The sequence below is a fragment of the Cyclobacterium sediminis genome (assembly GCF_054781075.1).
Genome location: NZ_BAAGVC010000041.1, coordinates 1 through 49,525 on the forward strand (window position 1 = coordinate 1; position 49,525 = coordinate 49,525).

Below are 49,525 nucleotides of genomic sequence, written 5' to 3' on the forward strand. Positions count from 1 at the left end.
AGTCGAATTGTACTGCTGATCAGAAGATAAACACACAAAATAACCACGAAGGGATTAGTTTATACTTACGTGGTCAAATTTTATCGAATTTTCCAACAAGCCCTAAATAATTTTATATATATTTGAAACTGTATTTCAAACCCTAAAAAATGGAATACACCTTTCTCAATCGGGTTTCTCTGAAACCATAAAGATTCATCAGGATCCACAATTATAGGATGCATCTTTAATACGGTTGAATTACTACCAATTTAATTTTATTTACATAATTCAATGCCTTGCCTAGCAAAGTGTTTTGCTGAAAGGTAACGTATGGAATTCTGTTTTTGAAATTATCCAATTTTAACTATTTCAATAACCCTATTTATGAATCGCGTACCAACCTTTATTTTATTGTTATTTCTATCTGCTTCATGTTCTACCAACTACCCAGTACTTGAGCCGGAAGCAAAAGTTATAAAAAAAATGGGTAATGAAGTAATGTTTATTTTTAATGAACATCAAGGTAAGGGTGCAGGATATCAATGGTTTAGAGTTGAAAACCCTGATGAATACACCTTAGGATCTACTTATTATCTTAGTCCTAAAATTGGAAAGGAAACTACGGAATAAAAGCGATTTGTTTTTCGTCCTCCTTTGAGCATTAGGAATATAATAAATTAAATATGGATTTCTGTATCTTTTGGGTTTGTATAATTTTTATATAAACCCAAAAATTTGTTCATGTAAACTTTTTATTGACTTATGGGGCTGAAATTAATAATTTCAATCCCATAAGTCTTTATTTATCAGATATAAAGGTGGGCTTTATTCTGATTACCCCAATAATAATCTAAGTACTTTGGGCAATCTCTCAAACACAGGAGCATTAATTCAATATTTTTAATAAGCTATAGGCTGTGTTTTTTGAATCCACGATAATTCTTACTTTAGTATTTTACTAATTTAAGAAAACATGAAAATTATAGCTTCCCTAATCTTGTGCTTTACGTTTATTGCGCAACTTCCTACTATGGCTCAAAAAATTAAAGCCAATAAAGTCGGTGACCGTATAGATGTAATAATTGATGGCCAATTTTTTACGAGTTACCATTTCGCTGAAAATGAAAAATATCCCTTCTTCTTTCCTGTGAATGGACCCTCAGGTGCATTGGTAACAAGTATGCGAAATGGGATTTATCCCCATCATAGCTCTTTATTCTTTGGCTGTGACCGGGTCAATGGTGGAAACTACTGGCAGGAAGGTTTGGATAGGGGGCAAATTGTTTCTCTGAGAGCGGAGATTGAACAAGAAAAGGAAAATGAATTGACCATATTCAATGAATGTATTTGGACCAGGCCTGGGGCCAATGCACCAATCAAAGATTTCCGTGTCATTAAGATCAGTACCACAGCGGATGGTGCCTACCAAATTGATTTTGATGTGACTATGGAAATGCTGGAGGATGTCACCATTGAAAAAACCAACCACTCATTGTTTAGCGCTAGAATGGACCAAGACCTTAATGTGCTCAATGGGGGAACCATGATCAATGCGGAAGGAGATAAGGGAGAGAAAGGAACCTTTGGAAAACCCTCTTCATGGATTGATTTTTATGGAAATAGAGGAGAAGGAGTGGAAGGATTAGCACTGATGCAACATCCATCAAATGATTGGTACCCTTCCCCTTGGTTTACCCGAGATTATGGGTTTATTTCCCCTACACCAATGTATTGGCCAGAAAATGAAAAAGGAACACAACTGAAAAAAGGAGATTCCATCAACCTGAAATACAGGGTGATCGTCCATCAAGGAGATCATCTAGAAGCAGATATAGCAGGAAAATTCGATACTTACAGTAAAAACTAGAATTAAAAACAGTGAATTAATTGGGGGGTGTTTAGTTTATTGGGTGGATGGTTTTTCCATCAGATGAATAACAATATTTCTATTCCACAAACCAGCCCCAATAATAAACCCCAGATGAGTTCCTCTGGTTGATGTCGCTTTAGCTGCCATCTAGACCAGGCAATAAAGGGACTGCCAACCCATAAACCGATGGCTATCCACGGGTTAATTTCCCAAAAACCAAAGGCGGTAAATATGGTGATGGCAACATGTAATGAAACTTTGCTTTTAAAATTAATGAGAAAGGCTAAGCATACCAATTGAATCAATATAGCGCTACCAATAATTACAGCGTCAGGTTGCCCGTTTGCCCATAAGGCCAATAGTACAAGAAATGCCAAAATTATAATAAACAAGTACATCGAGTTCCTTTGACTCCTGATAGAAACATCAAAATTTGAATACAATCCTTTCTTTGTCCGAACCAAATTCCAAAAAATCAATGGTAAGATCCCTAAAAATAAAACAATAAGCAGGGTAAGGATGGCTTTTTCAGGACTGTGGATGGTGAATAAAAAATAGATCAAGAAGGCAAGTATCAAAAGTATCGGGTGTCCTACCTGAGAAATTATCCGTGCAATTTTATTTTTCAAAACCAAGTGTTATACCAAATATCCGGTGCAATTTAATTGATAATTTAAACATTGAGATTGATTTATCTGTTTTTTACTAGTTCGTCCATTAAAGTTAGTAGGCCGATTTGACGAATCTTTACTCAGCAAATCCCATGTCAAGGGGATATTTCGAGGTGAAACCTTCCACCCTACCATGAAAAGCTTTAAATTAGCGCTTGCTTTAAAAATAATAGACTAACGCGGCCAAGGCCGATATCAATGGAAGTAGCAGTAATCAAGTACAATGCAGGGAATGTAAAGTCTGTATTGTATGCCATGGAACGTTTAGGGGTCAATGCCACACTAACGGATGATTGGGAGACCATAAAGAAAGCAGATAAGGTTATTTTTCCGGGACAAGGAGAGGCCAGTACTGCAATGGAATATTTGAAAGAGCGAAAGCTTGATCAATTGATAAAGGAGCTTAATCAACCTTTTTTTGGGATTTGTCTAGGGTTACAACTGTTGTGTGATTATTCTGAAGAATACGATACAGAATGCTTGGGGATATTTCCTATTAAAGTAAAGAAATTCCCTCCATTAAACAAGGTGCCCCACATTGGCTGGAACAACCTTGAGAACTTAAAAACGCCACTTTTGGAGGGTTTGGATGAATCGGCCTATGTTTATTATGTGCATAGTTATTATGCAGAAATTAACCTAAAATATACGATAGCCACTACGCATTATATCAATGATTTCTCGGCCATGTTGCATAAAGACAACTATTATGCGATGCAAGGTCATCCGGAAAAAAGCAGTGTTGTAGGTGAAAAAATTCTTAACAATTTTCTAAAATTATAATGGAAATCATTCCGGCAATAGACATCATAGATGGAAAGTGTGTTCGGCTCACACAAGGAGATTATAGCCAAAAAAAGGAGTATTCATCAGATCCTACCGAGGTGGCCAAGCGGTTTGAAGATGCAGGGATAAAAAGACTGCATTTGGTAGATTTAGATGGAGCGAAGGCAAAAAAAATCATCAACACCAAGGTGTTGGAAGGAATTTGTCAGAAAACCAATTTACATGTGGATTTTGGTGGGGGCGTTCAGTCCGATGAAGACATAGCCTTGGCTTTTAAACTAGGAGCAAAACAAGTGACAGGAGGGAGTATAGCGGTTAAAAACCCGGCTTTGTTTAGTGGATGGCTCAAGTCTTATGGTGGAGAAAAGTTGATTTTGGGTGCAGATGCCAAAGATAGAAAAATAGCCATTTCAGGGTGGGAAGAAACTACTGAAATGGACTTAATAGATTTTATTAAGGATTATCATGCCAAGGGTGTCCAATATGTAATTTGTACTGATGTGGCCAAGGACGGTTTGCTTCAAGGGCCTTCTTTGGAGCTTTACAAAGAGATCATGGAGGAAATACCCGGGATTAAATTAATAGCCAGTGGTGGGGTAGCCTCAATTAGTGATTTGGAAGAACTAAATGAAGCAGGGGTATACGGAACCATTGTAGGAAAAGCCTTTTATGAAGGTAAAATCAGTCTAGAGGAGTTGAGCAGTTTTACACAGAAATAACAATGTTGACCAAAAGAATAATACCTTGCCTTGATATAAAAGATGGACGAACTGTAAAAGGCGTTAACTTTGTAGAATTAAGAGATGCGGGGGATCCGGTAGAATTAGGTAAAATATATGCAGATGAAGGAGCGGATGAATTGGTATTCCTTGATATAACGGCTACGGTAGAAAAACGAAAGACATTGGTAGAACTAGTCACGAAAGTAGCCAAAACAGTAAACATTCCATTTACTGTGGGGGGTGGAATTTCTACCATTGATGATGTCAAAGCATTGCTAAATGCCGGGGCAGACAAAATAAGTATTAATTCTGCAGCAGTTAAAAACCCTGATGCAGTCAATGCCTTGGCCAGAGAATTTGGAAGCCAATGCATTGTAGTTGCCATTGACACCAAAAGGATTGACGGGATTGATTTTGTCCATACACACGGAGGTAGAAAGCCGACCCTGCTTAAAACCCAAGAATGGGCCAAAGAGATAACCGAAAGAGGAGCAGGAGAAATTTTGCTTACATCAATGGATCATGACGGAGTGAAAAATGGATTTGCTAATGACATAACTTCCGAATTGTCATCCGTGCTCTCTATTCCTGTAATTGCTTCAGGGGGAGCTGGCAGCATGCAACATTTTCATGATGTATTCACCGCAGGAAAAGCAGATGCGGCCTTGGCGGCGAGTATATTTCACTTTAAAGAAATACCCATTCCTGAACTTAAGAGTTTTCTCGATGAAAAGGGAGTTAATATAAGGAAGACGTTATAAATCTTCATCAAATTGGATCTTACAATAATTACTTGAGCAATACATTAGCATGGAAAATATAAATATTGATTTTGAAAAAGTTAATGGTTTAGTGCCTGCCATCATTCAGGATGAATTTTCGAAAGAGGTTTTAATGATGGGGTACATGAATCAGGAGGCTATCGATGAATCGATTAAAAGTGGCAAGGTCACCTTTTTCAGCAGAACCAAAGGGCGTTTATGGACTAAGGGCGAGACTTCCGGAAATTTTTTAAAGATCAAAAATATAGAAGTGGACTGTGATCAGGATACTTTATTGATCACCGTTAATCCGATAGGCCCGGTTTGTCATACGGGGAATGACACCTGTTTTGCCCACAGCAATAAAGGGAAAACCTATTTTATTGATCAATTGAGAAAGGTGATCAAAGAAAGGAAAGAAAACCCATCAGACAAGTCATACACCACCTCACTTTTTAATGCAGGAATCAATAAGGTGGCCCAAAAAGTAGGAGAGGAAGCGGTTGAAATTGTTATCGAAGCCAAAGATGATGACAAAGAATTATTTATGGGAGAAGCAGCAGACCTTTTGTACCATTATTTGGTATTGCTTGAAGCAAAGAATTATGAGTTGGATGAGGTTATGGAGGTGCTAATCAAACGCCATAAAAAATAAAATCTCTAGATTTTGTCCTATTTATTTGTCTATGGTACGTTAAGGAGGGGATTTGAACACCCTATGGCAGACCTATTGGGGCGCTCTGCTGAGTTTTTTACTGGTGCTTATTGCCAAGGCCTCTTGTATGACCTTGGTCCTTACCCTGTTTTTACCTACAGTAACCTACCGGAAGCATCTGTTTATGGAGATGTCTATTTGCTCCACAATGAACATGAAGTGTTGACAGTACTGGATGAATATGAAGGTATAGGAGAAGACTTGGAAACCGGGATAAATTATGAGCGGCTTAAATTGGAGGTTTTATCTGAAGATGGGATAAAAATTTCCGCTTGGGTTTATTTGTATGTAGGTACTCTGGATCATTTAAAACCTATTGAAGGAGGTGATTATTTAAAATATTTCAGTTCTATAAAGGGTTGATAATATGGTGCTTAAAAATTTTTTTGACAAGTGATATTTATTTACCTACCTTTGAATTGTTGAAGAAATCATTTTCCATATTGATCGCTGTCTTTTTTCTTTTTGCCAACATCGGCTTGGCAAAGAGCAGCCATATCTGTATGGGGTCTGAAATGTTGAATGATTTTGGTTTATCTGCCAAGCATTTGGAATGCGATATGGATAGCCAGAAACATCTTCCCATTTCACAAAATGAGCAAAAGGAAAGCAAAGACCAATGCTGCGAAAATCAGTTTGAATTGATTCAGCTAGAAACGGATCAAACCCTCAAAGTTATTGATATAAGTGCCCCGCAATTGGTGTTTGTTGCGGCTTTTACACATGCTTTTTTGCTTGCAGAAGAATTGGTTTTCATTACCATTTCAACAAATTCTATAGATCCTCCCCCTATCCCACCAGGAGATTATACTGTTCTATATCAAACTTTCTTGATTTAATCTAATCAGTTAATTTGGTCAGCTATCCTGACCTGTTTTCTGCTGCTTTACAATGTAAGCGGCTTATTATCTGGTATACATTATTTTAGGATTAAATCATGCTTAATTCAATTATCAAGTTTTTTCTTCACAACAAACTTGTTACGCTTATCCTTATTTTGGTAATAGTAATTTGGGGGATTGTAACTGCACCATTTGGCTGGCAAGTAGGAGGTTTGCCGGCAGACCCTGTTCCTGTAGATGCCATCCCGGACATAGGAGAAAATCAACAAATCGTTTTTACGGAATGGCCGGGAAGATCTCCTCAGGATATTGAGGATCAAATCTCCTATCCTCTCACCAGTTACCTATTGGGTATTCCAGGAGTTAAATCCATAAGAAGCAGTTCCGTTTTTGGCTTCTCCAGTATCTATCTCATTTTCAATGAAGAGGTTGAATTCTATTGGTCTCGATCAAGAATTTTGGAAAAGCTCAATTCCTTGCCTGCTGATTTGCTTCCGGATGATGTTCAGCCGGGGTTAGGGCCCGATGCTACAGCACTTGGGCAGGTTTATTGGTATACCCTTGAAGGTAGAGACCAAGAAGGAAATCCAACAGGTGGATGGGATTTGCACGAAATCAGAACCATTCAGGATTTTTATGTAAAATATGGATTAAATGCTGTGGAAGGAGTTTCTGAAGTGGCTTCTATAGGTGGTTTTGTGCAGGAGTATCAAGTAGATGTTAACCCAGATGCATTAAAAGCATATAATATTCCCCTCACAAAGGTGATGGAGGCCGTAAAACAATCCAATAGAGATGTTGGAGCAAAAACCATTGAGATTAATCAAGCTGAATACCTGGTTCGAGGTTTAGGCTATATCAAATCATTGGAGGATATTGAACTTGCTGTCGTGGCCGTGCAGGATAATGTGCCTATTCGCATCAAGGATATTGCCGTGGTTCAGCTTGGCCCGGCTAGCAGACGAGGGCTTTTGGACAAAGGTGGAGCGGAAGTCGTAGGTGGGGTCGTGGTAGCCAGGTACGGTTCCAATCCACTTCAGGTGATCAAGCAAGTAAAAGAAAAGATAAAAGAAATAGCTCCGGGATTACCAAAGAAAACCCTTGCAGACGGTACTTTGAGTCAATTGACGGTGGTCCCATTTTATGACAGATCTACTTTGATTCAAGAAACCCTTGGGACTTTAGAAGAAGCTTTGTCTCTCGAAATCCTTATCACTATCCTTGTAGTGATTGTGATGGTTTATAACCTTAGGGCGTCCATCCTTATTTCAAGTTTATTGCCATTGGCCATTTTAATGGTTTTTATAGCCATGCGTTATCTTGGTGTAGATGCGAATATCGTCGCCCTATCAGGTATCGCCATTGCTATTGGCACAATGGTGGATTTGGGAATCATCCTTTCCGAAAATATACTCAAGCATATGGATGAAGCCCCGCCACAGCAAAAGCTTATCACTACTATCTACAATGGATCTGCGGAGGTTGCAGGCGCCATTTTTACTGCTGTGTCTACAACGATTATAAGTTTTGTCCCGGTATTTACCATGCAGGCAGCTGAAGGGAAGTTGTTTGGGCCACTGGCTTATACCAAAACTTTTGCCTTATTCGCAGCATTGATCGTTTCCCTTTTGATCTTACCCAGTATTGCACACGCTTTTTTTGGATTCAAGTTGAACAATTCGAAGTTTAAAAAGGCGGGAAATACCCTGCTTATTTTGATAGGTTTAGCCCTACTTTATTTAGACTTTGTTTGGGCGGGTTCCCTTCTTTTTTTACTGGCAGGGGTTGCACTTTTAAAAGACTATTTGAAAGCAAAGGGCTTTACTTTTCCGGAAAGCATCAGGCCTTTTTATAACAATTTGGAAATCATCATTGTAATTTCAGGGGTGGTGTGGCTGTTGGCAGGTTATTGGCTGCCTTTAGGGGCATCTAATTCCACCTTCCTAAACTTTGTTTTTGTTGGCAGCTTGGTCAGTTTGATTTTGGGTGCCTTTCTTCTGTTGGAGTCCAATTACAAGAAAATTTTGAATTGGTGTCTGGATCATAAAGCAGCATTTTTATCCATCCCTGCCGCTGTTATGATGTTTGGTATCATGGTATGGATTGGTTTTGTTACCACTTTTGGGTTGCTTCCTAAAGTAGCCGGAAAAATAGGGTGGAAACTTGAAAAAACGAAGGTTTGGTCAGGGCTTGCTCATGCTTTTCCCGGCATGCAAGAAGAATTTATGCCATCCTTGGATGAGGGGAGCTTTTTGTTGATGCCTACATCCATGCCACATTCAGGTATGGCTTTTAACCGAAAAGTTCTAGGGCAGTTGGATAAGCGGATGGATAATATTCCTGAGGTTGATCTTAGTGTTGGGAAGCTTGGCCGGGTTGAGTCCGCCTTAGATCCTGCTCCAATTTCAATGTTTGAGAATGTCGTCAATTATAAACCGGAATTTTTTATAAATGAAAAAGGGCAGAAGCAGCGGTTTAAAGTGGATGAAGACTATCGTTTTGTCCTAAGTTCAGGTGATACTTTGTCCAATGAAGAAATATTAACCAAAAATATTGCTACTTCATTACTTATTCCGGATGAATTTGGTAGGTATTTTAGGAATTGGCGCTCGCATATCAATTCTCCGGAAGATATATGGAATGAAATAGAAATGGTCACCAAAATCCCCGGGCTCACATCTGCTCCAAAATTGCAACCTATAGAGACCCGTTTGGTGATGTTGCAGACGGGAATGCGGGCCCCCATGGGGATGAAAATTTATGGGCCCGACTTATCAACAATAGAGTCTTTTGGTTTAAATGTAGAGGCGATTTTGAAACAGATTCCCTCAGTGAAGCAGGAAGCTGTGTTTGCGGATAGGATTGTAGGCAAACCTTACTTGCACCTCAATATAAATCGTGAGCAAATAGCTAGGTATGGATTGAGTATTGAGGATGTTCAGGGTATTGTTGAAACAGCTATTGGAGGCATGAAAGTGACCACAACGGTAGAAGGGCGGGAGCGTTTTCCTGTGCGGGTGCGTTATCCTCGGGAACTTCGAGATGATCCTGAATCCTTGGGGAAAATATTGGTACCAACCCCTACAGGTTCCCAAATCCCCATGAGTCAAATTGTAGATTTTGAATACCTCAGAGGTCCTCAGGCAATAAAAAGTGAAGAAACATTCCTGGTGGGATATGTGCTGTTTGACAAACAGGAGGGGTATTCGGAAGTGACGGTAGTAGAAGATGCAAGGCGCTTGATTCAAAGTAAAATTGACTCCGGTGATTTGGAGGTTCCTGCAGGTGTAAGCTTTAAATTTTCAGGCAATTATGAAAACCAAGTTCGTGCTGAAAAACGCCTTTCTTTGATCGTTCCATTGGTTCTACTCATCATTTTCCTGATTCTTTATTTTCAGTTTCGTTCAGTCAGCACAGCAATGATGGTCTTTACAGGCATTGCCATGGCTTTTAGTGGTGGCTTTATCATCCTTTGGCTTTATGGGCAAAGCTGGTTCATGGATTTTGCTCTTTTTGGGACCAATTTTAAGGATCTTTTTCAGGTTAAAACAATTAATCTGAGTGTGGCTGTTTGGGTAGGTTTTATTGCTTTGTTTGGTATCGCTACAGATGATGGTGTGCTTATGGCAACCTATTTAGATCAGAGCTTTGCTCGAAATAAAACTGGTGGTATTCAAGGGATTAGGAAGGCTGTTTTGGAAGCTGGCCAGCGGAGGATTAAGCCTGCCATCATGACTTCCGCCACCACCATTATCGCCTTGCTACCTATTCTCAGCTCCTCCGGAAGAGGCTCAGATATTATGATACCAATGGCCATTCCGGCTTTTGGAGGGATGCTAGTAGCAGCTATTACTTATTTTATTGTACCCGTTTTGTATGCAATTCGGGAAGAAAGAAGATTTAAAAACAAATCAATATGAAATTTACTTTCCTTTCCTTATCCTTTTGCTTGATCTTGAGTATTTCCGGATTTTCTCAGACGCTGGAGGGGCTTTTTACGGTTGCTGCGGAAAATAACCCGGGACTAAGAGGGAAATACAAGGCATTTGAAGCGGCTTTGGAAAAAATCCCTCAAGCCCAATCCTTGAATGATCCCAATTTGTCTTTTGGTTATTTTATCTCTCCTGTTGAAACCAGACTTGGCCCTCAAAGGATGCGTCTTTCATTGACGCAAATGTTTCCATGGTTCGGAACTTTGCGTACGAAAGGGGAAGTGGCAACTGTCCTTGCGGAAGTAAAATACCAGGAGTTTTTGGATGCAAAAAATGTACTTTATTATGAGATTTCAGCTGTCTATTATCCACTATTAGAAACTATGGAGTTGATGGAAATAGAAAAAGAGAATCTTCAGATTTTGGAAACCTATAAATCTATTGCTACCTCAACGTTCGAGAATGGAAAAGGGTCTATGACAGACCTGCTTAGGGTTGATATTATGAATACCAATGCCCAAACCAGTTTGGATGTTTTGTGTAAAAAAGTTTATGCAGCAAAGGCTAGGCTCAATGCTATTTTGGGAAGAGAGCCTGATTCCCCGATAGAAATTGACGAAAAAATACCCCTGCCAAAGGATCTTCATCCGCTTTACTATAATTCTATCAGGAACAATCCATTACTTGAAAGTTTGGATTTGAAAATTCAAGCTGCTGAACTTAATCAAAAATTAGCTGTCAAGAATGGTTTACCACAATTAGGGGTAGGTATTGATTATGTGACGGTAGGTGAAAGGAATGACCTACTGATTGAAGAGAATGGGAAAAATGTACTGATGCCTACCTTGAGCATGAGTCTTCCGCTTTTTAGAAAAAAATACAGAGCAGCTGAAAAAGAAGCCTCGTTGCTCAGTGAATCTTATCAAGCGGAAAAGCAGGACATCGCTAACCGTCTTCAAGGTTCCTTCCATAGGTATAAAGTAGAAATGGAAATTCAATTAGAGCTTATTGATTCCTTTGACAGGCAGATCAAAACCAGCAAACAAACCCTTGATTTGCTATACAGTGCCTATGCAAACTCGGGACAAAAATTTGAAGAAGTTTTACGCCTCCAGCAACAACTGCTGGAATACAATAAAATGAAAGTCAAAGCCTCAGTAGCTTACCATCTTGCTGAGGCACAAATAAATTATTTAACTGCAAAATCTGACTGATATGAAAAGCAATAATTATCTCAAGTTTTCCGCCATGATGGCAGTTTCATTTGTTATCATGTATGCTGTGATGTTTTTAAATGCAGATGTCTTTGACCATGTCATGTTGAGCACCACAAGAACGTATATGACCCTATTAATGGTAGCTCCAATGGCAGTGTCCATGCTTCTTTTTATGTGGGGAATGTATGAAAATAAAAAAGTCAATTTTATGATTCTTGGGACGTCCATCGTCCTATTTATAGCAACCCTAACCATGCTCCGTAACCAAACTCTAATTGCTGATGTACAGTGGATGAAGGCGATGATTCCTCATCACTCATCGGCGATTATGGTTAGTCAGAAAGCGGATTTGAAAGACCCTGAAGCTCAGCAACTCGCAAAGGATATTATTGAAGCGCAAAAGAAAGAAATTGCTCAAATGAAAGCAATGATCAAGCGACTTGAAGAAGGGGAGTAAAGGTAATATTGAATGCATAAGTCAAATTGAAATCGCGCAAAGCTTAACCGTGAAACTATGAAACAGCTAATAAAAAATAAATCCTTCCTTATTGTCATTTCACTTGTGGTAGGGATTTTGCTAGGCTGGTTAATTAAACCAACTAAAACCATTTCTGAGCCACCATCAGAGCATATACATCAAGAGGAAACTGCCGGGGTTTCCTCGATTTACACCTGTTCTATGCACCCACAGATCCGCCAAAGTGAACCAGGTGATTGTCCTATATGTGGTATGGATCTTATTCCTTTGGAGAGTGATATTGCCGAAGTTGACCCGATGTCAATTAGCATGACAGCCACGGCAATCCAGCTTGCAGATGTACAAACAATGGTTGTAGGCAAAGAAAAAGGAATTAAAACGCTGAGGTTGCCGGGTAAGATTCAAGTGGACGAGCGGTTATTATTTACCCAAGCAAGCCATATACCGGGCAGAATTGAGCAGTTGATGGTGAATTTTACCGGAGAATATATAGCCAAAGGACAAACTATAGCTTTGGTGTATTCTCCTGAGTTGGTGACCAGCCAGGAAGAGCTTCTTCAGGCCTATAAAATAAAGGATGAACAGCCGGCTCTTTTTAAGGCCGCTGTGGCAAAACTTAAAAATTGGAAGGTAACTGATGAACAGATTCAAAAAATTTTGACAACAGAGAAGGTAATAAAGAATTTCCCCATCAAAGCCAATGTGTCGGGTTATGTCTCTCAAAAATTTGCCAACCTGGGAGATCATTTGGATATGGGCCAAGCCATTTATGAGGTGTCAAATTTGTCAAGGGTTTGGGTGTTGTTTGATGTTTATGAAGCTGAAATTCCTTGGGTAAAAACGGGTGATAAAGTTGCTTATACCTTGCAAGCCATTCCCGGTAAAACCTTTAAAGGAGAAATTGATTACCTGGACCCAATTATAGATCCTGTCACCAGAGTTGCCCATGCCCGAATAAGTGTGGACAATCCTGATTTAAAATTTAAACCGGAGATGTTTGTTTCTGGAGTGGTTAACAGTACCGTATCAGGAGATGATGCTGCCATAGTGGTGCCCAAGACAGCAGTGATGTGGACAGGAACCAGGTCTATAGTTTATGTGAAAAAAAGCACCACAGAAGGATTGAAATTTCAACTGCGGGAGGTTACCCTTGGATCAGCATTGGGAGCTGCATACATTATCACTTCAGGCCTTGAGTCAGGTGAAGAAATTGTAGTCAATGGTGCATTTAGTGTTGATGCGGCTGCCCAGCTAGCAGGTAAGCCGAGCATGATGAGTTCGGAGGATGGCGTAGCTTCTTCCGGTCATAATCACGGGGAAATAAGTAAAGCCAAAGGAAAAGAAGTTTCGAATAAAATCCCACTTTCCAAAACTTCCAAAACGGATTTGGCTCAGCTCTTTGAATATTATTTTGATTTGAAAAATGCATTGGTTACTGATGATTTATTAAAAGCCAAGTCAACAGCAGCAGACATGCTTAAAAGTTTATCAAAGTTGGACCAGACCTCTTTTGAGGAGAAGGCTCATATGGATTGGTCCAAATACCATGCGGTTTTGTCGGGACTGCTTGAAAAGGTTAATTCTCAAAGTTCTTTGGCTGATATCCGTAAAAATTTTCTTTCAATTTCCGATAAAATGATAAGCATTACCGAAATCTCTAAAGGCTACACTCATAGCTTGTATGTGCAGCGATGCCCCATGGCTGATGCCAATAACGGAGCAAGCTGGTTGAGTAAGAGTGATGAGGTTTTGAATCCTTATTTTGGAAAAGCCATGTTGACTTGTGGGGAAGTAATAAAAAGGATAAGGTAACAGGGAGGCTTGCAAAGGATTCTAGTTGTTGATATATTTTGGTAATTTCCTGTTAATTATTAAATTAAGTCAGTGAATCTCAAATATCAGCTATTTATTCTGTCACCTAACAAATAAACCCAATTATGAAGGTTGTAAAAATAGTTCTTGTCGTAGTGTTAATACTGATTTCCATTCCATTAATGGTTGGGATATTTGTTGATCAGGATTACTCGGTGGTCCGGGAAGTGACCATAGACCGGCCAAAGGATGAGGTTTATGAATATGTTAGGTTGCTCAAAAACCAAGAGAATTTTTCTAGCTGGGCATCTAAGGATCCTACCATGAAAAAGAGTTTCATTGGTGTGGATGGTGAAGTCGGATTTGTGTCTGCCTGGGATAGCAGTGACCCAAATGTTGGGGTAGGGGAGCAAGAGATTATATCCATTAAAAAGGGGGAAAGAATTGATTATGCGCTCAGATTCAAAGAACCTTTTGAGGCTGAGGACAGAGCTTATATGGCGTTTGAGGAAATCGATGACAACCATACCAAGGTCATCTGGGGATTTGAAGGTAGGATGGATTACCCTATGAACACAATGCTCTTAATGATGGATATGGAAGAAATGGTTGGGGAAGATTTTTCTGAAGGGCTACATAAACTAAAATCCATTTTGGAAAATAGCTAAGCCATATAAGAATGAATGATCCATTATGAAGGATGTTTAAGCCTTTAACTTTAGACCTTCTTCAGAGAGATACACCACCGCATTGTATTGGTCTGTATGGAGGCAAAAGTTAATGTCTTTTTCTAAATCGTGATTTTGAAGGCGTTTGGCATGGGATGCCTGTTGGAGAAATTCATAGAGGTTTGCACCAACTTGTCTATAAAGCGATTCCATGGCTAAGGTGGCGTCGCAATTATGCTTCCAGTCCAAAACCAGAGATAATGCACCAGCATATAGAGAATCTTCTATATTAAATTTCCCTTTCCATCCGGCACAAAGCACCAAGACATCATTGGATGAGTTTTGCAAATAGTTTGCAGTAGCCTTTAGATTTAAAAATGAACCGATAAGAACTTCGGCAGCGTGTTCTTTGGCTAAGGAAATGGCCCGAGTACCATTTGTGGTGGTCATGGCTACATTTTTTTCGGCAAATTGTTGGTTCAAATATGCCAAAGGGCTATTTCCTAAATCAAAACCATCCGCTTGTTTTCCATTCCGTTCCCCGGCGATCAGCCAGCCTTGTTCTTTATAGGCCATGCATTGGTTTAGGTCTCGGACTGGAACAATGGTTTTCACGCCATTAGAAAGTGCGGTTACCATGGTAGAGCTTGCCCTGAAAATATCAACAACAATTACAGTTTTATTGGTCAATTCATGTAAGTCCAACAGGTCGGGACTAACACAGGTTTCTATGGTTTTCATTTTTTTAGAAGGGGTAGTTTTTCTACTTTGGCAGCTAGGCTTTTTTTCCTTATCTGGATTTTAATTTCAGTTCCCGCTTTGGCATAAGCAATGTTTACATAACCTAGTCCTATACCTATTCCCAGACTAGGAGATTGGCTGCCTGAAGTTACAATGCCAATTTCTTGTCCTTCTGTATTTAATATGGGGTAATCAGCCCTTGGAATTCCCCTTTCTAGAAGTTTAAAGCCGATCAACTTTTTCTGAAGACCTTCTTCTTTTTGTTTTTTTAAATTTTCATGGTTGATAAACTCTTTGGTGAATTTTGTTATCCAGCCTAAGCCTGCTTCCAAAGGCGAAGTCCTGTCATTGAGTTCATGTCCATACAAACAATATCCCATTTCTAGTCGTAAGGTGTCTCTTGCCCCTAGTCCTATAGGTTTAATTCCTAACGGATCGCCGGCTTTAAAAATCTCATCCCATACTTTTTGGGCATCTTCATTTTTAACATACAGTTCAAAGCCTTGTTCTCCGGTATAGCCGGTAGCAGAAATTATTACGTTTTCTATACCGGCAAAGGTACCAATTTCGAAATGGTAAAAGGGTATGTCCTTTAAGGAAACAGAAGTTAGGGATTGGAGGGCTTCTATGCTCTTTGGACCTTGAATAGCAAATAAAGAGGTTTGGTCGGAAATGTTTTCCAACTTTGCATTTTCGGTGTTGTGTTTCTGAATCCATTCCCAATCCTTGGCAATATTGGATGCATTAACCACTAACATATAACGCTCCTCTTCAAGTTTATAAACTAAAAAGTCATCAACAACTCCCCCTTGGGCGTTTGGAAAACAAGTGTATTGGGCCTGTCCTATTTTAAGTTTGGAGGCATCATTAGAGGAAACCTTTTGAATCAAATCAAGGGCTTGTGGACCTTCAACAATAAACTCACCCATATGGGAAACATCAAATACGCCTACATTTTCTCGTACAGTCTTGTGTTCCTCCATATCGGAGCTATACCTAACCGGCATGTTATACCCTGCGAAAGGGATCATTTTTGCACCTAATGAATGATGTGTTTCGTCTAAGGTTACTTTCTTAACTTCCTCCATTGATTGTTGACTTAATTTCGAAAGCCTAAAGGTAAGAATTGTGATTAATTTTATTGAAAATGTATTCGAAAAAGACTGCCTATTCGAGTACATTTTACATCTATTAATAGGTGACAATAATTATAAAAAGGTTTAATAAAGCCAATTGATGAATCGTCCGGCATGGGGGAAGGGACCTAAAAGTTGAATCCCTAAAATTAGTCGGTAGCCGGTGCTTGTTTTAATATCCCGGATTTTGGATCAATTTACTATTGGCTAGTATTTCTCGTTCGGGAATTGGAAAAACCAATTTTGGGTCATCAAAAGTGTACTTTAGCGCAGGGTCATTATTGTCTGTTACAAACCCCTTCGTCCTTTTGATGTCATGCAAAATATGACCTTCATGTGCCAACTCTAATTTTCTTTCCATTAAAATATTTTCTAGGTTGACACTGCTTTTCTCAGGCAAAGAAACCCTTCTCCTAATCCTATTTAGATCTTCGAGAGGTGTGGCCCCCAAACTTGTCCCTTCACGGAAATTGGCTTCGGCACGTGTCAAGTAGAGTTCTGCCAACCTTATTATTTTAACATTCCTATTGGGGTCTCTCCATTTGTTAGTACGCAATGCTCCTGCTCGTTCCTGAAAAAGAAGGAGGCGATCGTCTCCGGTTTCGTATAATTCCAAATGAGCGTTTAAAATGCTTACATCTCCATCTCTACCTCCATATTCAGGAGTAGAGTAAAAAAGCTGCATGGCATTCTCTGAATCTTGACTGTTTACTTGAATGGTGAAAATATCCTCTTGACTATCAGATTCATTATTGAACGCATCGGCATAATTAGTCATGAGGCTTTTACCAATGGAAAGGGCAACGTTTATGCTGCGGTTGGCCGCGTCCCTTGCTGAAGCATAATCCCCCATTTGTAAAAAAACCCTGGAAAGTATGGCGGATGCAGCAAAGCTAGATGCATATACCCCATTGGTGTCCGGTAAAATTTGTTCTGCTATGCTGAGGTCCTCAATTATTTGCTTATATATTTCTTCAATAGGGTACCTCTCTACGATACCATTGTTTTTTCCTCCTCTCGAAGGCGTTAAAATTAAAGGTACACCCGGATTTACTTCGGTATTACCGGCTATATAAGGCTGACAAAACAGTTTTACCAGCTCATAGTAGACAATAGCCCGTATGAAAAGTGCTTCACCTTTCACCTTATCTTGGTCCGCTTCATTTACCTTAGATATAGCATCTAAAATATTATTGGTGATATTGATGGTGCTATAAGCTACAGTCCAAGTGTCCGTTACAAAAGTATTGTTGGTTAAAATGCTTTTGTTCAACATTTCCCTAGGTTGACTGAATGTGCCCGTCCATCTAATCTCATTATTTGCGCCCAGCATTTCACTGTATAATAGCAACCGTCCTCCCCAAAGTTCAGACTTTCTCAGGTTTGCATAAGCACCTATTAAGACGCTTTTGATATTGCCATCATTGTCAAGTGCTGTGCCCTCATCTATTTCTTGTGATGGTTTAATGTCCAGATTGGAATCACAGGATAGGGTAAAGAAGCTGAATAAAAAAACAAATGGTAAATGAGAAACTTTTAAAGGCATAGTTAAATTGTTTAAAACCCTAAATCTAATCCTATGGAAAAGGTTTTGGCCTGGGGCGCTGAGTAGAGATCAACTCCCTGAAATAAATTTGCATTGGCAAAACTATTGGACAAGGCTTCGGTGCCTACTTCAGGGTCCCATCCATTGTATTTGGTGAAGGTCAATAGATTTTGCGCAATTATATAAATTTTCGCATGCTGTATTTTTAATTTACTGTTCCATTTTTCAGGGAAATTATAAGCCAGAGAGATGGTTTTAAGACGAAGATAACTGCCGTCAGAAATATACCTACTTGAAGCAGAACATCCATTACACTGACCGATCCTGGCTTGAGGAACATCAGTGATGTCTCCAGGGCTTTGCCATCTTTCCATTTGGTCCACCGTATTGTTGTCAAACCAATATCCATTGTTGGAATAATACCCACCTGCCGCTTGGTAAATTTTATTGCCATATACTCCCTGGAGTAGGAAAAGCAGATCAATGTTTTTGTAGGAGATTTCATTGGTTAATCCGCTAATGAAATCGGGGTTTGGACTTCCGAGAAATAACTTAGCAGCAGAATTATAATCATTGGTGGTTTCTGAAAGATCTTCATTCGCATAGTACAAGGCATCTCCATTGTCCGGATCAACGCCGGCATATTTAGGACCGTAAAAAACGGCCATGGGTTGACCGATAAAGATCCCGTTTAGGTAACTAGAGTAAGGAGGTGGGATAGAAGTTTGGTCTTTGGAAAGCGATCGAACTCGGTTGATGTTTCTGGAAAAGTTAAAAGATGAACGCCAAATTAGATTTTTGTTGGCATAATTAATCGAGTTGAGTAAAATCTCAAAACCGTAATTCTGCATTTCACCTATATTTTGCCTCTGGGACACAAAACCTGTGGTGGCAGGAACAGGTACCAGCAACAATAAGTCTTTTGTAGTTTTATCATAAAAATCAATTTCTCCTGAAATGCGGTCATCAAATAGACCAAATTCTAAACCTATATCAAATTGCTTGGTGGTCTCCCAAGTTAAGTTTGGATTGGCTATTTGGGTGGGGGACAAGCCGGGACTTAGGTTATAGGGGAGTGGTTCATACAATCCTAGGTGGTCGAAATCACCGATCAATGCATTTCCTGTGAGTCCATAGGAAGCGCGGAGCTTAAAAAAGCTTAAGTAGGCATTGTCTTTCAGTAGGGGTTCTTCACTTATAACCCATCCCAAAGATCCTGCCGGGAAAAAACCATATTTTTTGCTGTTTCCAAATCTAGAGGAGCCATCATATCGGGTGCTAATCCCAAGCAGGTATTTGTCTTCCAGTGAATAATTTACCCGAGCAAAATAGGAGAGAAAGGATGAGCTAGTAAGAGTGGATGTGCCATCTACAATCTCAGCGGCTGAATTTATTGTCTTCAGCCCGTCCAAAGGAAATTCCCTTCCATCTACACTCGTAAATCGGGTTTCACTGTTTTGGTAGGACATCCCCAAAGTAGCCTCTAAATCATGATTCCCCTGAATAATAGGTTTGTATGTAAAATAATTGTTGGTCGTATAGTTGGTGATTTTTAACCAACGGGAGGAACCATAACCATTGGAACTTTGTCCGGTGGCTGTGAGTGAGCCAAAATACCTGTCATCGTTTTGTGTGATATTGTCCAATCCAAACTCAGACCTAAAGCTAAGTTCCTTATTGATCTTCACCTCCCCATACACATTATTGAGGTTTCTTAAACTTCTGGTGGTCCAGCTGGAATTTTCAGAGTCGATTAAATTGTTATAATAAATTGTAGTAGGGCGATCATATAAGTTTCCATCCAAATCTCGCAAAGGGGAAATGGGTGCCAAAGCCACCAGTTGCATGGGATTATTGAATAGATTGTCGCCGGGCAAGGTATTGGTGGAGGTGCTTGAAAGGCTGAAATTAGCACCGAAAGAAAAATTATCACTAAGCCGGTGGTCTAGGTTTAACCTTCCTGAAATTCTTTCCAAGCTATTCCGAATCAAGATTCCTTCTTGCTTATCGTAGGCACTTGAAAAATAAAACTTAGTTCTGTCATCTCCTCCTGAAGCTGAGAAATTGACATTTGTCACTCCCGCATCCGAATTAAATGCCTGGTCTTGCCAGTTGGTATTTACATTCCCGGTTCTCCAATCTGAATGCCCCGCATATTGGTCCAAGAGATTGTCAACAAACTGAAGTTGAGAATCCGGATATTCCTCAGGCCTATTGATCGGGTCTATATTGGCAGCCAAGTCATTGTTGTACCCCGCTTCTCTGAAAAGCGCTACATATTGACTGGCATTTAAGAATTTCTTTTTACGGGTTGGGCTACTATAACCTCTCTGAATGCCTACATTAAACTTGGTTTTACCTGAAAATCCTTTGTTGGTGGTGATCACCACCACACCATTCGAACCTCTGGCGCCATAAATTGATGCAGCAGCTGCGTCTTTTAATACATTGATAGAGGCGATATCTCTCATATTGAGCATGGCCATGGGGTTGCTGTTATCAATGCTTCCTGAAGAAGTAACAGGTATTCCATCAATGATGTATAATGGGTCATTTCCGGCAGAGATAGAGCTTGTACCCCTAATTCTTACTTTTACCCCATCACCTAGTTTTCCGCTGGCATCGGCTACAAATACTCCGGGAAGTCTTCCTTGCAAAGTTTCTTGAAAATTTGGCACGGGGATGTTTGCTATATCTTGGCCTTCAATTCTGGAAATATTTGAAGTAAGGGAAGATTTATGAATGCTTCCATATCCAACGACGACAATTTCGTCTAGCGAATTGAGGTTGGGCACTAGGCTTATGTTCAATTCCATGCTTTTTTTTACTAAGACTTCCTGAGGAACAAATCCCATCGAGGAAAAAGTAACAATGGCTTCCTTTTTTAAGGTAATTCGGTATTCCCCTAAATCGTTTGTAGAAGTTGAGTTTCCTGTCTCCAGGGCACTAATAAGTACTCCGGGCATTCTAGTTCCATCTTCCTCTGAAGTTACCTTTCCGAAGATTGTGATGTTTTGGGCTAAACTGAATGTTGGTAATACATATGCCAAAGCCAACACAATAAATATATTGCTTTTCATAGATAAGCTGGTGGATAATTAAAATCGCAATGTGGTGATAAAAATTCCTAATAGTTTTAGGACTTTTGTTTATTTCCGGGGATTAAATTTATTGCTAAACTGAGACTAAAGTAATAAAAAAATAACCATTGGTGCAATCTTGATAAAATTATATTTAACTTTCTTTTAATATTTCTTATTTGAAAATAGTGAATTATCGTGTTGTTTTTTGTCAGATGAAGCAGATATAAACTATGCAGTTGCAGCGCTTTAGGATTGCTTTCTTACGAAATTTTTACCAGAGCAGAACCATCTTATCTCCAAATTAAAATTTAAGAATAATAAAATAAATAGGGTACAGAGTAAGGGGTACTCTGCTATTGTGGACTTATGAAAAAAGCAATTGAAAAGGTAAAAAAAAAAATACCCGGAATAAGGCTTGATTTACCTTATTTCGGGTATTCGAAATGTATTATTTTTTAAATGGAAAAACTTTCTCCACAGCCACAGGTTCTTGAAGCATTTGGATTCACAAACTGAAATCCTTTGCCGTTCAATCCATCAGTAAATTCTAAGGTGGTGCCGGCCAAATAAAGTAAGCTTTTTCTATCTACGATTATTTTAACACCCTTGTCTTCAAAAATCTGGTCGGAATCAGTGGTTTTGTTGTCAAAGCCTAGGTCGTACATTAAGCCTGAACAACCACCGCCTTTGACGGATACCCTTATGTTTTCCTCTTCATTTCTGTTCTCTTCTTGTCTAAGTTCAAGGATACGATCCTTGGCCTTTTCTGAAACGATGATCATATCTATTCAAATTTAATTACCCTAATCATTTAACGACAATTAACCGGTAATGTTAGAAATAAATTCCATTTTTCCTACCGAATTATTAAGCAAAGTTAACAAATCAAATGGAAATAGACGCTTTTTCCTGTTCATAAGGGTTTTCCGATGATTGGAAATAATTGGTTTTATGGAAAGTGGGTTTGAATTTTAGCCGATAAGAATGCCTATTCACGAAATGGCCAACTCACAAATATGTTGTACTTTTGTATTTGAAATGGATTGCCCGTGGATTAATGGGAAATTAGCAGATAATATATACTATGGATAAGGAAAAAAGGACTGAAATTTCAAATCTTGGAGAGTTTGGGCTTATTGATATGATAAGTGAGGATATCAAAACCAACCATTCCAGTTCTGTAAAAGGAATAGGAGATGATGCTGCAGTGATTGGCCAAGGGGATGACCTTCGTGTGGTGACAACTGATTTACTTTTAGAGGGAGTTCATTTTGACCTATCATTCACTCCATTAAAGCATCTTGGATTTAAGGCTGTGGCCGTAAATGTAAGTGATGTAGCTGCCATGAATGCGATTCCTACACAAGTGACTGTTGGCATTGGGCTTTCCAGCCGATTTTCGGTAGAAGCTGTAAAAGAACTTTATGAGGGAATTAAATTAGCTGCAACGCATTACAATGTGGATATAGTAGGCGGAGATACCACCTCCTCCAGAGCCGGTTTGGTCATCAGTATTACAGCCATTGGAGAAGTAAAGAAGTCTGCCATCAGCTACAGGTCAGGAGCTAAAGTCAATGATATCATTTGTGCTACAGGTGACTTGGGTGCGGCATTTATTGGGCTTCAGATACTGGAACGTGAAAAACAAGTGTTTTTATCCAATCCAAACATGCAACCGGATTTGGAAAAATATCCTTACATCACCGGAAGGCAATTGAAACCGGATGCCAGAATGGATATTATTCATGAATTTAAAGAGATGGGCTTGGTACCTACTAGTATGATCGATGTTTCTGATGGATTGGCTTCAGAATTATTTCATATCTGTAAGGCATCCGATGTAGGGGTAGCCATTTATGAAGACAAACTGCCCATAGACAAGCAAACATTTGATACAGCTGTGGAGCTAAACTTAGACCCCATTACCTGTGTGTTAAATGGAGGTGAAGATTATGAGTTACTCTTCACTATTAATCAAGATGATTTTAAGAAGCTGGAGAAACATCCTGATATCCATTTTATTGGGCATGTTACTGAAAAAGACAATGGAAAATACCTTATCACCAAAAGTGATACAGCCGTTGAATTAAAAGCCCAAGGCTGGGTACATTTTTAATCCCTGCCTTGAGTTGGTTTTTTATACATTCCTTATTCTTCGGGATAAGGAATGTATAAAAACTTTGTGAATTCAGCATCCACTACAAAAAGACAACAGAATTCATCCGGGTCTTTATAAGCCGCCTTAAACTGTTCTATTCCGTCTTCTTTTATCAATTTTCGCTGAACAAATTCATCCAAATAGGTGATATAATAATTCCAATCCAATGGTTTTTCTTTGTTACTGAGAAACAATTGTCCTATGGGCTGTTCATCTTTGCTAATAGGGAAAATTGGATATTCTGAGAATTTCCTTTTTCTTACTTGGTAGGCAGCTTCTTTAAGTGTTTCACTTATTTTTACAAAATCACTGCTGATAGTGCCCAAGTATTTTCCATTCAATTCCGGGTCATTTTCATTGCTGATCATTCTTGCTCTTTTATTTTAAGTAAAACTACATTTTCAACATGGTAAGTTTGGGGAAACATGTCTACAGGCTGAATTTTTATCACATCATATTTTTCAGCCAGTAAGGCAACATCTCTTGCCTGAGTAGCCGGGTTACAACTCACATATACTATTTTTTCGGCTTCAAGTTTTAAAAGCATGTTTACTACATCCTCATGCATGCCTGCTCTGGGAGGGTCTGTAATAATGACATCTGCTTTTTGGTGGTTGGAGACAAAGGTGTCATCCAATACATCTTTCATGTCTCCGGCGTAAAACAAGGTGTTGTCGATATTATTACGGATTGCATTTTCCTTTGCATCGACAATGGCTGGTTCCACATATTCAATGCCAATTACTTGTTTTGCATCCTTTGCCACGAAATTTGCAATGGTTCCTGTGCCTGTATACAAATCATACACGACCTCATTGCCACTTAGATCGGCAAATTCCCTTGCGACTTTATATAGCTCGTATGCCTGAGATGAATTGGTTTGGTAAAAAGATTTAGGGCCAATTTTAAACTTTAAGCCTTCCATGGTCTCTTCAATATAGTCCTTACCGGCATAAGTATGGACTTCCAAATCTTGAAAAGTTTCATTTTTCTTAAGGTTGATGATGTACATCAAGGCAGTGATTTCAGGAAAACGTTGGTGTAAGAACTCCATTGTTTTATCAATACCTTCTTGGTCATCTGCCCCAAATTGAACAATAACCATCGACTGCCCGTCCAGGGTGGTTCTGATAATCAAGTTGCGCAGTAAACCTGTTTGATTGATAATGTCATAATACCCTAAGCCTTCTTTTAAGGCAAAGGCACCCAATTCATTTCTGACATCGTTGGAGATATTGCCTTGCAGGTAACAGTGATCAATATCAATTATCTTGTCAAACCTTTTAGGAACGTGAAAACCCAAAGCATTCCTTTCAAAGGTTTCTCCCGAATCGATTTCTTCACGGGTAAGCCATCGATTGTTAGAAAAAGTAAAATCTAATTTATTTCTATAATATTGGGTTTTAGCAGAGCCAATTATAGGCATTACCTGAGGTAAAGGGACCTTTGCAATTCGCTCAAATTGATCGATGACCTGTTGTCTTTTATATGTCATCTGCAGTTCATAGGAGATGTGCTGCCACTTACAGCCCCCACAAACACCGAAATGGCTGCAAAAAGGACTGACCCTATCAGAAGAGTATTCATGAATTTTTATTGCCTCAGCTTCCAGGAAGCTACTGCGTCCTTTGGTAACCCTAACATCTACCACATCACCCGGGGCAACATTAGCTACAAAGACCACCTTGCCTTCATGGTGTCCTACACATTTTCCCTCAGCAGCAATTCTTTCGATTTTCAACTGCTCGAGGACCTTATTCTTCATTTTTCTTGACATAGCTCGCAAAATTAATCATTTTCGGTCAAAGGGTTGAATATTGTCCTTCTTGGTTTCAAAATTTTATAGGTCTTGGTTAATGCGGTTCTAAATAATTTTTGATTTATCTGTATTTGGAAGGGGCTTAGTAATCAAGATGGTTGAGGTTTCAAGTAGCAGATCCATGCCCAATGAAAATATCCCTTACCGATGTGCCCAGCTGTCAAATCACTTGCTGCCCTTATCAGTTTGCTTTTCCTGTACCAATTTCTTGAAAATTGACCCGTCGATTTTTTAATAATTTGTAAAAAAAAATGCAATATCACACATAAGAGGTTCAATCTTTTTTGAGTGCGCTATAGGAAAAGTTTGTTTGAATTATCAAATTATTTATTTAACTTATATTTTAGTAGTTAAGCCTTTAAAGAGATAATTAGGAGCAATTTTCAAACTATTTCTAGTAAAATTCAATCCATTAGTATCTTTTTTTGTGTTGTTTATCAACATTATTAAAGTAAACCTACTTAAAATCAAAATATAAAGACTTTAAAAATAACGATACCCGAAATAAAAATTTCATGAAAAATATTATATGGACAATAATAGCAACAGCGATCTTAAGTACTTCTTGTTCAAATAATGCGGATAAAATCACTTACCCAAAAGATTTAAAAATCTTTTCCCTAAATGATTCAATTAAATTTGATCAAGAGTGGTATGATTATAAATATAAAATCGTTTCTTACTCAAATGGTTCCTCTACACACCTTATTAAATGGGCTGAGGCAATTGAAAAGTTTCCGGAAATAGCCTTTCTATTTTATATTGATAAAAAAGACTCTACTAAAATAAAGGAAAGGTTAAAACAGAGAGAGTTTTATTGGCCAGTATTTTACGATCCTGAAAGCAAATTTCTAAAATCAAATAAAATAAAAGGCCTTGGAACTCGTCCCTATTATTATTTTATTTTCGCAGTTAAAGACGACAAAATAATTGATATAGCAAAAAGTAGAAACAACCCTACATTTCCTGAAGATTTTGAGAAATATTTAAATGATTTTTTATCAGAGAATTAAGCAGATAAATTTTAAAACCGATAGTTGAAACTTGAAAAAAGACTTCCCTGATAAAACCATTATGTGATTAACATACCATTAGGTGAAATGAAAATATTACCTTTATGAATAAATGGCGTCCTAATTAACAAGAACGCCATTTAATTAAATCAACAATCACAAAGATTACATTGTGGATAAGCTGCACTGCAACTTTCACTGGTGTAGTAATCAGGATCACAATTGTAAACTGTCATCACACCTTCACAATATTTCATTCTCTGATAACAACTAGCATCCGCATTAAAAATTGGTGCCATACCAATAGTCATAGCAACAGCACATTCAGTTAGCTTTTTCTGTAACAATTTCTTTAAAATTGACGGGTCAATTTTTTAATTATCTGTGAAAACAATGTAATATTACATATGAGGGGGCTCCTTTTTTGGTTCAAACCTAAAATAACTATTTTGGGCAAAAAATGGAATCTCTCCTTTTTTGTTTAGGACGGAATTGTATCTTGGTTAAAAAAAATATGGAAATAAAGAATAAAGTGGTTGTTGTTACTGGGGCCACCTCAGGAATAGGGCAAGCTTGTGCCCTCATTTTTGGTAAAGCCGGGGCTAAAATTTGGATTACAGGTAGAAGCCGAGTTAAATTAGATGAAACATTGCTTCTTCTTCAAAAGGAAGGAGTTGAGTGTGGAGGTGGCGTTTGTGATGCAGCCAAGGCCGAGGATAATGAAAAAATGGCGCATGAGGTTATCCGGCATTATGGGAAAATAGATATATTGATCAACAATGCAGGAATAAGCATGCGAGCATTGTTTAAAGACTTGGACTTGAAAGTTTTTCATCAAGTAATGGATATTAATTTTTGGGGCACCGTATATGCTACAAAGTATTGTATGGATGAAATTCTCAAAAATAAAGGGGCCATTATTGGCGTTTCCTCCATCAATGGTTTCAGGGGAACCCCTGCAAGAACTGCTTACACTGCCAGTAAATATGCCATGAATGGTTTCTTTGAGTCATTGAGGACGGAAGTGATGAAGTTAGGCGTACATGTTCTGGTAGTTTGCCCTGGCTTTACAGCCTCTAATATTAGAAACAATGCTTTAATGGGGGATGGGAGTAGCCAAAGTGAATCGCCTAGAGAGGAAGATAAGATGATGACGGCCGAAGAAGTGGCTGAATCCATGCTGAATGCTCTGCGGAAAAAGAAAAGAGACCTTGTGTTAACTCGCCAAGGGAAATTAGCGGTTTTTTTGAACAAATGGATGCCCGGAATAATGGATAAAATAGTTTACAACCATATGGCCAAAGAAAAAGACTCACCCTTTAAATAATGTCAAAACTAAAAGATGTACTTCGGGTTTATTTGAATAGGTTAGTAGATCTCTCTTCTAACAACCGTTCCATATTCCTTCCCAAAATCATTTCCAGTCAAATGATTGATTTGAAGGATTTTCATTTTTTAAATAACCATGCATCTTTTTTTTATATCACTGAATTACTAGGGAGGAAGAGAAATATTCCTTTGATTCAGGTGCTTGACAGTAGGGATCAAAATGTCAATCAACTTTCTGTACGCTTAAAACGCTTGAAACAACAAGTTAATTTTACCATTGAAGAAACAGGCGAAAAAAGTTTATTTGTAGGTTGGCCTTTTGTGGAAGGCAAGCTACTTAATGGCCAACTCACGCGTTGCCCTTTGGTATTCTTTCCGGTGGAGCTTATTTTAGATGACAAAACCTGGTATCTAAGAAAAAGTGTAGGGGAGTTGCCATTTTTAAACCCTTCCTTTTTACTGGCCTACAGTCAGGCAGTTGGAAAGCCCTTTGATGCAGAGTGGTTGGAGACCTCCCTTGAAGATTTTCATAAGGATGCCATGGGATTTAGAGCAGATCTTTACCAGCTGCTCAAAAACCAGGTCGAATTAAATTTTAGCCGAGAAATATATCAGGATCAATTGGAATTTTTTCCTGACAATAACAGGGAGTTTTTTGAAGAATCCTTTGAAGTCGGATTGTTGAAATTAAAACCATACGCCATTTTGGGCCAGTTTTCTCAAAAAAGCTCTTTTCTGATGGATGATTATGAGCAATTGATTGATCAAGCTGATCAAGAAAACCTAGAGGCTTTGTTTTCTGATTATTTTGCCAATAATACCGACAATCCACACCCTACCACAGAAAACAATTTGTACAATACTTTCCCCATTGATGCAAGCCAAGAGGCTGTCATTAATTATATTAAGTCGGGAAACTCTTGTGTGGTCCAAGGGCCTCCGGGTACAGGGAAGTCTCAGCTCATTTGTAATATGATGGCTGATTTTGCCTCCAGAGGTAAAAAAGTATTGGTGGTTTCTCAGAAACGAGCAGCCCTTGATGTGGTGTATCAACGTATCGCCTCACAAGGTATGGCAAATTTCACTGCATTGGTTCATGACTACCGAGGAGACCGCAAGGAGCTCTATAAAAAAATAAACCACCAGATCAGTTCACTGGAAAATTACAAGGCTTTGAATAGTTCTATTGATGCGATACAGCTAGAAAGAAATTTTAGCCAAATGTGCACCAATATTGAAAGGTATTCAGATTTCTTTGATGCCTATAAGGAGGCATTGTATGACACAAGTGATTGTGGGGCTCCGGTCAAAGAGCTATACCTTACTTCAGATTTTGGAAGTGAAGGGATTGACATGACCCAATTGTATAGAAATTTCCGTCTGGATGATTTGGATGGTTTTTTAAATGATTTTGAGCAATACCAATACTACTATAAGAAATTCCAGGTAGCTTCTTCATTTTGGTTGCATAGGGTTGATTTTTCAGACAAAGGGCCTGAGGCCATCAATGGAGCGAAAGCCACCTTTGAAGAGCTGTCCTTGGTGAAGATTACTGCCAAAAATGATTTGAATTCCATGCTGGCAGATACCTTTGAATATGGGCTTATCTACCAATCTTTCCAGCAAAAGGAAAGAGTGGATGCCTTAAGCCTTGCCATTGACGATCCGCAGATCTATGAAAAGTTTAAGGCCCTGATGAAGCATGATGCAGGAACACTGGATCGCTTATGGTTAGAGAATAAGGTAGATATGATCAGGAAATTACTGATGAATGAGGGCGTGGAATGGGGGATAAGTGATCAAGAAGTGGAAGCCACTTTAGCCTTGGCTGTAGATGCTGTTAAGCAATTGGATTCATGGTACGGTAAACTATCCTTGAATTTCAACCAAAAGAAATATACTGTTATCAAATCGTTGCTAGAAAAGAATGGGTTAAAAAACAGTAAAGAAGACCTTGGGGTTTTGGTACAAAGGCTTGAGAACAGGATGAATCTAAATCATCAATACGCCTTATTGAAACAGAAATCCTGGATAAAACTTCCCGAAAAACCTTTTACCATTGAAGCATTTGAAGAGGTGTCAGCCTTGCATGTCAAAGCGTTGAATGCCAGATTTATCATGAGTGAGTTAGGGGTTTTGGCTTCCTATTTTTATAAACCTCAATTTACCTTCAATCATTTTCAACATTTATTGGAAGGGGTAAGTGTAATTAATGATTGGGTGGAAGACCATTTTTCTACTTGGCGAGAATACCTTACTGAAATTCAGATCAAACACCTATTAAGTGCTGAGGATGAAAAGGGCTTAAAAGAAATTCAGTCCAACCTGGGAAAAGATGTAGATGAATTGAGCCGCTTCGACAAGCTAAGGCACATCATGTCGGAGGAAGAGAAAAAAGTGATAGAAAAATTAATTGATGAATTTCCCGATCGCAATTATGATTCCCTGAAAGAAGTTTTTTTATCCAGTTTGAAAGTGAGTTGGATCAGCCACCTAGAGGCCAAATACCCGGTCTTAAAAGAAATCTATGGCCCCCAAGTCAAGTCAAATATTACTGATTTTGAAAATTCTGTTGAAGAGAAATTAAAAATCGCACGTTTTATTATTGAGATGAGGTTAAGGGAAGGGGTTTGTTCCAATTTGGAATACAATCGGCTAAACAACCTTATATCCTACAGAGAACTGGGGCATCAGGTAGGGAAAAAGCGACAAATTTGGTCTGTGAAGAAATTAATAGCTCACTATAAAGATGAGATTTTTAGGCTGATTCCATGCTGGTTAGCATCTCCTGAGACAGCATCCGCATTATTTCCTTTGACACAATACTTTGATTTGGTAATTTTTGATGAAGCCAGTCAGTGTTATTTTGAAAGGGGCTTGCCGTTGATGTTGAGAGGGAAGCAAGTAGTCATTGCAGGGGACCGGCAACAGCTTCAACCCTATGACCTGTATCAAACAAGGTTGCAGGCTGAAGAAGAAGAAACAATGGAAGTGGAAATTGATGCCTTGTTGGAGATGGCAGCACAGTATTTTCCCACCTATCATCTACAAACCCATTATAGAAGTGCCACTTTGCCCTTAATAGATTTTTCAAATAGAAATTTCTATAAAGGGAAGTTATACATGTTGCCTGACAGGAAGGTTTTGAATAGTGGTGATCATGGATTGAAATTGATCAAAGTGGAAGGAGTATGGAAAGACCAAACCAATATTCAGGAGGCCGAAGAGGTAATGGCTCAGTTACAAAGTGCTCGGGCAATCAACCCTTCAGATAGCATTGGTATCATTACCTTCAATTATCATCAAATGATGCTAATTTCCAGTTTGATAGAGGAAGATGAGTTGTTGTCTCAAGATGAAAACATTCGGGTAAAAAACATTGAAAATGTACAAGGGGATGAGTTTGATCAGGTGATTTTTTCTGTAGGTTATGCTAGAAACCCGGAAGGGAAATTCACGGCTAATTTTGGCCTTCTCTCCAGAAAGGGAGGTGAAAACAGGTTAAATGTAGCCATTACCAGAGCCCGGAAACGAAATGTTCTTATCTCTAGTCTAAAGATGTCTGACTTTAAAGAAAGGCATATGAAAAATGCCGGAATCAGGTTGTTAAAAGAGTATTTGGCTTTTGTAGATGAAGTGCAGCAAGGAACAGCAACCTTGGCTTTGAGACCTGACGCCCCCGGATATGACAGAAATTGGTCATTTAGGGACCGGTTGATAGGTAATTATGGGAGCCATGAGGTAGTGGAAAACCCTTATTCCGCAGTGATGGATCTGGAGGTCAATGAAAATGGTAAAGCCGTGGCAGCAATTCTTACTGATGATCAGCGGTTCTTCTCCTCAAAAACGGCCAAAGAGGCCTTTGTATATCACCCTCGACTGTTGTCTTCTAGAAACTGGAACATCGTGTTTTTATTTAGTCGCCAATATTGGCTAGATAAAGAAGACTTGTTACAAACCAAATTGGCCCAAGTAAAAAGTCAGTCCGGAGAGTGATAGAAGCTTTTAGCAATTATTAGCGACCATTGTATTCTTGTGTAGGGGCTTACAATTATGATCTTCTCACAACCATTTCCTATTTCCTACATGTCTTGGCTTGGATCAATTGTTGGCAATAATTTTCAACCCGACAGATTCGATTCCGGAGAGGGTGTCTTTCCGCATGTATTGTACAAAGTGATAGGAAGATTGGGATAAAACCCTATTCCCAGGAAGGGTGTCATACAAAATTCTTCTATTTCCATAACCCTGCCCAAGAGGTTTTCCTGTTTTGGGATCAAACAACTGGAGGTTGAGAAGGGTATCTGATATGATTTCTTGCGAACTGTCTTTTAGGAAATAGCGAACATAGAGGTTGTTATATTCATATTTATCATCGTACCGAATGCTTAAAATGGAGCTTGTCTCTGTATTTGTCTCCAAAGAGTCCAAAGTGAAAGAAATGGTATCCGTAACCACCCACTCTAATTTCTCAAGGTCTTGATAAGATTCATATACACGGCCATTGTTGCAAGCTGCACTTGCCCATACAATGAAAGCTAGCAAAGCAATGGCCAATATATTATTATTTTTCATCAGGCTTATTTCTGTTTTCACCACCTCTAGGACCTTTATTTCGATTTGGCTTTCGTCTTTTGTTTCTATGGTTACCCTGGTTTTTTGGCGATTTAGCATCGGGATCTTTTGGAGAAGTTCCTGTTTTGCCTTGCGCATTTTGAGGGTTATTCGATCGTTTAGGTGGTCTTCTGTTTTTGGTATTTCGAGGTTTTTCTTCAGGTTTATTCTGCCTTCTTTGGGGTTTTTCCTGCCCTTTATTGTGTGGGTTTGATTTCCTGGATCTGTTTTTCCTTTTCTTTTTAGGCCTAGAATCAGCAAATTTTTTATCCAATAATTCAAGGTCTTGGTTGGTTTTATTGGTATCAATTTCCCCTTCGAAGGCCTTGTCTTGTTGCAGGCTAAAAGGGGTGATCCCTTTTGCATTTTGCTCTATTATGATTTTTACCCTGTCACAATCAATTGAATGCCAATTGTTGTCGTCATTGTAACTGAACCACATCAATCTCCGAAAGATGTCAGTCTTTTGGAGCTTGGCTTTTCCGGCTTGGGTTAGTAAAGGTTTTTCTATATTGGGGATATCTTCGAGCGCACTCATGTAACTTTCTAGCTCAAAGTTTAGGCAACACTTTAACCGCCCACATTGACCCGAAAGTTTACTGGGGTTCAACGAGAGATTTTGGTACCTGGCTGCAGAGGTGGTGACACTTTTAAAATCATGGATCCATGTAGAGCAACAAAGTTCTCTTCCGCATACGCCTACCCCACCAAGTCTCCCGGCCTCCTGCCTTAGGCTGATTTGCCTCATTTCCACCCTGATTTTAAACTCAGAGGCGAGAAGCTTTATCAATTCACGGAAATCAACCCGATCATCCGCTGAGTAGTAAAAGGTGGCTTTGGAATTGTCTGCTTGGTATTCAACATCAGACAGCTTCATGGAAAGCTTTATTTCATCGATGATCTGCTTACCCCTGTAAATGGTAGGCACTTCTCTGTTTTTTGCCTCTTGCCATTTCTCAAGGTCCTTAGGAGTAGCTACTCGGTAGATGCTTAAGATATTGTCATCATTTTTTATTTTTCTTTTCTGCATTTGAAGCCTAACCAGCTCTCCTTGCAAGGAAACATAACCTATATGGTGCCCATTCGGTACATCTACTACTACAGGATCACCTGTAGTGAGTTGCAGGTGTCCTGAATTCCTGTAATAATCTTTTCTACCTCCTTTAAATTTTACTTCTACAATATCAAATTTATCTACTTCCGGTATTCTCATATGGGATAGCCAATCGAAAGCATTCATTTTATTACAATCGCTGGTACCACAACTGCCATTGTTCTGGCAGCCACCAACAGCAGTAGAGTCGGTACTGCAGTTTGCGCATCCTGACATATTATATATATATTTTAGGGAGTTTCCTCCTCGTGAATATGGGGGTTAATTACCTAATCGGAGGATGTCTTGTCCTATGTCTTTTCGGTAATTAGCTTTCTCCCATGTGATTTCGCCTACTCTATCGTAAGCATTCTCAATCGCCTTTTCCACGGTGTCTCCCAAACCGGTGATACCTAAAACTCGTCCACCGTTTGTGACAATTTGCTCACTGGTATTCGTGTTGGTTCCTGCGTGGAATGTAATGGCGTTTTTAATGTTTTTCTTCTCAAGTCCTGAAATAGGCATGCCTTTTTCATAGGCTTCAGGATAGCCTCCTGCCACCATCACAACGGTGGCCGCCGTAGTCGGTGCTATGCTAAGGCTGTAATCTTTTAGGGTTTTATTGGCAGTAGCATTCAGTAATTCCAGAAAATCACTGTTTATTCTTGGTAATACTGCCTGGGTTTCAGGATCTCCCATTCTGACATTGTATTCAATGACATAAGGTTCTCCATCCATATTCATTAAGCCGATGAATAAAAATCCCCTAAAATCTATGCCATCTTTCTGAAGGCCTGAAATGGTTGGCTTGACAATTTTTTCTTCTACTTTTGACATGAACGCCCTGTCCGCAAAAGGGACAGGGCTAATGGCACCCATGCCACCGGTATTGGGACCGGTATCGCCTTCTCCAATCCTTTTGTAGTCTTTGGCTTCAGGGAGTATTTTATAGCTTTCTCCATCCGTGGCCACAAAGACGGAGAGTTCAATGCCGGTAAGGAAAGTTTCGATGACTACTCTTGTGGAGGCTTCTCCAAACTTTTGGCCGATTAACATGTCCTTCAAGCTTTCCTCAGCCTCTTCATAACTGCCACAGATCAGTACACCTTTTCCGGCAGCAAGGCCATCCGCTTTTAGTACTATCGGAAGGTTTTGTTTTTTCAAATAATCAATTCCATCCTGTAAGGTGGAAGGAGTGAAAGTAGCGTACGCAGCTGTAGGGATGCCGTGAGACAACATGAAGTTTTTAGAAAAATCTTTGCTTCCTTCAAGTCTTGCTCCAGATTTTCCCGGTCCAACAATAGGGATATCCGCCACTTCAGGTACTTGGGCCATAAAATCTCTCAAACCTTTAACCAAAGGCTCCTCAGGTCCTACCACTAGGAGGTCAACCTTTTTGTCAATACAAAAGTCTTTTATGGCTTCAAAATCATTTACTCCTATAGATACATTCTGTCCGAAGGCCGAAGAACCGGCATTACCGGGAGCTATCCATAAATTTTTGCATTTTTCACTTTGTTTAATTTTCCATGCAAAGGCATTCTCTCTGCCACCGCTCCCTATAAGCAATATGTTCATTTGGTATTTTCTTTTTTTTAATTGGCGTGATCTGAAATAAATTTAATCCGGTATACCCGTACTTCTTCTTCAGCAAAGTCATCTTCTTCGAGCTCTGCCATGGCATCCTTGATATGGTCCGATTCCGCCGTCATAAAATAATCATGGAGAATGTCTTCTCTTTCATCATCCATGATGTTTTCTATATAATAATTGATATTTAGTTTAGTTCCACTGTAGATGATTTGTTCAATTTCATGCAGTAATTCACTCATGCTGATATTCAGGTTCATGGCAATCTCATCAAGATCGATTTTCCTGTCTATCTGTTGTATGATGGTGATTTTTACCTTTGACCTTGTTCCGGATGTTTTGACGACCACATCCGAAGCAGTAATGATTTCATTTTCTTCTACATATTTTTCAATGAGTCGGATAAAGGACCTGCCAAATTTAGTGACTTTTCCTGTGCCAACGCCATTTATTTGTGCCAATTCCTCCCTACTTGTGGGGTAAACGGTTGCCATCTCCTCAAGTGAAGGGTCTTGGAAAATGACGTAAGGAGGTAGGTTTTTAGCTTTGGCTACCTTTTTACGCTCTAATTTTAATAATTCATAAAGTTTTTCATCATAGGCCTTGCCAACATTGCTCATTTCTTCTGAGGAGACATTTTCTGCCATTTCATCAAAATTGTGATTTTTACTAATCACTACAGCATGTGGATTTTTTAGAAAGTCCTCACTTTTGTCTGAAAGTAAGATAATGCCATAGTTTTCTATGTCCTTTTCTAGCAAACCAAAAATCATGGACTGCCTTAAAACTGTCTTCCAGTGGGTATCATCCTTGTCTTTGCCTATACCAAATGAGGGCAACTTGTCATGGCCATAGCTTAATATATAATCGTTTTTCTCCCCTTGTAAAAGGCTTACGATATGGTCCATGCTAAACCGTTGGTTGGTGTCTTTAACGGCATTGATGACTTTGATGATGTCCTCTTTTCCTTCAAAGGTTTCCTTGGTTTTTTTACAGTTGTCACAAAAACCGCAGTCTTTGGAGAGGGTTTCACCAAAATAATGCAGCAAAAACCTTCTTCTACAAACAGAGCTCTCAGCGTAAGCTGCCATTTCTTGCAGCAAGACTCTGGCGTTTTCTCTTTCGTTGACAGGTTTATCTTTATTGAATTTCTCCAGCTTAATGATGTCTTCATACCTGTAAAACATCAAACAATGCCCTTCGAGCCCATCTCTACCTGAACGACCGGTTTCTTGATAATAGCCTTCCAAAGATTTTGGAACATCATAGTGAATCACATACCTGACATCAGGTTTATCTATCCCCATTCCAAACGCAATGGTGGCGACAATCACATCAACTTCTTCATTTAGGAAGTCATCCTGATTTTTCACCCTTACATGACCATCTAGTCCGGCATGGTAGGGGGCAGCATTGATGCCATTTACTTTTAATAATTCGGCTATTTCAGTTACCTTTTTTCTGCTTAAGCAGTAGATGATTCCTGATTTTCCCTTTTGAGACTTTATGTATTTAATAATCTCCTTTTTCGTCTCACTTTTAATCTTAGGCCTGACCTCGTAATACAGGTTAGTTCTGTTAAAAGAAGATTTATAAAGATCAGCTTCCTCCATCTGCAGGTTACGCTGAATGTCTTGCTGGACCTTTGGCGTGGCAGTGGCGGTTAAAGCGATTACCGGAAGATTGTCTCCTATTTGAGAAATGATTGACTTTATCTTTCTGTATTCCGGTCTGAAATCATGCCCCCATTCGGAGATACAATGGGCTTCATCAATGGCCACAAAGCTGATGTCTGCACTTTTCAGGAATTTCACATTTTCCTCCTTAGTCAAGGACTCAGGAGCTACATACAGTAGTTTGGTTAGCCCTGCACTAACTTCACCTTTAACCCGATTTGACTCGGTTTTGCTAAGGGTGGAATTTAGAAAATGAGCATTGATGCCAAAACTATTCAATTGATCCACCTGATTTTTCATTAAGGCTATCAATGGAGAAATGACAATGGCTGTACCCTTATTTGAAACAGCAGGCAATTGATAACAAAGTGACTTTCCCGCACCGGTTGGCATTATTACAAAGGTATTGTTGCCCTTGAGAATATTGTCCACTATCAACTGTTGGTTCCCTCTAAACTGATTGAAACCAAATATTTTTTTTAAATTATCTTTAACTGCGCTATCCACTACATTAATAGTTTAATGAGTTACTCCCTGTCAATTATTAATGTTTAAGGCAAAACTTTATTACCTTTATACAAATCTAACAATTAACAGCTGTAAAATTGAATTTACTAAAAAATATTAGAACCACGGCAATAAATGTGTTTCAAAACGAAGCCAATGCACTATTAAATTTGATCCCTGAGATTGGTGAAGATTTTGAAACTTGTGTTGAGGATGTATTAAAGAGCAAAGGTAGGGTAGTTATTACAGGAATAGGGAAAAGCGCTATCGTTGCAAATAAAATTGTGGCAACGCTCAATTCTACAGGTACTCCTTCTCTATTTATGCATGCGGCAGATGCAATTCATGGGGATTTGGGTATGATTAAAAAAGAAGATTTTGTAATTTGTATTTCCAAAAGTGGAAATACCCCTGAAATCAAACTATTGGTGCCCATGCTCAAAACACTGGGGAGCAGGTTGATCGGCCTTGTGGGGAATAAAGATAGCTATTTGGCCAAACATGCTGATTATTTATTGTTTACAGGGATTGAGGAAGAAGCTTGTCCCAACAATTTGGCGCCAACAACAAGTACAACGGTTCAAATGGCGATGGGGGATGCATTGGCCATTTGCTTGCTTACTGCTCGTGGTTTTACCGCGGAATCATTTGCCCGGTTTCATCCGGGAGGCACCTTAGGAAAACAGTTGTACCTTAAGGTAAAAGACGTGATTGATGTCAGTCTGCTTCCTATGGTACAAGAAAGCGCATCTCTTAAAGAGGTTATCTTGGAAATAAGCAGCAAGAGATTAGGAGCTACAGCAGTGGTGGACGAGGCCCAAAAGCTACAGGGGATAATTACTGATGGAGATTTGAGGAGGATGCTTCAAAATAATTTTGATTTGTCTGAAATCAAAGCAGGAGATATAATGACCAAAGAGCCAAAAACCATTTTAACAGATGACTATGCAGTAAAAGCAATAGAGGTAATGAGAACTTTTAACATAACACAATTAGTGGTGCAAGACAATTCTTCTTTGGTTGGGTTTGTTCATATTCATGATTTGATGAAGGAAGGTATCGTATAAAAATGAAGGAAAAGGACAGGTACATTGTAATTTTAGCCGGTGGTTTAGGTATTAATTTTTGGCCTTCGAGTAGGCGCCAAAGGCCCAAGCAATTTTTAGATCTATTGGGAACAGGACGCACTTTGTTGCAAATGACCTATGACCGATATGTTAACCATTTTGAAAATTATCAATTTATTATTGTCACCAATAAAGAGTATTTCGCATTGGTGAAAGATCAATTGCCGGATATTTCAGAGGGGCAGATTTTGGTGGAGCCCATGCAGCGAAATACAGCAGCTTCAATAGCTTTGGCGAGTTATAAGATTCAAAAGCTTAACCCCAATGCTAAAGTTTTGGTCAGCCCTTCCGATCAATTGATCTTCAATGAAAACCTGTTTTTTGAGTCTATAAATAAGGCCATGGAAGGTGCTTCTTCCTCAGGAAAGCTCATTACCATCGGAATAAAGCCAAACAGGCCCGATACAGATTTTGGATATATCCAGTTTTTTCCGGAAGCAGGACAACCCATTAAAAAAGTAAAAACATTTTCTGAAAAACCTGATTTAGAATTGGCCATGGCTTTTATAGAAAGTGGTGATTTTGTATGGAACACCGGAACTTTCGTATGGAAAAACGAAAGCATTATCCAGGCCTTTGTTAAATATCTTCCGGATATGGCTGAAGTATTTGAAGAAGGAGAAGTTTATTTTTGCACCGACAAAGAGGCTGAATTTCTAATAAAAGCGTATAGTTTTATAAAAAATATTTCCATTGACCATGGGGTTTTTGAAAAGTCAAATGAAGTGTTTGTCGTATTGGGTGAGTTTGGCTGGACAGACCTTGGTTCCTGGCAGAATCTATACGATATCAGTGAAAAAGACCAGGAAAATAATTCCGTTAAAGGGCAAGCAATGCTGTACGAAACGAGCAATTGCTTCATTACTGTTCCACCCAGAAAATTAGTCGTGGTTCAAGGCCTTAAAGACTATCTTATCAGTGACAGTGAGGATGTATTGTTGATTTGCAAGCTGGATGCTAACAGTAAATACAAGGAATATATTTCCGATGCCAGGAAGATCGATGAAAGTTACACTTGATGGATAAGATTAATTTCTTTTCTCAAAGGCATTTACTGCATTTCTTACAGAACCATGTTCTTTAAGCATGGCTAAGGCTTCTGCTTCTTCAAGTCCGGTGGCTTCCATGATCATCAGTGTGCCTCTATGAACCAGTTTTTTGTTGGACAGCTGCATGTCTACCATCTTATTGCCTTTCACCTTTCCCAGTTTAATCATGACACTGGTAGATATCATGTTAAGAGCTAGCTTCTGAGCAGTTCCTGATTTCATTCTGGTACTTCCTGTTACAAACTCAGGACCTACAACTATCTCTACCGGCATGGCCACTTCTTTGGCAAGAGGGCTGCCTTCATTGCAGGTAATGCAGCCTGTAAGTAAGCCTTCCTTCATTGCTTTTTTTACTCCTCCTATTACATAGGGCGTGGTGCCTGATGCAGCTATACCGATAATGGTATCCTGAGCATTGAAATCAAATGCCTGAATATCTTCCCAAGCTTGCTCCGGATCATCTTCAGCATTTTCCACTGCTTTTCTTATGGCTGTATCCCCACCGGCAATAATTCCAATTACCATATCATGTGGTACGCCATAGGTCGGCGGGCATTCTGAAGCATCTAGGATACCTAGTCGGCCACTAGTGCCGGCTCCAATATAAAATAAACGACCACCTTTTTCCATCCTAGGGACTATGGCTTCCACCAGTTTCTGAATTTGAGGAATGGCCTTATTGACCGCATCTGGTACCGTCTGATCTTCTTTGTTCATATTGGTCAATAATTCATTGACCGACATTTTCTCAAGGTGGTTGTAATAGGAGGCGCTTTCTGTGGTGCTCATATCTTTTTTTGATGGTAGAGTGTTAATCCGGCTATTGGAGTTTCTAGGATAGTATTGATTTGTATGTTTAGATCGTGTCCAATTTGTCTTAGGACATCATTGTTATAGTAAGCGATAGATCCGACAAAATTCACAGGTTTGTTTTGATAATCTTTGTACCTCATGACATGTCTCGAGAAGAAATCTTTAAAACCATTGTAGAAAAGCCCATAGCAATATGGGTCAGCCTTATGTTGGGCTATAAATTCACAAAAACCTGCCATAAAGCGATTGGGAAATGGTCTTTTATAAACATTGTCCTGAATATCAATTATGGAAAGGTGATATTTGTCAATAAATGCTTCCCGAATAGCAGTGGGCATGTCATCGTAAATAAAATCTTGTAGGAAGTGCTTTCCGATATAAGTTCCTCCACCCTCATCACCTAAAAGGTAGCCGGGAGAAGGCCTGCTGTCCGTTATTTTGTCACCATCATAGTCTCCGCTATTTGAACCCGTTCCCAATATGCAGGCTATCCCTGCTTCGTGACCACAGGTTGCCCTTGCGGAGGCCATAAGGTCATGATCTACATATACCTTGGCATCTTTGTAAATGCTGTTGATGGCGTTTTTTACAGTTTCTTTATTGGCCTCAGAGGTGCAACCTGATCCATAAAAATAAACCTCCTGGATAATATCTTTCCATGAAAGGAGATCAGGCGTTTGGAGTCCCAGTTCCATGTCCTCTTTGGTTTGATAATAGGGGTTAAACCCTACAGTCCTTGTTTGGTGAACTTTGTTATCCTCTGTGATTACTCTCCAGTCGGTTTTGCTGGAGCCACTGTCTGCGATCAGAATCATTTATATTAAATAGCCAATAGGTTCAAATTTATCAAATACATTTTCATTATGAGGGGCATCTTCGAGCTCTTCTGTTAGGTCTTGTCCTGCCCAATGTTCATAATGTTTGCCATTTTTCCACAGTCTGGAATTGCCTACATCATATATTTTGCCTTTGTAAGCAATCCATATTTCAGGTTTGTCCTGCCCGTTTCTCAAGGCCAGTTGGTTTTTAGAAATAGAAATCATATGCTTATTCTATTGCAAATATAGGACTACCTAGGGTATATGCATGTATTATTAATAAAGTTTTAATTGGGCATTGACCCAGCGCTCAGGTATTTCTCCCTTTTGAGCGGTTTGATAATCTTGATAACTACAGGGAATAATGGTGTCTCGATTGTATTTTTCACCCTTGTTGCGGGGGATTTCCAGCCACCATTTTCCGCTTAGTTTGCTTTTGTAAAAATGCAAAATAGAAGGCTTGGAGTCTAATGATACCGTGTACATGATATAGTCGCTGCTTTTAAATGATAGGCTGTCTTTTCTCTGGTGAAAACCTTCAATAAAATACCAGATCATTGTGGCAATAATGGCAGCAGTCTTTTGCCTGGGGTCATCCAAATCCACATGGTAACCATAGATTCCAATGGAACTTAGCTTTTCATTGGTGCCTGCAAACCAGCATATTTGACAGGCCTCCTCGGCACTTAAGCCAAAAGGTTGCGCTCCAATGGCTCCGGGAGCATCTGAGGAATTGATGGAACAAATGTCAAAACTTAATAAATCTGCATTTCTGATCAGCGGTTCGGTTTCTTTGAAGTTGTCCCGCAACTGCCCCAAACGGATATGGTCAAAGTAAAGCTTCTCTAAGGTGGTGACCAATTCAGGGTCTGTCAAAAAACTTTGGTAAGCAAGGTGGCAATAGTTGAACATATAGTTCGGTTCATGCAAAACCACTTCTTGAGAATGCCGGTCTTGAGGATTGCCGGCATCCTCCATGTCCATTTTAGCATCTACCGTGAGTAAGCTGACCAGTTTTTTCATGTGCTGGTAAGCTTTAAACTGCCCAACGTCCAAGTCATGGCTTCCACCGATAAAAATTGGCAATACTTGGGTTTTTATCATTAGTTCACCAATAGAACTGATCAGTGACCGGGTTTCTTGTAAGTTTTCCCCGAGTTTAATATTGCCTAAATCGGCAAGGCTGTAATTTCCCTGGCCCTTTTTGAGCGTATATAGTTTCTTCCGAATGGCAGAACTGCTTGCCAATGAATTTTTTAATGTATCATCTCCGGTGCCCCTGTATTCTTCTATGCCAATAATGGCGATTTGAATGCCTTCGAGGTCAGGAAAGGTTTCATCATGACAATGAATGTGGTGAAAAAACGCATTGTGCCCATATTCTTCTTGTAGAATCTCGGAAGGGATAGGTTCGAAAAATGCCTGTAAATCCATTGTTATTTTTTAGAGATTGAATATTAAATCAGATATGTCAATAGGCGGTCTGTTTTACTAAAACCTCGGTTCGGGCTTGGTATTGCCATTCCAAAGCGGTCAGGTTTTTGTTTTAATTAAGCCTATCAATCATATGCCTATGCCGCCTGAGCTTGTGCCGGGAGGGCCATTAAATAATTTAATATAAAATTATGGAAAAAGAAGGCATAAAAAAAGTCCCGTTAAACTTTAACGGGACCCTTTTCTTATTTTTTATCCTCCGAAATCATCGAATCTGATATTCTCTTTTGGAACACCCAAATCATCCAGCATCTTAAGTACTGCTGCATTCATCAAAGGAGGGCCACATAAGTAATATTCTATTTCATCCGGCTCATCAATATCTTTAAGGTAGTTGTCATAAAGAACTTGGTGGATAAAGCCTACATAGCCATCACCTTCCTTGTCATCCATTGACTTTTTAACTTTCCAGTTGTCCTCAGGTAGAGGTTCGGATAAGCCAATGTTGAAGCTGAAATTCGGGAAATCTTTTTCAATACCTCTAAAGTGTGGTGTGTAGAACAACTCCTTTTTAGATCTACCACCGTACCAATAAGATACTTTTCTATTTGTTTTCTCTGTGTGGAAAAGGTGGAAGAGGTGAGATCTTAAAGGGGCCATGCCGGCACCACCACCTATGTAAATCATTTCTCTTTGGGTAGGATTGATATGGAATTCACCATAAGGTCCTGAAATGGTTACTTTATCACCAGGTACTCTTGAGAAAACATAAGAAGAACATACACCCGGATTCACATCCATCCATCTGTTATTAGCTCTATCCCATGGTGGAGTGGCAATACGGATGGTTAGCATTACAATATTTCCTTCTGCTGGGTGGTTGGCCATGGAGTAAGCCCTAAAAAGAGGCTCATCATTTTTCATGGAAAGATCCCATAAACCAAATTTATCCCAATCGCTTTGGTACACGTCTTTCGGGTGTTCCAACTCAGGATGTGGGGTGATATCCATACCCTTAAAGGATACCGTAATTGCAGGAACATCTATTTGAATATACCCTCCCGGTTCAAAGTCCAACGTTTCACCTTCAGGAAGTTTTACTTTAAATTCCTTAATAAAAGTAGAAACGTTGTAATTAGAAATTACTTCACATTCCCATTTCTTAATACCGAAGATCTCTTCCGGAATCCGGATCTTCATGTCATTTTTTACCTTTACCTGGCAAGAAAGCCTTACTTGGTTTTGTTTTTCAGCCCTGCTTAGGTGACCTTCTTCTGTAGGAAGTACTTCACCTCCACCTTCTTCAATGGTACACTTGCACATGGCACAGGTACCTCCACCTCCACATGCGGAAGGAAGGAAGATTTTTTTGCTACTTAGTGTGTTGAGCAGGGTAGACCCGGCAGATGCAATTAGAGGATTTTTTTCGTCCCCGTTGATAATGATTTTAACATCTCCTGACGACACCAACTTTGACTGGGCAAAAAGAAGAACAAACACCAGTAGCAGAATAATAATGGTAAATGCTACTATCGAAGTAATGATTACTGAACTCATTTAATAAATTTTTATCTTTATCAGTATGTTTAACTGGTTTTGAATCGTACAAATATATTTATATTTCCCCAAAACCATTACAATCTTGGGAGAAATTAATCCCAAGAATTAATATAATAACCTTCTATTGTCGAAGAAGGTTTAACAAGGTGTAAATTCTGTTTTTCAACTGCCTTCTGTCGATGATAAAGTCCAAGAATCCGTGCTCCAAAACAAATTCCGCACTTTGAAAACCTTTAGGTAAATCTTTGCCTATGGTTTCTCTAATTACTCTTGGACCCGCAAAACCAATAAGAGCTCCCGGTTCGGCAATATTGAAGTCTCCCAACATAGCAAATGAGGCTGTTACCCCTCCCGTTGTAGGATCTGTCATTAAGGAGATATAGGGTATTCCCGCTTCATCCAAAAGCGCAAGTTTTGCGGATGTTTTGGCCATCTGCATTAGACTAAAACCAGCTTCCATCATCCTGGCCCCTCCTGATTTTGATATCATCAAGAATGGAACCTTGTGTTTCAAGGAGTAATCAATTGCTCGGGCAATTTTCTCTCCCACTACAGAACCCATGGACCCGCCTATGAATTTGAAGTCCATGCAAGTAATGACTATGTCCAAACCATTCAATTTGCCAACGCCTGTTCTTGCAGCGTCTTTTAAATTGGTTTTTGCAATCGTGTCCTTGATTCGTGTGGGATAGGGTTTGCTATCTACGAAATTTAAGGGATCACCTGATATCATTTCCTTATCCAATTCTGTGAACTTGTTATCATCAAAAAGGATCTCGAAATATTCCTTAGAACCGATTTTTACATGATAATCATCATCCGGGCAAACATAGGAATTGTTTTTTAACTCTCGGGTGTGAATGATATTCCCCTTCGGGGTCTTATACCATAATCCGTCCGGGGTGTCTTTTTTCTCCTCTGTTGAGGTTTTAATGCCGGCGTCTTTTCTTTTAAACCAAGCCATAAAGTTTTGTTTAAATTATCCCAAACCACATTGGGAGTCCAAATTTATAGGTAATATCTGTTAAATAAAACCAAAATCTACTTTCTCGAAAAGTTTACCCATTTCATTTCTTAATTTCTGCAGTTTCTTTCTCCATCAAAACCCTGGTTTTTGGCAGTGTTTCAGGATGGTTTTTTTGAAGAAACTCAAGAAGCTTTTCCCTTACTAAACACCTGAGATCAAAGGCAGTTGGGCTATCTCTTGCACTCATAAGGCACCTTAGTTCGATGGTTTTTTCTGTCCAATCTGTGACCTGCAGTACTTGAACCTTTTTATCCCATAAAGGTGTAGCATCTAAAATTTCTTTTAGTTTCGACTTTAATTCACCTACATCAACCGTAGGATCAACATATATAAATACAGTGCCCCAAATGGCTGCTGTGGTTCTGGTCCAGTTTTGGAAAGGTTTCTCTATAAAATAGTTAATGGGCAATACTAACCTTCTCTGGTCCCAAATCTGGACAACCACATAGGTGAGGTTTATTTCTTCAATTTTACCCCACTCTCCTTCCACCACCACTACATCATCAATTCTTATTGGCTGGGTGAATGCAATCTGAAAGCCTGCCAATAAGTTGGCAATGGATTTTTGTGCAGCAAAACCAATGATGATACCCATTATGCCTGCAGAAGTAAGCAATCCGGTACCGATCCTTCTTGCAGATTCGAAATTCATTAAAATGGAAGCGAAGGCAATCACCACCACCCCGATAATAAAGATCTTTCTAATGAAGGCAACTTGGGTCACAAGTCTTCTTTCGCGCAGGTTATCCTCCTTGTCGAAAGTATATTTTTCCAAAAAGATATACCGTAAAACATTGGATAACTCTATTATGATCCAGGTAAATAGGACAATAGCCAATACTATAAACAATCTTTCCTGTACAATATTTAACGAGGCCGGAGGAGGTAAGTAATAGCCAATAAGGGGATATATAGCCAAAAATATCCCCCATTTAAGGGCTTTTGAAAACTTATTCATGGATTGCTTTCCTTTCCGGGTGCCGGGCTTATAGAAAAGTCTCAGCAATTTTGGAAAAGCAAATTCCATAAAGAAATGGCTAAAAATCAATAATCCTATGCAGGCACCTAGAAATAGGAGGGTCGGCTTGTTGAACATTTTTAGGAGAGGATTAATTTGGAAAATGGTAATAAAGGGGATAGCAATGTGTCTTTTCTATCTGCCATTGGTACTAAATAATTTTTAAATTAGGGTTTATTTCCGATGAAATCAATTTTCTAATTAACTTTGAGGCTTGAATAATAAATCCAAATCATGCAACTGACGTACCTTTTTCTTTTTTCCGCAATTATTTTAATAGTAGCGTATTTCACCTATGGAAAGTTTGTCTTTAAAAAGTTTAAAATCAACAATAATAATCTGGCGCCTTCTCACAGATTAAGGGATGGTGTGGATTACGTCCCGAGTAAGCCTATCGTTGTTTTGGGACATCATTTTGCCTCAATAGCAGGTGCAGGGCCAATTGTTGGGCCCATCATTGCAGTAGCATTTGGCTGGGTGCCCGCCGTAATATGGATTTTGATCGGTGGAATATTTTTTGGTGCTGTCCATGACCTGGGGAGCATGGTGGCTTCCCTTAGGAACGATGGGAAATCTATTGGCGTTATCATTCAAAATAATATTGGAAAGAAAGGTAAAAGATTATTTATCTTGTTTAGTTTTTCCACTTTGATTTTAATTATTGCCGTTTTTGCTGACATCATCGCCAAGACATTTATCAATAACCCCGGAGTTGCTTCGGCTTCAATTCTTTTCATTTTACTTGCAGTGGTTTTTGGCTTTGTTACCAAATTGACCGAAAATAAAAAATCCGCTTTCCTAATTGCCTCCATTGTAGGGGTGGTGGTAATGTATTACTTTGTCTATCTGGGCATGCAAATTCCATTTGAACTCAATTATCAGACTTGGATTTATATACTGTTAATATATGCCTTCATTGCTTCTGTTACTCCTGTATCCATGCTGTTGCAACCAAGAGATTATCTGAATAGCTTTTTGTTATATGGGTTGATTCTTGCTGCGATTGTAGGAGTGGTAATTGCCAATCCTACCATTGTGATGGATACAGAAGTACATATTAATAGTGAAAATCTAGGTTACTTATTCCCTGTGCTGTTTGTCACCATAGCATGTGGAGCCATTAGTGGTTTTCATTCGCTTGTAGCCTCGGGAACAACTTCCAAACAATTGGATAAAGAAAGCGATGCCAAGGTTGTAGGGTATGGAGGGATGTTGATAGAATCATTTTTAGCCATCATTTCAGTTGGGGCTGTGATCGTATTAAACCGCACAGATTACTTGTCTAGGTTGGGACAAGATGGTCCTGTACCACTTTTTGCCGATGGTCTTGGAGCTATTATTTCTTCATTGGGCATATCCGAATCATTCGCTGTAGGCTTTGTGGCTTTGACAGTTTCAGCTTTTGCACTCACCACTTTAGATACCTGTACTAGGCTGGCAAGGTTTACCCTTCAAGAATACTTTGAAGATGTGGAACAACCGATTGGTAAAAAACTTTCCCAAAACAGATACCTCTCTACAGGGGTGGTTGTCATATTGTCTGTGCTATTGCTGGGGAGTGGTGGATTTACCACCCTATGGCCAATTTTTGGTTCGGCCAATCAACTTTTGGCAGCCCTCGCATTATTGACGATTTCTGTTTGGCTGATCAAAAAGGATATCAACCCCACCTTTGTAACCATTCCCATGTTCTTTATGTTTACCGTCACATTGACTTCCTTGGGATTATTTGCTTGGCAAAACTTTCAAAAAGATGCTTATGTGCTTTCAGTCATCGCGGCCATTTTATTCGTTCTTTCCTTTGCCTTGATCTTCCTTGCCCGAAAAAGTTTGGTTAAAGAGGTCAATTCCAAGGAATTGGTCAATTAAAAAAAGCAGCTTTTGTAGGTCATTGAATCAATGCTACCGAAGCTGCCTATTGCAATATGTTATCGTTGGAAATTTCTTAGAATAAATTGATTCCGAGAGAAAGCATGATTTGATTTTGCCTTTGGTCTGTTGGGATTTCCCCAAAATTATTTACAGAATTGGTCAAAGCACCTTCATATTTTAGGTCCAACATTAGGTTCCCAATGTCTACACCAACTCCTGCTTGGTAACCAAATGTAAAGTCCTCAGTAGGAGGAATAATTCTTTGGGTTGAAGATCCATCACTGGCTTTAACTTTTCCGTCAAGCATATAACTGGCTACAGGACCTGCCTGAATTCGTAAGACATTGCCAAGTTTTAAGCCAACCATTAATGGCACATCCAGCCTATCAAAGTCGGAATCGTAATTGAAAGTATTGTCTTGGAAGGAACCTCCGGTATTGGTATAAAGAACTTCCGGTTGCAAATAGATGACAGGTAAGTTTATTCTAGCGAAAATCCCCACATGGTAGCCCATTTGAGAATCTTCTCCTTTAAACCCATCCGAAACTTGAACATCACCTTGTGAAAGGCCAATCTTAGGACCTACTGACAAAATCTGAGCATTTAGCTGTGTAATGCCTAATCCTGTAAAGAATAGAATAATTAACGCTTTTTTCATTAGTTTGGCTTTAAATTAAATAATAGTGCTTTCTTTCGACCCGAACCTTGCAATGGATCTGCCCTTATATCGAGTTTTCCTTGGTTTTTTTCAAGCTGTTAACCGAAAAAAATGTTGCCCGGATTGGTGAATATAATCCCGAATAGGTAAACCTGATTAAGTGTTTAATATCCTATAAAGGTCTAAAATAAGGCAATTTTAAACTCAAATAATTTGCTTATCGCATCATTTGTGGTTCAATAAATTAATAACCAATTCTGTGCCGAAATAGTATAGGTAGGGTAAATTAATTTTAACAAAATTTAAGAATTACACTTAATAAAAATAAATCCTTATTTAAAGATAATAACAACTGCATTTTTCACGTTATTTTATTCGGTCTATTTTTTCAAATAGTTGATTAGTAGTAATTTGTGCGGTTTTTGAATTCGTCTATGAGAAATTTTACTTTTAAAACGCTTTGTTTTCTTTGCTTGACTTTCAGTTTTTATTCATGTATAGAGGATACGGATGGTGTCAATGAAGAGCTATACATGGGGGTATCTGCCGCAAGGTGGGATGTAGGGAAGTCTGCCAACTTTTTGTTGGCGGCAGATCAGTTTCCGGCTTTGGAGCTGGAATTGGTCTATATGGAAGGGTATGAGCCTTCGGATAAAATGCTTGAATCGCTTGTTGAATTTTTAGAGAAATATACATTCAAGCCTGAAGGGATTCGCTTGTTGTTAAAAGAAATTCCGGCCATGAATAAAGAGACTTACACCACAGAGGAAATAGCGACAATCGAAAATGATTACCGTGAAAGTTACAATGAGGGGAATACGATATCAGTATTTCTATTGGTGGTGGATGGTGATTTTGAGAAAAATGAGGAAGATTCATTTACCATAGGGGCTGCCTATAGAAATACAAGTCTGGTGCTATTTGGGAGTCAAATTGAAAAAAATTCAGGGGGGATAAGAAGGCCCAGTAAAAGCAATCTGGAAACTACCGTTGTTTTACATGAGATGGGACATTTGTTGGGCTTGGTAAATGTTGGCAGCGAAATGGTGGAACCACATGAGGATGAAGCGTACGATCATCACTGCGACAATGAAGACTGTCTCATGTATTGGGCCATTGAGACCAATAGCATTTTTTATTATATGAGAGATGTTATTCCTTCCCTTGACGGCAATTGTGAGAGGGATCTCAGGGCAAATGGTGGTAAATAAACGCTTTGTAAAGACTTAGTGAATAGCTGTTTGTAAAATAATGTTTGCCTAGGATTTTGAAGGGGAAGCTTATTAGGGCTTCTTGCTGATTTATTAATTACCTGATAACCAGCGTAATAATTAACAAAAACATAACACAAAAACCCCGAATTTAGCTGTTTAAAGCTTTTTTCGGGG

General features: G+C 39.1%; 41 protein-coding genes. 21 read left to right on the forward strand and 20 right to left on the reverse strand.

From position 1 onward, the window contains the following. Positions 1-366 precede the first annotated feature (366 nt). Both ACYVHJ_RS19775 and ACYVHJ_RS19780 read left to right on the forward strand, forming a co-directional pair. Positions 367-612, forward strand: coding sequence for a hypothetical protein (locus ACYVHJ_RS19775; RefSeq protein ID WP_460518306.1), 246 nt, complete (start codon positions 367-369; stop codon positions 610-612). 343 nt (positions 613-955) lie between these two features. Continuing rightward, positions 956-1,849 carry a DUF6807 domain-containing protein gene (locus ACYVHJ_RS19780; protein ID WP_460518309.1) on the forward strand — a complete coding sequence of 298 codons (894 nt, stop codon included), beginning with the start codon at positions 956-958 and terminating at the stop codon, positions 1,847-1,849. A 59-nt stretch (positions 1,850-1,908) separates the two neighbouring features. On the opposite strand, the gene ACYVHJ_RS19785 is transcribed toward ACYVHJ_RS19780, so the two are convergent. Next, positions 1,909-2,481 (reverse strand): hypothetical protein, encoded by a 573-nt coding sequence (locus tag ACYVHJ_RS19785; protein WP_339904718.1) that lies wholly within the window; start codon positions 2,479-2,481, stop codon positions 1,909-1,911. Between the two features lie 240 nt (positions 2,482-2,721). Here ACYVHJ_RS19785 and hisH point away from each other — a divergent pair, with 240 nt between their 5' ends. The 11 genes from hisH to ACYVHJ_RS19840 all read left to right on the forward strand — a co-directional run bounded on the left by hisH (position 2,722) and on the right by ACYVHJ_RS19840 (position 14,456). Next, complete coding sequence (gene hisH / locus ACYVHJ_RS19790; protein ID WP_339904717.1) at positions 2,722-3,306, forward strand: imidazole glycerol phosphate synthase subunit HisH; 585 nt, start codon at positions 2,722-2,724, stop codon at positions 3,304-3,306. Beyond that, entirely contained in the window at positions 3,306-4,028 is a 723-nt protein-coding gene (gene hisA / locus ACYVHJ_RS19795) for a 1-(5-phosphoribosyl)-5-[(5-phosphoribosylamino)methylideneamino]imidazole-4-carboxamide isomerase (protein WP_339904715.1), read from the forward strand. Before hisH ends, hisA begins: the two co-directional genes overlap by 1 nt. A 2-nt stretch (positions 4,029-4,030) precedes the next feature. Continuing rightward, positions 4,031-4,792: an imidazole glycerol phosphate synthase subunit HisF gene (hisF, locus tag ACYVHJ_RS19800; protein WP_460518314.1), complete on the forward strand. Its 762-nt coding sequence runs from the start codon at positions 4,031-4,033 to the stop codon at positions 4,790-4,792. 49 nt (positions 4,793-4,841) lie between these two features. After that, the gene (hisIE, locus tag ACYVHJ_RS19805; protein ID WP_339904712.1) at positions 4,842-5,447 is read left to right on the forward strand and encodes a bifunctional phosphoribosyl-AMP cyclohydrolase/phosphoribosyl-ATP diphosphatase HisIE; all 606 of its coding nucleotides are present in this window, start codon (positions 4,842-4,844) and stop codon (positions 5,445-5,447) included. Between the two features lie 12 nt (positions 5,448-5,459). Beyond that, the gene (locus ACYVHJ_RS19810; RefSeq protein ID WP_460518317.1) at positions 5,460-5,870 is read left to right on the forward strand and encodes a gamma-glutamylcyclotransferase family protein; all 411 of its coding nucleotides are present in this window, start codon (positions 5,460-5,462) and stop codon (positions 5,868-5,870) included. Between the two features lie 23 nt (positions 5,871-5,893). After that, complete coding sequence (locus tag ACYVHJ_RS19815) at positions 5,894-6,346, forward strand: HYC_CC_PP family protein (protein WP_460518320.1); 453 nt, start codon at positions 5,894-5,896, stop codon at positions 6,344-6,346. A 98-nt stretch (positions 6,347-6,444) separates the two neighbouring features. Next, positions 6,445-10,269, forward strand: coding sequence for an efflux RND transporter permease subunit (locus ACYVHJ_RS19820; protein WP_460518323.1), 3,825 nt, complete (start codon positions 6,445-6,447; stop codon positions 10,267-10,269). After that, a complete protein-coding gene (locus ACYVHJ_RS19825) occupies positions 10,266-11,495 on the forward strand; it encodes a TolC family protein (RefSeq protein ID WP_460518326.1) in 1,230 nt (409 codons plus the stop codon). The genes ACYVHJ_RS19820 and ACYVHJ_RS19825 overlap by 4 nt, the downstream gene beginning before the upstream one ends. 34 nt (positions 11,496-11,529) lie before the next feature. Then, a complete protein-coding gene (locus ACYVHJ_RS19830) occupies positions 11,530-11,955 on the forward strand; it encodes a DUF305 domain-containing protein (protein ID WP_339902208.1) in 426 nt (141 codons plus the stop codon). A 57-nt stretch (positions 11,956-12,012) separates the two neighbouring features. After that, positions 12,013-13,788, forward strand: a complete 1,776-nt coding sequence (locus ACYVHJ_RS19835) for an efflux RND transporter periplasmic adaptor subunit (protein WP_460518329.1) — start codon at positions 12,013-12,015, stop codon at positions 13,786-13,788. Positions 13,789-13,913: 125 nt separating this feature from the next. Continuing rightward, positions 13,914-14,456 (forward strand): SRPBCC family protein, encoded by a 543-nt coding sequence (locus tag ACYVHJ_RS19840; protein ID WP_339902206.1) that lies wholly within the window; start codon positions 13,914-13,916, stop codon positions 14,454-14,456. A 36-nt stretch (positions 14,457-14,492) separates the two neighbouring features. Here ACYVHJ_RS19840 and ACYVHJ_RS19845 read toward each other — a convergent pair whose 3' ends face one another. From ACYVHJ_RS19845 to ACYVHJ_RS19865, 5 genes are all read right to left on the reverse strand, one after another. Continuing rightward, a complete protein-coding gene (locus tag ACYVHJ_RS19845) occupies positions 14,493-15,197 on the reverse strand; it encodes a 2-phosphosulfolactate phosphatase (RefSeq protein WP_460518332.1) in 705 nt (234 codons plus the stop codon). Next, positions 15,194-16,285 carry a glycine cleavage system aminomethyltransferase GcvT gene (gcvT, locus tag ACYVHJ_RS19850; protein WP_460518335.1) on the reverse strand — a complete coding sequence of 364 codons (1,092 nt, stop codon included), beginning with the start codon at positions 16,283-16,285 and terminating at the stop codon, positions 15,194-15,196. The genes ACYVHJ_RS19845 and gcvT overlap by 4 nt, the downstream gene beginning before the upstream one ends. Positions 16,286-16,505: 220 nt before the next feature. Next, positions 16,506-17,879, reverse strand: coding sequence for a RagB/SusD family nutrient uptake outer membrane protein (locus tag ACYVHJ_RS19855; protein WP_460518338.1), 1,374 nt, complete (start codon positions 17,877-17,879; stop codon positions 16,506-16,508). Between the two features lie 11 nt (positions 17,880-17,890). After that, complete coding sequence (locus tag ACYVHJ_RS19860; RefSeq protein WP_460518341.1) at positions 17,891-20,959, reverse strand: SusC/RagA family TonB-linked outer membrane protein; 3,069 nt, start codon at positions 20,957-20,959, stop codon at positions 17,891-17,893. Between the two features lie 458 nt (positions 20,960-21,417). After that, on the reverse strand, positions 21,418-21,744 hold the full coding sequence (locus tag ACYVHJ_RS19865; protein WP_303615557.1) for a HesB/IscA family protein: 327 nt from the start codon (positions 21,742-21,744) through the stop codon (positions 21,418-21,420). A gap of 302 nt (positions 21,745-22,046) precedes the next feature. On the opposite strand from ACYVHJ_RS19865, the gene thiL reads away from it, so the two are divergent. Next, complete coding sequence (thiL, locus tag ACYVHJ_RS19870; RefSeq protein ID WP_460518345.1) at positions 22,047-23,078, forward strand: thiamine-phosphate kinase; 1,032 nt, start codon at positions 22,047-22,049, stop codon at positions 23,076-23,078. A 32-nt stretch (positions 23,079-23,110) separates the two neighbouring features. Here thiL and ACYVHJ_RS19875 read toward each other — a convergent pair whose 3' ends face one another. Both ACYVHJ_RS19875 and rlmD read right to left on the reverse strand, forming a co-directional pair. Then, positions 23,111-23,488, reverse strand: a complete 378-nt coding sequence (locus tag ACYVHJ_RS19875; protein ID WP_303615559.1) for a hypothetical protein — start codon at positions 23,486-23,488, stop codon at positions 23,111-23,113. After that, complete coding sequence (gene rlmD / locus ACYVHJ_RS19880; protein WP_460518349.1) at positions 23,485-24,897, reverse strand: 23S rRNA (uracil(1939)-C(5))-methyltransferase RlmD; 1,413 nt, start codon at positions 24,895-24,897, stop codon at positions 23,485-23,487. The genes ACYVHJ_RS19875 and rlmD overlap by 4 nt, the downstream gene beginning before the upstream one ends. 557 nt (positions 24,898-25,454) lie before the next feature. On the opposite strand from rlmD, the gene ACYVHJ_RS19885 reads away from it, so the two are divergent. The 3 genes from ACYVHJ_RS19885 to ACYVHJ_RS19895 all read left to right on the forward strand — a co-directional run bounded on the left by ACYVHJ_RS19885 (position 25,455) and on the right by ACYVHJ_RS19895 (position 31,277). After that, positions 25,455-25,952 (forward strand): TlpA family protein disulfide reductase, encoded by a 498-nt coding sequence (locus tag ACYVHJ_RS19885; RefSeq protein WP_460518352.1) that lies wholly within the window; start codon positions 25,455-25,457, stop codon positions 25,950-25,952. A 514-nt stretch (positions 25,953-26,466) separates the two neighbouring features. Continuing rightward, positions 26,467-27,279, forward strand: coding sequence for an SDR family oxidoreductase (locus ACYVHJ_RS19890; protein WP_460518355.1), 813 nt, complete (start codon positions 26,467-26,469; stop codon positions 27,277-27,279). Next, a complete protein-coding gene (locus tag ACYVHJ_RS19895; RefSeq protein ID WP_460518359.1) occupies positions 27,279-31,277 on the forward strand; it encodes an AAA domain-containing protein in 3,999 nt (1,332 codons plus the stop codon). Before ACYVHJ_RS19890 ends, ACYVHJ_RS19895 begins: the two co-directional genes overlap by 1 nt. 105 nt (positions 31,278-31,382) lie before the next feature. On the opposite strand, the gene ACYVHJ_RS19900 is transcribed toward ACYVHJ_RS19895, so the two are convergent. From ACYVHJ_RS19900 to recQ, 4 genes are read right to left on the reverse strand one after another with little or no spacing between them, the layout of a single operon-like run. Next, positions 31,383-31,856 (reverse strand): gliding motility lipoprotein GldH, encoded by a 474-nt coding sequence (locus ACYVHJ_RS19900; RefSeq protein ID WP_460518362.1) that lies wholly within the window; start codon positions 31,854-31,856, stop codon positions 31,383-31,385. Next, the gene (locus tag ACYVHJ_RS19905) at positions 31,846-33,225 is read right to left on the reverse strand and encodes a PSP1 domain-containing protein (protein ID WP_460518365.1); all 1,380 of its coding nucleotides are present in this window, start codon (positions 33,223-33,225) and stop codon (positions 31,846-31,848) included. Before ACYVHJ_RS19905 ends, ACYVHJ_RS19900 begins: the two co-directional genes overlap by 11 nt. Positions 33,226-33,270: 45 nt before the next feature. Continuing rightward, complete coding sequence (gene purD / locus ACYVHJ_RS19910) at positions 33,271-34,566, reverse strand: phosphoribosylamine--glycine ligase (RefSeq protein WP_460518368.1); 1,296 nt, start codon at positions 34,564-34,566, stop codon at positions 33,271-33,273. Between the two features lie 17 nt (positions 34,567-34,583). Then, positions 34,584-36,761 carry a RecQ family ATP-dependent DNA helicase gene (recQ, locus tag ACYVHJ_RS19915; protein WP_460518371.1) on the reverse strand — a complete coding sequence of 726 codons (2,178 nt, stop codon included), beginning with the start codon at positions 36,759-36,761 and terminating at the stop codon, positions 34,584-34,586. A gap of 98 nt (positions 36,762-36,859) precedes the next feature. Here recQ and ACYVHJ_RS19920 point away from each other — a divergent pair, with 98 nt between their 5' ends. Both ACYVHJ_RS19920 and ACYVHJ_RS19925 read left to right on the forward strand, forming a co-directional pair. Then, the gene (locus tag ACYVHJ_RS19920; RefSeq protein WP_339905981.1) at positions 36,860-37,828 is read left to right on the forward strand and encodes a KpsF/GutQ family sugar-phosphate isomerase; all 969 of its coding nucleotides are present in this window, start codon (positions 36,860-36,862) and stop codon (positions 37,826-37,828) included. Between the two features lie 2 nt (positions 37,829-37,830). Further along, positions 37,831-38,907, forward strand: a complete 1,077-nt coding sequence (locus tag ACYVHJ_RS19925; protein ID WP_460518374.1) for a mannose-1-phosphate guanylyltransferase — start codon at positions 37,831-37,833, stop codon at positions 38,905-38,907. Positions 38,908-38,916: 9 nt separating this feature from the next. Here the strand turns inward: ACYVHJ_RS19925 and murQ are convergent, their stop codons facing one another. The 7 genes from murQ to ACYVHJ_RS19960 all read right to left on the reverse strand — a co-directional run bounded on the left by murQ (position 38,917) and on the right by ACYVHJ_RS19960 (position 45,685). Beyond that, positions 38,917-39,726: an N-acetylmuramic acid 6-phosphate etherase gene (gene murQ / locus ACYVHJ_RS19930; RefSeq protein ID WP_460518377.1), complete on the reverse strand. Its 810-nt coding sequence runs from the start codon at positions 39,724-39,726 to the stop codon at positions 38,917-38,919. After that, positions 39,723-40,565, reverse strand: a complete 843-nt coding sequence (locus tag ACYVHJ_RS19935) for an N-acetylglucosamine kinase (protein ID WP_460518380.1) — start codon at positions 40,563-40,565, stop codon at positions 39,723-39,725. Before ACYVHJ_RS19935 ends, murQ begins: the two co-directional genes overlap by 4 nt. After that, positions 40,566-40,793, reverse strand: coding sequence for a cytochrome b5 domain-containing protein (locus tag ACYVHJ_RS19940; RefSeq protein ID WP_303615268.1), 228 nt, complete (start codon positions 40,791-40,793; stop codon positions 40,566-40,568). A 51-nt stretch (positions 40,794-40,844) separates the two neighbouring features. Continuing rightward, positions 40,845-42,002: a formimidoylglutamase gene (locus tag ACYVHJ_RS19945; protein ID WP_460518383.1), complete on the reverse strand. Its 1,158-nt coding sequence runs from the start codon at positions 42,000-42,002 to the stop codon at positions 40,845-40,847. 252 nt (positions 42,003-42,254) lie between these two features. Then, positions 42,255-43,559 carry an NADH:ubiquinone reductase (Na(+)-transporting) subunit F gene (gene nqrF / locus ACYVHJ_RS19950; protein ID WP_339902777.1) on the reverse strand — a complete coding sequence of 435 codons (1,305 nt, stop codon included), beginning with the start codon at positions 43,557-43,559 and terminating at the stop codon, positions 42,255-42,257. Positions 43,560-43,683: 124 nt separating this feature from the next. After that, a complete protein-coding gene (gene accD, locus ACYVHJ_RS19955) occupies positions 43,684-44,526 on the reverse strand; it encodes an acetyl-CoA carboxylase, carboxyltransferase subunit beta (protein WP_339902776.1) in 843 nt (280 codons plus the stop codon). Positions 44,527-44,629: 103 nt separating this feature from the next. Further along, positions 44,630-45,685: a mechanosensitive ion channel family protein gene (locus ACYVHJ_RS19960; RefSeq protein WP_460518388.1), complete on the reverse strand. Its 1,056-nt coding sequence runs from the start codon at positions 45,683-45,685 to the stop codon at positions 44,630-44,632. 156 nt (positions 45,686-45,841) lie between these two features. Between ACYVHJ_RS19960 and ACYVHJ_RS19965 the strand changes: the two genes are divergently transcribed. Next, entirely contained in the window at positions 45,842-47,476 is a 1,635-nt protein-coding gene (locus tag ACYVHJ_RS19965; protein ID WP_460518391.1) for a carbon starvation CstA family protein, read from the forward strand. Positions 47,477-47,552: 76 nt separating this feature from the next. On the opposite strand, the gene ACYVHJ_RS19970 is transcribed toward ACYVHJ_RS19965, so the two are convergent. Continuing rightward, positions 47,553-48,137: a porin family protein gene (locus ACYVHJ_RS19970; protein ID WP_460518395.1), complete on the reverse strand. Its 585-nt coding sequence runs from the start codon at positions 48,135-48,137 to the stop codon at positions 47,553-47,555. Between the two features lie 434 nt (positions 48,138-48,571). On the opposite strand from ACYVHJ_RS19970, the gene ACYVHJ_RS19975 reads away from it, so the two are divergent. Continuing rightward, the gene (locus ACYVHJ_RS19975) at positions 48,572-49,348 is read left to right on the forward strand and encodes a zinc metalloprotease (protein ID WP_460518398.1); all 777 of its coding nucleotides are present in this window, start codon (positions 48,572-48,574) and stop codon (positions 49,346-49,348) included. The last annotated feature ends 177 nt before the right edge of the window (positions 49,349-49,525 follow it).

Coding starts and splice junctions, on each gene's coding strand:
- ACYVHJ_RS19875 (WP_303615559.1), bottom strand. CDS start 23,488: ATGATCAGCAATGAAAATGACCCGGAATTGAATGGAAAATACTTGGGC.
- ACYVHJ_RS19935 (WP_460518380.1), bottom strand. CDS start 40,565: ATGATTCTGATCGCAGACAGTGGCTCCAGCAAAACCGACTGGAGAGTA.
- nqrF (WP_339902777.1), bottom strand. CDS start 43,559: ATGAGTTCAGTAATCATTACTTCGATAGTAGCATTTACCATTATTATT.
- rlmD (WP_460518349.1), bottom strand. CDS start 24,897: ATGTCAAGAAAAATGAAGAATAAGGTCCTCGAGCAGTTGAAAATCGAA.
- ACYVHJ_RS19895 (WP_460518359.1), top strand. CDS start 27,279: ATGTCAAAACTAAAAGATGTACTTCGGGTTTATTTGAATAGGTTAGTA.
- ACYVHJ_RS19840 (WP_339902206.1), top strand. CDS start 13,914: ATGAAGGTTGTAAAAATAGTTCTTGTCGTAGTGTTAATACTGATTTCC.
- hisIE (WP_339904712.1), top strand. CDS start 4,842: ATGGAAAATATAAATATTGATTTTGAAAAAGTTAATGGTTTAGTGCCT.
- ACYVHJ_RS19940 (WP_303615268.1), bottom strand. CDS start 40,793: ATGATTTCTATTTCTAAAAACCAACTGGCCTTGAGAAACGGGCAGGAC.
- hisH (WP_339904717.1), top strand. CDS start 2,722: ATGGAAGTAGCAGTAATCAAGTACAATGCAGGGAATGTAAAGTCTGTA.
- ACYVHJ_RS19945 (WP_460518383.1), bottom strand. CDS start 42,002: ATGGATTTACAGGCATTTTTCGAACCTATCCCTTCCGAGATTCTACAA.
- ACYVHJ_RS19855 (WP_460518338.1), bottom strand. CDS start 17,879: ATGCCTTTAAAAGTTTCTCATTTACCATTTGTTTTTTTATTCAGCTTC.
- ACYVHJ_RS19845 (WP_460518332.1), bottom strand. CDS start 15,197: ATGAAAACCATAGAAACCTGTGTTAGTCCCGACCTGTTGGACTTACAT.
- ACYVHJ_RS19965 (WP_460518391.1), top strand. CDS start 45,842: ATGCAACTGACGTACCTTTTTCTTTTTTCCGCAATTATTTTAATAGTA.
- thiL (WP_460518345.1), top strand. CDS start 22,047: ATGGATAAGGAAAAAAGGACTGAAATTTCAAATCTTGGAGAGTTTGGG.
- ACYVHJ_RS19780 (WP_460518309.1), top strand. CDS start 956: ATGAAAATTATAGCTTCCCTAATCTTGTGCTTTACGTTTATTGCGCAA.
- ACYVHJ_RS19825 (WP_460518326.1), top strand. CDS start 10,266: ATGAAATTTACTTTCCTTTCCTTATCCTTTTGCTTGATCTTGAGTATT.
- hisA (WP_339904715.1), top strand. CDS start 3,306: ATGGAAATCATTCCGGCAATAGACATCATAGATGGAAAGTGTGTTCGG.
- ACYVHJ_RS19865 (WP_303615557.1), bottom strand. CDS start 21,744: ATGATCATCGTTTCAGAAAAGGCCAAGGATCGTATCCTTGAACTTAGA.
- ACYVHJ_RS19975 (WP_460518398.1), top strand. CDS start 48,572: ATGAGAAATTTTACTTTTAAAACGCTTTGTTTTCTTTGCTTGACTTTC.
- accD (WP_339902776.1), bottom strand. CDS start 44,526: ATGGCTTGGTTTAAAAGAAAAGACGCCGGCATTAAAACCTCAACAGAG.
- hisF (WP_460518314.1), top strand. CDS start 4,031: ATGTTGACCAAAAGAATAATACCTTGCCTTGATATAAAAGATGGACGA.
- ACYVHJ_RS19900 (WP_460518362.1), bottom strand. CDS start 31,856: ATGAAAAATAATAATATATTGGCCATTGCTTTGCTAGCTTTCATTGTA.
- ACYVHJ_RS19960 (WP_460518388.1), bottom strand. CDS start 45,685: ATGTTCAACAAGCCGACCCTCCTATTTCTAGGTGCCTGCATAGGATTA.
- purD (WP_460518368.1), bottom strand. CDS start 34,566: ATGAACATATTGCTTATAGGGAGCGGTGGCAGAGAGAATGCCTTTGCA.
- ACYVHJ_RS19830 (WP_339902208.1), top strand. CDS start 11,530: ATGATGGCAGTTTCATTTGTTATCATGTATGCTGTGATGTTTTTAAAT.
- ACYVHJ_RS19820 (WP_460518323.1), top strand. CDS start 6,445: ATGCTTAATTCAATTATCAAGTTTTTTCTTCACAACAAACTTGTTACG.
- ACYVHJ_RS19925 (WP_460518374.1), top strand. CDS start 37,831: ATGAAGGAAAAGGACAGGTACATTGTAATTTTAGCCGGTGGTTTAGGT.
- gcvT (WP_460518335.1), bottom strand. CDS start 16,285: ATGGAGGAAGTTAAGAAAGTAACCTTAGACGAAACACATCATTCATTA.
- ACYVHJ_RS19775 (WP_460518306.1), top strand. CDS start 367: ATGAATCGCGTACCAACCTTTATTTTATTGTTATTTCTATCTGCTTCA.
- ACYVHJ_RS19905 (WP_460518365.1), bottom strand. CDS start 33,225: ATGTCAGGATGCGCAAACTGCAGTACCGACTCTACTGCTGTTGGTGGC.
- ACYVHJ_RS19885 (WP_460518352.1), top strand. CDS start 25,455: ATGAAAAATATTATATGGACAATAATAGCAACAGCGATCTTAAGTACT.
- ACYVHJ_RS19890 (WP_460518355.1), top strand. CDS start 26,467: ATGGAAATAAAGAATAAAGTGGTTGTTGTTACTGGGGCCACCTCAGGA.
- murQ (WP_460518377.1), bottom strand. CDS start 39,726: ATGAGCACCACAGAAAGCGCCTCCTATTACAACCACCTTGAGAAAATG.
- ACYVHJ_RS19835 (WP_460518329.1), top strand. CDS start 12,013: ATGAAACAGCTAATAAAAAATAAATCCTTCCTTATTGTCATTTCACTT.
- ACYVHJ_RS19970 (WP_460518395.1), bottom strand. CDS start 48,137: ATGAAAAAAGCGTTAATTATTCTATTCTTTACAGGATTAGGCATTACA.
- ACYVHJ_RS19860 (WP_460518341.1), bottom strand. CDS start 20,959: ATGAAAAGCAATATATTTATTGTGTTGGCTTTGGCATATGTATTACCA.